This window comes from Psychromonas aquimarina ATCC BAA-1526, from assembly GCF_000428725.1.
Lineage (GTDB): Bacteria > Pseudomonadota > Gammaproteobacteria > Enterobacterales > Psychromonadaceae > Psychromonas > Psychromonas aquimarina.
In genome coordinates, this window is sequence record NZ_AUAM01000014.1 from 1 (window position 1) to 57,671 (window position 57,671).

The 57,671-nt window shown below is 42.6% G+C and carries 49 protein-coding genes, 1 tRNA gene and 1 pseudogene; 15 read left to right on the top strand and 36 right to left on the bottom strand.

Annotated elements, in window-relative coordinates; genetic code table 11:
* Positions 1-7: 7 nt before the first annotated feature.
* The 13 genes from G337_RS0105590 to G337_RS0105655 all read right to left on the bottom strand — a co-directional run bounded on the left by G337_RS0105590 (position 8) and on the right by G337_RS0105655 (position 14,685).
* Positions 8-83: transfer RNA gene (locus G337_RS0105590), tRNA-Lys, on the bottom strand.
* Between the two features lie 277 nt (positions 84-360).
* The gene (gene ybgF, locus G337_RS0105595; protein ID WP_028863006.1) at positions 361-1,092 is read right to left on the bottom strand and encodes a tol-pal system protein YbgF; all 732 of its coding nucleotides are present in this window, start codon (positions 1,090-1,092) and stop codon (positions 361-363) included.
* 9 nt (positions 1,093-1,101) lie between these two features.
* Positions 1,102-1,653 carry a peptidoglycan-associated lipoprotein Pal gene (gene pal / locus G337_RS0105600; protein ID WP_028863007.1) on the bottom strand — a complete coding sequence of 184 codons (552 nt, stop codon included), beginning with the start codon at positions 1,651-1,653 and terminating at the stop codon, positions 1,102-1,104.
* A 28-nt stretch (positions 1,654-1,681) separates the two neighbouring features.
* A complete protein-coding gene (gene tolB / locus G337_RS0105605; RefSeq protein WP_028863008.1) occupies positions 1,682-2,995 on the bottom strand; it encodes a Tol-Pal system beta propeller repeat protein TolB in 1,314 nt (437 codons plus the stop codon).
* Between the two features lie 12 nt (positions 2,996-3,007).
* Positions 3,008-3,979 (bottom strand): cell envelope integrity protein TolA, encoded by a 972-nt coding sequence (tolA, locus tag G337_RS0105610; RefSeq protein ID WP_028863009.1) that lies wholly within the window; start codon positions 3,977-3,979, stop codon positions 3,008-3,010.
* On the bottom strand, positions 3,979-4,410 hold the full coding sequence (gene tolR, locus G337_RS0105615; RefSeq protein WP_019613044.1) for a protein TolR: 432 nt from the start codon (positions 4,408-4,410) through the stop codon (positions 3,979-3,981). Before tolR ends, tolA begins: the two co-directional genes overlap by 1 nt.
* 8 nt (positions 4,411-4,418) lie before the next feature.
* Positions 4,419-5,102 carry a protein TolQ gene (gene tolQ / locus G337_RS0105620; RefSeq protein ID WP_028863010.1) on the bottom strand — a complete coding sequence of 228 codons (684 nt, stop codon included), beginning with the start codon at positions 5,100-5,102 and terminating at the stop codon, positions 4,419-4,421.
* Positions 5,092-5,496, bottom strand: a complete 405-nt coding sequence (gene ybgC / locus G337_RS0105625) for a tol-pal system-associated acyl-CoA thioesterase (RefSeq protein ID WP_028863011.1) — start codon at positions 5,494-5,496, stop codon at positions 5,092-5,094. Before ybgC ends, tolQ begins: the two co-directional genes overlap by 11 nt.
* A 238-nt stretch (positions 5,497-5,734) precedes the next feature.
* Entirely contained in the window at positions 5,735-6,640 is a 906-nt protein-coding gene (locus G337_RS0105630) for a PEP-CTERM sorting domain-containing protein (protein WP_028863012.1), read from the bottom strand.
* A gap of 438 nt (positions 6,641-7,078) precedes the next feature.
* Complete coding sequence (locus tag G337_RS0105640; RefSeq protein ID WP_028863013.1) at positions 7,079-8,953, bottom strand: alkaline phosphatase D family protein; 1,875 nt, start codon at positions 8,951-8,953, stop codon at positions 7,079-7,081.
* 128 nt (positions 8,954-9,081) lie between these two features.
* Positions 9,082-9,552, bottom strand: coding sequence for a DUF1499 domain-containing protein (locus G337_RS0105645; RefSeq protein ID WP_028863014.1), 471 nt, complete (start codon positions 9,550-9,552; stop codon positions 9,082-9,084).
* Positions 9,553-9,576: 24 nt separating this feature from the next.
* On the bottom strand, positions 9,577-12,213 hold the full coding sequence (locus G337_RS27580) for an EAL domain-containing protein (protein WP_051302990.1): 2,637 nt from the start codon (positions 12,211-12,213) through the stop codon (positions 9,577-9,579).
* 243 nt (positions 12,214-12,456) lie between these two features.
* A complete protein-coding gene (locus G337_RS0105655) occupies positions 12,457-14,685 on the bottom strand; it encodes an NADP-dependent isocitrate dehydrogenase (RefSeq protein WP_028863015.1) in 2,229 nt (742 codons plus the stop codon).
* A gap of 230 nt (positions 14,686-14,915) precedes the next feature.
* Here G337_RS0105655 and G337_RS0105660 point away from each other — a divergent pair, with 230 nt between their 5' ends.
* The gene (locus tag G337_RS0105660; RefSeq protein ID WP_028863016.1) at positions 14,916-15,575 is read left to right on the top strand and encodes a pseudouridine synthase; all 660 of its coding nucleotides are present in this window, start codon (positions 14,916-14,918) and stop codon (positions 15,573-15,575) included.
* A gap of 218 nt (positions 15,576-15,793) precedes the next feature.
* Here the strand turns inward: G337_RS0105660 and G337_RS0105665 are convergent, their stop codons facing one another.
* Positions 15,794-16,738, bottom strand: coding sequence for a sensor domain-containing diguanylate cyclase (locus G337_RS0105665; RefSeq protein ID WP_028863017.1), 945 nt, complete (start codon positions 16,736-16,738; stop codon positions 15,794-15,796).
* Positions 16,739-17,369: 631 nt separating this feature from the next.
* Between G337_RS0105665 and G337_RS0105670 the strand changes: the two genes are divergently transcribed.
* The 4 genes from G337_RS0105670 to G337_RS0105685 all read left to right on the top strand — a co-directional run bounded on the left by G337_RS0105670 (position 17,370) and on the right by G337_RS0105685 (position 20,963).
* The gene (locus G337_RS0105670) at positions 17,370-17,753 is read left to right on the top strand and encodes a DUF2784 domain-containing protein (protein ID WP_028863018.1); all 384 of its coding nucleotides are present in this window, start codon (positions 17,370-17,372) and stop codon (positions 17,751-17,753) included.
* Positions 17,750-18,505: an alpha/beta hydrolase gene (locus tag G337_RS0105675; RefSeq protein ID WP_028863019.1), complete on the top strand. Its 756-nt coding sequence runs from the start codon at positions 17,750-17,752 to the stop codon at positions 18,503-18,505. Before G337_RS0105670 ends, G337_RS0105675 begins: the two co-directional genes overlap by 4 nt.
* Before the next feature lie 232 nt (positions 18,506-18,737).
* Complete coding sequence (locus G337_RS0105680) at positions 18,738-20,342, top strand: ABC-F family ATPase (protein WP_028863020.1); 1,605 nt, start codon at positions 18,738-18,740, stop codon at positions 20,340-20,342.
* Between the two features lie 168 nt (positions 20,343-20,510).
* Positions 20,511-20,963, top strand: a complete 453-nt coding sequence (locus G337_RS0105685; RefSeq protein ID WP_028863021.1) for a VF530 family DNA-binding protein — start codon at positions 20,511-20,513, stop codon at positions 20,961-20,963.
* Between the two features lie 69 nt (positions 20,964-21,032).
* Here the strand turns inward: G337_RS0105685 and metE are convergent, their stop codons facing one another.
* Positions 21,033-23,336, bottom strand: a complete 2,304-nt coding sequence (gene metE / locus G337_RS0105690) for a 5-methyltetrahydropteroyltriglutamate--homocysteine S-methyltransferase (protein ID WP_028863022.1) — start codon at positions 23,334-23,336, stop codon at positions 21,033-21,035.
* Between the two features lie 105 nt (positions 23,337-23,441).
* Here metE and G337_RS0105695 point away from each other — a divergent pair, with 105 nt between their 5' ends.
* Together G337_RS0105695 and G337_RS0105700 are read left to right on the top strand one after the other, a co-directional pair.
* Complete coding sequence (locus G337_RS0105695; protein WP_028863023.1) at positions 23,442-24,332, top strand: LysR family transcriptional regulator; 891 nt, start codon at positions 23,442-23,444, stop codon at positions 24,330-24,332.
* 33 nt (positions 24,333-24,365) lie between these two features.
* On the top strand, positions 24,366-25,016 hold the full coding sequence (locus G337_RS0105700; protein WP_028863024.1) for a cupin domain-containing protein: 651 nt from the start codon (positions 24,366-24,368) through the stop codon (positions 25,014-25,016).
* A 125-nt stretch (positions 25,017-25,141) separates the two neighbouring features.
* On the opposite strand, the gene G337_RS0105705 is transcribed toward G337_RS0105700, so the two are convergent.
* Entirely contained in the window at positions 25,142-25,504 is a 363-nt protein-coding gene (locus G337_RS0105705) for a hypothetical protein (protein WP_028863025.1), read from the bottom strand.
* A 305-nt stretch (positions 25,505-25,809) separates the two neighbouring features.
* On the opposite strand from G337_RS0105705, the gene G337_RS0105710 reads away from it, so the two are divergent.
* A complete protein-coding gene (locus G337_RS0105710) occupies positions 25,810-26,508 on the top strand; it encodes a Crp/Fnr family transcriptional regulator (protein WP_028863026.1) in 699 nt (232 codons plus the stop codon).
* A gap of 179 nt (positions 26,509-26,687) precedes the next feature.
* Here G337_RS0105710 and G337_RS0105715 read toward each other — a convergent pair whose 3' ends face one another.
* Together G337_RS0105715 and G337_RS0105720 are read right to left on the bottom strand one after the other, a co-directional pair.
* On the bottom strand, positions 26,688-27,803 hold the full coding sequence (locus G337_RS0105715; RefSeq protein WP_028863027.1) for a flagellar hook-basal body complex protein: 1,116 nt from the start codon (positions 27,801-27,803) through the stop codon (positions 26,688-26,690).
* Positions 27,804-28,165: 362 nt separating this feature from the next.
* Positions 28,166-29,203, bottom strand: coding sequence for a flagellar hook-basal body complex protein (locus tag G337_RS0105720; RefSeq protein ID WP_028863028.1), 1,038 nt, complete (start codon positions 29,201-29,203; stop codon positions 28,166-28,168).
* A 1,032-nt stretch (positions 29,204-30,235) separates the two neighbouring features.
* On the opposite strand from G337_RS0105720, the gene G337_RS0105725 reads away from it, so the two are divergent.
* The gene (locus tag G337_RS0105725; RefSeq protein WP_028863029.1) at positions 30,236-30,955 is read left to right on the top strand and encodes an SIMPL domain-containing protein; all 720 of its coding nucleotides are present in this window, start codon (positions 30,236-30,238) and stop codon (positions 30,953-30,955) included.
* Positions 30,956-31,031: 76 nt separating this feature from the next.
* On the opposite strand, the gene G337_RS0105730 is transcribed toward G337_RS0105725, so the two are convergent.
* The 5 genes from G337_RS0105730 to cydP form a co-directional block, all read right to left on the bottom strand.
* A complete protein-coding gene (locus G337_RS0105730; protein ID WP_245597634.1) occupies positions 31,032-31,331 on the bottom strand; it encodes a cyd operon YbgE family protein in 300 nt (99 codons plus the stop codon).
* Positions 31,321-31,461, bottom strand: a complete 141-nt coding sequence (cydX, locus tag G337_RS0105735; protein ID WP_028863031.1) for a cytochrome bd-I oxidase subunit CydX — start codon at positions 31,459-31,461, stop codon at positions 31,321-31,323. Before cydX ends, G337_RS0105730 begins: the two co-directional genes overlap by 11 nt.
* Positions 31,462-31,494: 33 nt before the next feature.
* On the bottom strand, positions 31,495-32,634 hold the full coding sequence (gene cydB / locus G337_RS0105740; RefSeq protein WP_028863032.1) for a cytochrome d ubiquinol oxidase subunit II: 1,140 nt from the start codon (positions 32,632-32,634) through the stop codon (positions 31,495-31,497).
* 8 nt (positions 32,635-32,642) lie between these two features.
* Positions 32,643-34,202, bottom strand: coding sequence for a cytochrome ubiquinol oxidase subunit I (locus tag G337_RS0105745; protein ID WP_028863033.1), 1,560 nt, complete (start codon positions 34,200-34,202; stop codon positions 32,643-32,645).
* 74 nt (positions 34,203-34,276) lie between these two features.
* Positions 34,277-34,471 (bottom strand): cytochrome oxidase putative small subunit CydP, encoded by a 195-nt coding sequence (gene cydP / locus G337_RS0105750; RefSeq protein WP_037027124.1) that lies wholly within the window; start codon positions 34,469-34,471, stop codon positions 34,277-34,279.
* Positions 34,472-34,917: 446 nt separating this feature from the next.
* Between cydP and G337_RS0105755 the strand changes: the two genes are divergently transcribed.
* Positions 34,918-36,036, top strand: coding sequence for an ABC transporter substrate-binding protein (locus G337_RS0105755; RefSeq protein ID WP_028863035.1), 1,119 nt, complete (start codon positions 34,918-34,920; stop codon positions 36,034-36,036).
* Here the strand turns inward: G337_RS0105755 and G337_RS29150 are convergent.
* Positions 36,031-36,161, bottom strand: a pseudogene (locus G337_RS29150) (Holliday junction DNA helicase RuvB C-terminal domain-containing protein); the annotation flags it as partial. The gene G337_RS0105755 and the pseudogene G337_RS29150 sit on opposite strands and share 6 nt — an antisense overlap.
* A 79-nt stretch (positions 36,162-36,240) precedes the next feature.
* On the opposite strand from G337_RS29150, the gene G337_RS0105760 reads away from it, so the two are divergent.
* Positions 36,241-37,353: an ABC transporter substrate-binding protein gene (locus G337_RS0105760; RefSeq protein ID WP_028863036.1), complete on the top strand. Its 1,113-nt coding sequence runs from the start codon at positions 36,241-36,243 to the stop codon at positions 37,351-37,353.
* On the opposite strand, the gene ruvB is transcribed toward G337_RS0105760, so the two are convergent.
* The 4 genes from ruvB to ruvC all read right to left on the bottom strand — a co-directional run bounded on the left by ruvB (position 37,354) and on the right by ruvC (position 40,585).
* Positions 37,354-38,361, bottom strand: a complete 1,008-nt coding sequence (gene ruvB / locus G337_RS0105765; protein WP_028863037.1) for a Holliday junction branch migration DNA helicase RuvB — start codon at positions 38,359-38,361, stop codon at positions 37,354-37,356.
* Between the two features lie 3 nt (positions 38,362-38,364).
* Complete coding sequence (ruvA, locus tag G337_RS0105770; RefSeq protein WP_028863038.1) at positions 38,365-38,988, bottom strand: Holliday junction branch migration protein RuvA; 624 nt, start codon at positions 38,986-38,988, stop codon at positions 38,365-38,367.
* Between the two features lie 64 nt (positions 38,989-39,052).
* A complete protein-coding gene (gene rarD / locus G337_RS0105775; protein WP_028863039.1) occupies positions 39,053-39,940 on the bottom strand; it encodes an EamA family transporter RarD in 888 nt (295 codons plus the stop codon).
* A gap of 123 nt (positions 39,941-40,063) precedes the next feature.
* Positions 40,064-40,585: a crossover junction endodeoxyribonuclease RuvC gene (gene ruvC, locus G337_RS0105780; RefSeq protein ID WP_028863040.1), complete on the bottom strand. Its 522-nt coding sequence runs from the start codon at positions 40,583-40,585 to the stop codon at positions 40,064-40,066.
* A 298-nt stretch (positions 40,586-40,883) separates the two neighbouring features.
* Between ruvC and G337_RS0105785 the strand changes: the two genes are divergently transcribed.
* Positions 40,884-42,701, top strand: coding sequence for a sensor histidine kinase (locus G337_RS0105785; protein ID WP_028863041.1), 1,818 nt, complete (start codon positions 40,884-40,886; stop codon positions 42,699-42,701).
* Between the two features lie 27 nt (positions 42,702-42,728).
* On the opposite strand, the gene G337_RS0105790 is transcribed toward G337_RS0105785, so the two are convergent.
* A complete protein-coding gene (locus G337_RS0105790; RefSeq protein ID WP_028863042.1) occupies positions 42,729-43,676 on the bottom strand; it encodes a LysR family transcriptional regulator in 948 nt (315 codons plus the stop codon).
* Positions 43,677-43,807: 131 nt separating this feature from the next.
* Between G337_RS0105790 and G337_RS0105795 the strand changes: the two genes are divergently transcribed.
* A complete protein-coding gene (locus G337_RS0105795; protein WP_028863043.1) occupies positions 43,808-44,443 on the top strand; it encodes a carbonic anhydrase in 636 nt (211 codons plus the stop codon).
* A gap of 45 nt (positions 44,444-44,488) precedes the next feature.
* Here the strand turns inward: G337_RS0105795 and G337_RS0105800 are convergent, their stop codons facing one another.
* The 4 genes from G337_RS0105800 to aspS form a co-directional block, all read right to left on the bottom strand.
* A complete protein-coding gene (locus G337_RS0105800; RefSeq protein WP_028863044.1) occupies positions 44,489-45,664 on the bottom strand; it encodes an HD-GYP domain-containing protein in 1,176 nt (391 codons plus the stop codon).
* A 378-nt stretch (positions 45,665-46,042) separates the two neighbouring features.
* Entirely contained in the window at positions 46,043-47,539 is a 1,497-nt protein-coding gene (locus G337_RS27585) for an ATP-binding protein (protein WP_051302992.1), read from the bottom strand.
* A gap of 303 nt (positions 47,540-47,842) precedes the next feature.
* A complete protein-coding gene (locus G337_RS0105810; RefSeq protein WP_028863045.1) occupies positions 47,843-48,586 on the bottom strand; it encodes a YebC/PmpR family DNA-binding transcriptional regulator in 744 nt (247 codons plus the stop codon).
* A gap of 112 nt (positions 48,587-48,698) precedes the next feature.
* Entirely contained in the window at positions 48,699-50,474 is a 1,776-nt protein-coding gene (gene aspS, locus G337_RS0105815) for an aspartate--tRNA ligase (RefSeq protein ID WP_028863046.1), read from the bottom strand.
* Positions 50,475-50,744: 270 nt separating this feature from the next.
* Between aspS and cmoA the strand changes: the two genes are divergently transcribed.
* Positions 50,745-51,476 (top strand): carboxy-S-adenosyl-L-methionine synthase CmoA, encoded by a 732-nt coding sequence (gene cmoA / locus G337_RS0105820; protein ID WP_028863047.1) that lies wholly within the window; start codon positions 50,745-50,747, stop codon positions 51,474-51,476.
* A 29-nt stretch (positions 51,477-51,505) separates the two neighbouring features.
* On the opposite strand, the gene G337_RS0105825 is transcribed toward cmoA, so the two are convergent.
* Together G337_RS0105825 and G337_RS25680 are read right to left on the bottom strand one after the other, a co-directional pair.
* Positions 51,506-51,820 (bottom strand): hypothetical protein, encoded by a 315-nt coding sequence (locus G337_RS0105825; protein ID WP_051302994.1) that lies wholly within the window; start codon positions 51,818-51,820, stop codon positions 51,506-51,508.
* Position 51,821: 1 nt separating this feature from the next.
* Positions 51,822-54,464, bottom strand: coding sequence for a reprolysin-like metallopeptidase (locus G337_RS25680; RefSeq protein WP_051302996.1), 2,643 nt, complete (start codon positions 54,462-54,464; stop codon positions 51,822-51,824).
* Between the two features lie 227 nt (positions 54,465-54,691).
* Here G337_RS25680 and cmoB point away from each other — a divergent pair, with 227 nt between their 5' ends.
* Entirely contained in the window at positions 54,692-55,678 is a 987-nt protein-coding gene (gene cmoB / locus G337_RS0105835; RefSeq protein WP_028863049.1) for a tRNA 5-methoxyuridine(34)/uridine 5-oxyacetic acid(34) synthase CmoB, read from the top strand.
* On the opposite strand, the gene G337_RS28565 is transcribed toward cmoB, so the two are convergent.
* The gene (locus tag G337_RS28565; RefSeq protein WP_028863050.1) at positions 55,675-57,411 is read right to left on the bottom strand and encodes a flagellinolysin; all 1,737 of its coding nucleotides are present in this window, start codon (positions 57,409-57,411) and stop codon (positions 55,675-55,677) included. The two genes, cmoB and G337_RS28565, sit on opposite strands and share 4 nt — an antisense overlap.
* Between the last annotated feature and the right edge of the window lie 260 nt (positions 57,412-57,671).

Consider the following 57,671-nt stretch of genomic DNA (forward strand, 5'->3'; position numbering starts at 1 on the left):
AAGAAAGTGGTGGGCCGTGAAGGATTTGAACCTTCGACAAATGGATTAAAAGTCCACTGCTCTACCAACTGAGCTAACGGCCCGAATAGTTTTCGGTCTTACTGTTTGAGTCGAAGGTATCCCTTTGGCTCTTATCAACACAAGTGAATTAAAAGTAACTTCAAAACCACCTGACTGACAATCCGAATAATTTTCGGTAGTTAAAACTTAATATGAACTCGGTCACATGTCCGTCTCAACTGCGGCGTATAATATAGAATATTTTTAAGAGCGCAACAAAAAATATTTCTTTTTTTTCTGTTTGCCGAGAAAATAAACAAAACTCTAATAAGCGTGTTTACAAAACGTTATTAATGCCGTTTATAAGCTTTTTAAACGCTTATCTGCTAACCCGGCAGCTGAAGAGCTCGGATATTCTTTTAATACTTTCTTATAAAATTCTTTTGCCGATGAAATATCACCAAGGTATTCATCGATAATACCTATTTTAAATAAAGAATCCGGACGTTTATTTGAGTCAGGATATTTTTCAGTTACGATCAGAAAAGCACTTCGAGCTTCATTACGTTTCTTATTTTTATATAAGAGCTGCCCTAACCAGTATTGTGAATTCGCCACATACGGTGATTTAGGGTGATCAATAACAAATGCTTCAAATGCGGTAATAGCCTGTTCGAAATCTTTATTCACCAGTACCAGATCCACGGCACTCTGGTAAGCTGCTTTTTCACTTTCCGAACTTGGTACTGCTGACAAGTCGTCAACAGCGGCGGCGGATGCCGTTTTACTCTTTTCTTCAATCAGCTGATACAAATTGCGCTGACGGTTTTCAATCTGCTCAACTTTATGATTAAACAGCTCAATACTGCCTTTCATTTCACTCATTTCCAGCGACAGTTGATCAAGTTGATTTTGAAAGCGCAGCTGCATCTTAGTACGCATTTCTAATAAACGAGTCAGTTCCTGGATCTGTTTTTCTATCGGCGCACTGCTGCTGGTCACAGTCACATCATTTACAGGAGCGGCGGCAAATGCAGAGGCGGATAAAAAAGCGGCCATAAAAACGGCCGCATTAGAATTAACTTTTTTCATCACAAATAATTAGTAAGTTAATTCTGCACGACGGTTTTCAGCGTGAGCTGCTGCGTCATGACCAAAGTTTACCGGCTTTTCTTCACCGTAACTTACAAGTTCAAGCTGGCTTGATGAAACACCAACGTTTTCTAAGTAAGTAGCTACAGACTGCGCACGACGCTCGCCTAGTGCGATATTGTACTCAGGCGTACCTCTTTCATCTGCATGACCTTCAATAGTTAATGTTTTATCCTGGTTATCCATTAAGTATTTAGCATGCGCATCAAGGATTTTAGTGTACTGAGGCTCAATCAATGATTTATCGAACGCAAAGTTAATTGTCGTTTCTAAAATCGCATAAGTGTATTCTTGAACTAATAACTCTTCTTCAGTTAACTCAACAGCTTCAACCACATCTGTCTGCACAGTGCTGTCAGCAGTTGCTTCTGCAGCTACTTCAGTTGCCGCTTTAGTAGTTTCTGTTGACTCGGCATCAGTTTCACTGTTTGAGCTACATGCGCCTAAAGCCAGCATCGGTAGTGCAATCAATAAGCTTTTTGAGATCATCGTTAAGTTCATTTTCTTTCCTCATTTATTGTTAATAAATTTACTTTAAGAATGGAGACCATGCTGGTGATTTAACTTCACCGTTTTTAGCAGGAATATTAGCCTTAAAACGTCCATCCATCGAGACTAACGCCAAACCTTTTTTGCCCTGAAAGACAGTACTGTAAATTATCATACTGCCGTTTGGAGCAATGCTTGGTGATTCGTCTAACTCAGTTTTTGTCAGTGTTCTTAACTCACCAGAATCAAGATCTTGCACTGAAATTTTGTAATCTCCGTTATGGCGGCTTACTAGCACTAGGTTATCACCATCAGGGGTAATTGTGCCACCTAAATTCATATCCCCCTCCCAAGTAATCCGTTTTGTTTTACCAGATGTGAGCTCTATTTGATAAATTTGTGGTCTGCCGCCTCGTTCTGAGGAGAATATCAAACTTTTTCCATCCGGCGTCCAGCTTGGTTCTGTATCAATTGTCCGGTTATGAGTGATGCGGCGCAGCTCTTTAGTAATAGTATTTAGAACATAAATCTCCGGCTGCCCGTCTTTTGACAATACTAATGCTAACTCTTTTCCATCAGGCGACCAGCGGGGAGAACCGTTAATTTTAGTAAAGCTGGTCATCAGTTCGCGTTTATGTGTATATAAGTTCTGCACATAGATTTGTGAACGACGTTTTTCAAAACTCACATAAGCAAGTTTTTTACCGTCCGGTGACCAGGATGGAGACATAATCGGCTGTTTTGAACGCAGTACAGACTTTTCGCCGTAACCGTCATAATCGGAAATGCGTAACTGGTAGGGATGGGTGCTTTTACGGTCAACGGCAACATAAGCAATACGTGTTAAGAAAGCCCCTTTTTCACCGGTTAACTCTTCATAAACATAGTCACTGACAGTATGTGCAAGATGACGGAATTTACGCTCTTCAACAGTAAAACGACGTTTATCCAGTATAGGACTGTATTCCGGCATGCCCATATTACCAGTCACCACATCTAACAATTCATAGGTAATAGTAAACTTGCCCGCTTCTCTTGCCGGTCTAATCTCGCCCATTACAATAGCTTCAACTCCCATATCATGCCATAGGGAAAAATCAATATTGCTGCTGTTTGACGGCGTTTTCGGCATTTTATCAATAGAAATAGGATTAAACTGTCCGCTTCGCTGCAGATCCGCAGAAACAATGTCAGCAATGCCCTGCGGTCTCGGCCCTTTCCCTATCCACTTAAAAGGAATGACCGCAATCGGCCGGGCGCTGTTTACCCCTTCGGTGATCAGAATTTCCAGGCGGGCAGAAGCTTGAGCGGAAAAAATCACAATTGAAAAGGATAATAATAAACGTAATAACATGGATCTTTTTCCTTACAAATCAGGTTCTAAAGTAATATCAAAATCTCGGAACTGCGGCGCGATTTTTGGATCTTTAGGAATTGGTAATGTTTTAGCTTTTAACGCGGCACGTCTGGCGGATGCACACATTTTCACATCTCCGCGGCTCCGTTCCGCACTTAAGACCAGGCCGTCCGGCGCCAGGCGTATTGCTAAAGTACAGGTTTTGCCTTTCATATCCGGATCAACCTGCCAGTTTCTACTTATCTTATTTTCAATAAGCGCTTTATAACGGGCAATTTCAGACAGCTGTTTAGAATTTTGCGCACTTGAGAAGGCATCTTCAAACTCAGATTCCATCTGTCTGTCCAGCTCAGCCTGGCGTAAACGCTCTTTTTCAGCCTCAGCTCTGCGTTTCGCTTCTTTTTCTGCTTTGATTTTGGCAGCTTTTGCCTTAGCCTCTTTTTCCGCTTTTATTTTCGCAGCTTTAGCCTTAGCCGCTTTTTCAGCCTGAATCCGCTGTGCTTCCTGCTTTTTACGTTTGGCTTCAGCTTTTTTGCGCTCAGCTTCCTGTTTTCTGCGTTTATCATCAGCAAGCTTTTTAGCCTTAGCAGCCTCTTGTTTGGCTTTTAGCTTTTTGGCGGCTAACACTTTTTCCGCCTGAATCCGCTGCGCTTCTTTCTTTTTACGTACAATTTCCGCTTTTTCAGCTTTGATGCGGTCCGCTTCCTGCTTCTTACGCTTAGCTTCTGCGCGTTTAATACGCTCTTTTTCCTGGCGCGCTTTCTCTATTCTGCGTTTATCTGCCAGCTGCTTGTCTTTTTTACGCTGTGCTAAATCATCAAATAGTTTCTGATCAACCACTGAAGCTTGAATAACCGGCGTGCTGCTTTTAATTTTTTCTTTCGTAAATGAAAGATCAACATTCATCAGCAGTACACCACCAACAATAAGATGCAGTGCAAGTGCTGTAATAAAAGCGATTATTGTTGAACTATTTTTCATTATTGATCAGGCTCAGTCATCAAACCAAGAGAAGGGACACCCGCCTGCTGCAGTAAAACCATTAAATCAATAACACGTTTATAACTGACATCGCCGTCACCTTTAACAACAAACTGCGCATCTGCATCTAATGCTAACTGTGCACGCACTAATGCGCCCATTTCCTGCGCATCAAGCGGCGATTCAACACTGTCACCAACATTCAGATAATAACGCCCCTGTTTATCAATCGAGGCAATCATCGGCGGCTTACTGTCATCAGGCAGCGGCTCTGCAACGGCCTGCGGCAGATCGACCTTAACACCTTGAGTCACAAGCGGTGCGGTTACCATAAATATAATCAGCAGAACCAGCATCACATCGATATACGGTACAACATTGATTTCGGCGATAACACGGCGTCTTTTCGGACTGCGGTAAGAATAATGCATAATCTTATCTACTCGTTTTCAGTCATAGCTTGGCGATGTAAAATGGAGGTAAACTCTTCCATTAAATTAATATAAGCTGTTTCCAGTTTCCCCACCTTAGTTGAAAAACGGTTATAAGCCATCACGGCAGGAATAGCGGCAAACAGCCCCATTGCAGTTGCAATCAAAGCTTCGGCAATACCCGGTGCAACCATAGTTAAAGTCGCCTGCTGCACTTCACCTAATGCAATAAAGGAGTTCATAATGCCCCATACAGTACCAAACAGACCGATATAAGGGCTGATTGAACCAATAGTTGCTAAAGCCGGCAGGCCGCTTTCTAAATCATCAATCTCTCTTGATAAGGTTACCCGCATAGTGCGGTGCGCCCCTTCAGTAACACTGTCCACGTTACGTCCCGGCATGCGGTGCAGGCGCGAAAACTCTTTAAAACCGCTGTAAAATATTTTTTCACCGCCAAAAATGCGTTCACTGCGTGCCGATGTTTCTTTATATAAACGGCTTAAATCATGACCGGACCAGAAACGTTCTTCGAAATGCTCCAGCGCGGCGGCGGCTGCTTTGAGCATTCTTGAGCGGGCAAAAATTAATGTCCATGAATAAATAGACATGCCAAGCAATAACAGCATGACAAATTTAACAAGCCAGCTGGCTTGTAAAAACAATCCTAAAAAAGACATATCAGCTTGCACTGGGAATTACCTCGATTATTTCAGCTGGAATAGCTGTTGGTTTCATTTTCTGTAAATTTACGCAGGCGATTAGAGTCGCAGCCTGGCAAAGAAGTTCCCCATTTTCATGAAAAATTTCCTGCTTGAAGGTTAAACTCGCTCTGCGTTGTTTAATAACTGTAGTTTTGACAGTAATCAGCTGGTTAAAACGTGCTGATTTTATGCAGTCCATATCTACTTTACGGACTACAAACGCAATATTTTTTTCTAATAAAGTATCCTGCTGAACATTAAATTCACGTAAGAATTCTGTACGTCCGCGCTCGAAAAACTTTAAATAATTAGCGTAATAAACGACACCGCCGGCATCGGTATCTTCATAATAAATTCGTACTGGTAATGTTGAAATTAACACGCTTTTTTTCCATCGATAAATATTAGCAGTAAGCTACTATAAATAGGCTTTATTGTCGACCTCAGAGTCATATTTGTATTGTTCGCCTTAAATAGCGTCTATTCTAAATCAGTCAAAGGCTGGCTGGTTATAATTATTAACAAGATAAAGAAAAGGCTTCTAAATAAATTCAGAAGCCTTTATATAAAGCTCAAAGAGCATTAACCTCTTAACGCTTTACCGTTAAGCATAACGCAGATTATTTTCTGCACGCTTTAGCTAAAAAGCGCTGACGTAATAAATAAGCTCCGAGCAAACCCAATAATAACAGTATTTGAGAACCGGGTTCCGGCAGCCTGACAGTCTTGCTTTCGCTTACCGCCCACTCTTCAAAATCAGCACTAGGTCCAAAGTCACAATGATTGCGGCTGCCGACATCGCAGTCACCACTTGCTAAATTATACTGTCCGGGATCATTTCCTATCTCACCAAATAGAGAATAAAAAACTAGATTATCCGTCTCTGCCCAGCCGTCAAAGAAACTATTGTTTAAATAGAAACTCATATCACCAGAACCGCTGCCATGCCCCAGGCCATAATTTAATGCTACCCAGTTGTCTAAGCCGTCACCTGGATCATCATCAAAGTCATAAACAAGAGTCCCAAGAGGCCCGCCGTCAGAAAGGTCCGTTGTATTTGAGTTTGCCGCACCGCCCATATACACCTTAATTTCATCTAATGAGATATACTGCTCAAGGTAACCATGGGCTTTACTGTGACTTTCATTAATATCAAGAAAAAATTCCCGATAGAGATCATTATTAATTGTAACTAAGCCAACATCACCAAGGGTAATCGCATGGTTCCAGTTATCTGCCGGACCGACATCAAAAGTACCGTCAACCGTAGTATTATATGCTTGTTCAATATCTATCGTATTACCGTTGCCTTTTACCTGAACAAAAGGATCGATCACGCCTGTTCCCGTAGGCTGGGCATCCGATTGATAAAATAAAGCGCTGCTTCCCAAATTACCCGAACTGCCGGCCACGCTCAAATCAATCATTGTTGCATATGCACCGGAACCGATAGCAGTTGTAAATAACATAATAACTGAAAATACTTTTTTTATAAGAAACCTGCAGCTGTAATCAAATAGACTCATTAGTTATCTCCTTAAGGGTTGCTTATTATAAATATTCCTTAATCAAAGTCAGAGCAATCACCTTGCACAACACTAAGTTCATGCATAAAATAAGCCCTTGTAATTATCTACATTTAAAACAACCACTTAACGTTTTACGGTAAAACACGACAAATCAGCATGTAAAAGAAATCGACGCAGAATTTTCCACGTACCAGTCTGATAAGACGCTGTTTATTGTGACCATAACAGCAGCCGGTGGCTGTGCCGGAAATAAAGGCGAAGTATTGTTAAATAAAAAAGAAGAATGGGTGAAATAATGTGTAAATATTATCGGCATTTCGAAAAACGTCTGTAAATCGTCCCCTTATAGAGCTGGACTTTAAACACAGCGCCTATTCGGCAGACTGGAGCAGGCTTCTCGACTTAAAAACACAAAAGCACTCTGCACCAAAGGCCTTACTTTGTATCAGCAAAATTTATTCTGTGACCTTTACCCGTTAACAGTGCGGCCTCGCTTATCTGCTGATTTTTATCCAGTTTTAATTCACCAATCGCACTGCTGTTCACCAGACGCTGATCTCCCGGAGTAGACGGATCCCGTTTACTGATTTTCATAGATTTTCGTTTAGTGAAAAAGTTTATCGGGGAGTACGGACTGTAGATAATACGATCCAGAAACTCGCAGCAGGTCAGTAACCTCTCTGGAAACTGATTTTTAATACCGCTGCAGGTGATCTGATAAATTTTAGGACTGTTAGAGCGGAATCGTAAACGGATATCGTAGACAAAAGAATAATGTACATCACCGGACAAGATAATAAACTGCTCCGGTGTTTTTCGATGACTAAAAATACTCAGCAGTACATTGGCGGCTCCTTTATGCGCCATCCAGTTTTCAGCATCCACCATCAGAGGCAAACCTAACCAGGTCATCAGCTGCTGCAGCGCTTCGATAAATTTAACGCCGAATATAGGCGCAGGTGATACCAGGATAATACTGTCTTCATTAATCATGCTCTGCTGCATCTCGGTCAGGGCCTCCCAGTCCATCAGGCCGGAAGGTTTATTGAGATTCGATTCAGAGCGCCAGCGCCGGGTGCGAGTATCTAAAACCAGTATCTTAGGATAGGTATTAACAGTGTAGTGCCACTGCTCAAACTTAAATAGATATTCAACAAAATTGTCATGACTGCTTTTATTTGGCTCGGTAAAATAACTGCGGGCGGTTTTATGAAAATCCAGTCCAAAATTATCCGGCTCATTGCCCCAGCCCTGACATAACCAGTAGGCCATCAGACCGTTGCCGATAATACGCCGGGAAAACGGATGCTGATAGGTCTGCTGCTCCCAGGCGGCGCTGAGATTCCAGTCATCGGTAATATCATGGTCATCAAAAATCATATAGGTCGGCAGGTGTGCAAACAGCCGCTGCACCTGCGCTAAACCGTTTACAAAAGAGTTAATCTCAACACACTCCTGTAACCAGTGCTGCTTCTGCGCATCAGAAAACTCCTTATCCAACTGAGGCGGCTGCTGATATTCAATTAACGGCCATAGCTGCGGCGACCAGACCAGCAGATACATAGCCATAAATTCTGCAAAACTAATCAGATGATTATCAATCTCTGTCGCACTGAATACCGACTTATCTTTAACCGGCAGTAAACTGCTTAATAAACTCTGCTTCTGGTGCTTAGGTAAAATTGCATCGCGATTCAAAAGAGAATCAGGGTGCTGATACAAAGCTTGTGAATCGGCAACAGCAGCCTGCTCAAAAACTTCATCATTTAACCCGAGCAGATTAATCACTTCTTTAATGGCGCCTAAAGTCGGCCCGGCAACGTGATCCGCATAGATCTGATCACCACTGAGCATCAGTAAAGCGGGCCGCTGTAATGCGCCCAGTTCAGCAGTCTTATTATCAGCGGCGACTAAGGAGTCTGCACTGCTATGGTGGGGATTACGGCAGGAGCCATGCATCACATAATCAAGTTCTGTTTTAATAACCAGCGTCGGCAGCGTTTCGCCAGGATATAATAAACCCGGTAATAAATATTCCAGCGGTCCCTGCTGGGTTATAAACTGATAATTAAGAATCTGATTAAGCGACAGTGCTTCTTCTGTACTAAAGTGACATAGGGTTATCCAGCAGTGTCTGCCCGCCCGATAACAAGTCTGCTGTTTAAGATCTGCCTGCAGTAAAATCTGCTGCTTTAAAAACAGGGTAAAAGAGCCTGTTAAGGGCTCTGAGGTTGCAAACCAGAAGACAACTTCCTGTGCAGTGCATTTTCGCACAATAGGGCCGGCAAGAATCAAAGGTAACGAGTGCATATATAAACCTTGTGGTTGAACATCATTTTATTATTCGAGTAAGGTTCATCCATAAATCACAACTCTATTGACGGCAGGCGTCTCGAAACACTAAGACTACTAAAACATCAGCAGCCGGTGCAAGCCTGTTATTTTACAACTCCCTGTTTAATCAGCCTGACTCGTAAATTTTCAACACGTTTGCGGTTAACAGCAAAATCATAATAACCTGAACGCGAAGCAGAAAAGACTGCAATTATACCCAGCTCAGGGCGAAGCTGTAATTTAAGATCGTCAACAAATCCCCACAAAGCACTGCGCACCTCAACATGAAGATAATTTTCTGTTTCCGTAATAATTGTTGTACGCGCTAAAACCTGTACTTCTTTACGAACTGCTGACCAGGCTTTCTCTGGAGGGGCTGTAAGCTGTAATGGTGCAGTAAAATGCTCGCTGTCATCTGCGGCCGCATCACTTGAAACACAATTCGGCGAAGCAGGGCAAGCCGTAAAATAAGATCCGGGCAAATCACTGCGGGCTGCCTGTTTGTCACTGCAGGCGCTAAGACTAACAACTGCACAGGCTACAGTCAGCGCAGTCAAAATGCGGCGAATTTTCATAATCAACTGCTCCTGTAAAAATTATTAAAAATTAACAGTCAGCATCTTCCGGTTCTTAACCAGTTCAAAAAATTTATCAGGCGCAACGGCTTTACTAAATAAATACCCCTGAATTTCATTACAGCCGACCTCTTTTAGGAACTGCAGCTGCTCTTTATTTTCCACGCCTTCGGCAATCACAATCATATGCAGGCTGTGAGCCAGCAGTGTTGTTGCTGTAACAATAGCCGCATCATCAGGATCGCTGGCCAGATCCTGAACAAAGCTTCGGTCTATTTTTAATTTACCAATCGGGAAACGTTTTAAATACGCCATAGAGGAATAACCAGTACCAAAATCATCAATAGCCAGCAGTACTCCCATCTTATGCAGATGCTGGAGGATGATAATATTATCTTCAACATTTTCCATAACCGTGCTTTCAGTTAATTCTATTTCAAGGTACTGCGGATCTGCCCCCGTTTCTGCAAACACCTGCTTAAACTCTTCAATTAACTGCTGACTGAAAAACTGTTTACTGGAAATATTAACGGCAATGCGGATCCTGGGCATGCCCTGCCGGCGCCATTCGACCTGCTGACGGCAGGCTTCATGCAGAATCCATGAACCCAGCTGCTTTATCAATCCGCTCTGTTCGGCAATACCAATAAAGGCATCAGGGAAAAGCAGTCCCCGTTCAGGATGGCGCCAGCGGATCAAAGCTTCACAGCCGATGATTTTACCGCTTGTCACACTGATCTGAGGCTGATAATGCAGAATAAACTCCTGCTTATCTATCCCATAACGCATATTATTTTCAAGCTGCAGTATGTCTTGAGCCTGAGCATTCATTTCTGCGGTAAAAAACTGCGCTGTATTACGCCCGACTTTTTTCGCCCGGTACATAGCCGCATCTGCATTTTTAAGCAGCGTGTCGGCATCTTCTCCGTCAGCGGGAAAAGTACTGATACCTATACTGCTGGTTACCACCACTTCCGTATGATCCAGTAAAATAGGTGAAGCGATTGTTTTAAGTATTTTCTCCGCTACCTGCAGGACATCCTGATTTGACTGTATATCAGTTAACAGAACAACAAATTCATCACCGCCCAGTCGGGCAATAATATCCACCTTGCGTACTTCGCTGCGCAGCCGATCTGCTACAAATTTCAGCAGAAGATCACCAGTCGCATGCCCGGATGCATCGTTAATCAGCTTAAAATTATCCAGATCCAGATACAATAAAGCCAGCTTATGCTTATGGCGCAGGGAACCGGCAATAGCCATCTTCATCTGCTCATAAAATGCAGAACGGTTATGCAGTCCGGTAACTATATCGTAATGAGCTAAATGATAGATTCTCTCTTCTGTCACTTTTTTTTCAGAAATATCACTAAAAATACTGATAAACTGAATAATATTACCTGTCTTATCACGTACTGCAGAAACCGTCTGCCAGGCAGGAAAAACATCGCCGTTTTTGCGCCGGTTCCAAATTTCACCTTTCCAGCTGTCTTCCTTTAGTAAAGTTTCCCAGAACTCCAGATAAAATGCATGGTCATGCCGGCCTGACTGTAAAAAACGAGGGTTCCTGCCGACAATCAGCTTACTGCTGTATCCGGTAACCCTGCAGAAAGCCGGATTAACGCGAAGAATTAATGCTTCTTTATCGGTAATAACAATCGATTCAACGCTTTCATTAAAGACACTCTCCGCCAGCTTCAGCTGCTCACCCGCGGCCAGCAGATCCCCCGACTGCTGTGCAACTAAGTCCAGCAGCTGCCGCTTACTGGCAGCCAGCGCGGCATTAGCCCGCTGGCTTTCTTCAATACTCGCCACCAGCGCCAGAGACGCAGTCATCATAATTCCCATAAAGACTTGTAAAAGCACAAGTGATTCATTCTCAGAAGCCCTGACAAAGGGACCAAAACCATTCAGGGTTCCAAAAACGGCAAAACTTGAAACACAGATAATATACAAAGTAGTGCCGTGGTGGTGAAAGCGATAACCGATCCAGATAGCAATAGGCAGGTAAATAAATGCCAAAGGATAACGCTCATTACCAAACGAAAATAAGCTGCTGAAAACAGCGGCTGTGCTTAGAGCAGTAACAAGCAGTAAGAGCAGAACTTCGAAGGTAAACAGAGAGCGCCATGCACTCTTTTTCACTTTAAGCCAGGTAACTAAAAACGGCGTAACAACCAGTCCGCCGACAACATCACCTAACCACCAGGTTGATAATAATAAAGCAACAGATTCAACGGGAATAATGTCACTTAAAAACAAACTCATTACCCCGAAAAGTGCACTGATCATGGTTGAGACAAATACAATAACTGTAAAAAAAGCCACGTTTTTAATCGAATTAAACGGCAGCCTATTAGTATAACGAACCAGCAGCCAGCAGGCGGCAAGGGCTTCAAACGTATTGCCCAGCCCGATAACCACAGAAGCAGGCAAAGGTAATCCGCTGCTCAGGCTAACAAGAAATGCACCGAGAGTGATGCCCGGCCAGTTAGAGCGCCCATAAAGAAGCAGAGCTGCAATCGCGATACCTGTCGGAGGCCATACCGGCGATGTGTTAACCTGTTCAAAAGCAAGACTTAATCCGAATTTTGCCGCAGTAAAGTAAATGCCGGCTAATAAAAACCACGAAAATACTTGTTTATATTTATGAGGCATTAACACACAGCCCTAATAAAGAGAATATAAAAATAAGATTAGCAGAAGACGCTGAATATTCTTTTTATATTAAGATATTAGAAGCCTTATTAGAATGACATAGCTAAGCTCTGCAGGCGTATGCCGGCTTTGCCGCGCCGATACTGGTACTGCCCAAAAACAAAAAAGGTGCTCAATGAGCACCTTTTTAATAAATAAGCAGTGTTATTTAATTAACTCCCTGCAGAAGAGTTTCTGTAAAACTTAAACCGCAGCCAGTGCATCATTTAAAGTTTTACTTGGACGCATTGCGGCTGAGACTTTAGCAGCATCGGTATGGAAATAACCGCCCAGCTCAACTGCACAGCCTTGAGCATCGTTAAGCTCTTTCACGATAAGCGCTTCGTTTTCAGCCAGTGTTTCAGCAAGCGGTGCAAATACAGCCTGCAGTTCAGTATCTTTAGTCTGCGCTGCTAACGCTTCTGCCCAGTACATTGCCAGATAGAAGTGACTGCCGCGGTTATCCAGCTCATTCACTTTACGTGAAGGAGATTTATCTTCTTTTAAGAATTTACCGTTAGCGGCATGCAGTGCTTCAGCAAGTACAACAGCTTTGTCATTACCCGTTTTAGCAGCGATATCTTCAATAGACACAGCCAGAGCTAAAAACTCTCCCAGTGAATCCCAGCGCAGATGCCCTTCTTCAACAAACTGCTGCACATGCTTAGGTGCAGAGCCGCCGGCCCCCGTTTCAAACAGACCGCCGCCTGCAAGCAGCGGTACAATTGAAAGCATTTTAGCACTTGTACCCAGCTCCAGAATAGGGAACAAATCCGTCAGGTAGTCACGCAACACGTTGCCCGTTACCGAAATCGTATTCTCACCCGCAAGTACACGTTTTAAAGAGAATTTAATCGCTTCAACAGGTGCCAGAACCTGAATATCCAGACCTGCAGTATCGTGATCTTTTAAGTAGGTATTTACTTTAGCGATAAGATTTTTATCGTGAGCACGACTTTCATCTAACCAGAATACTGCCGGCTGGCCGGTTGCTTTGGCACGGCTTACTGCAAGACGCACCCAGTCACGAATTGGAGTATCTTTTGCCTGACACATGCGCCAGATATCCCCTTCTGCGACACTATGTTCCATTAACGTATTACCGGCCTGGTCAATAACTTTAACCGTGCCCGCTTCTTTAATCTGGAATGTTTTATCGTGTGAACCGTACTCTTCCGCTTTTTGCGCCATCAGACCGACATTAGAGACATTCCCCATAGTTGCCGGATTAAATGCACCATTTTCACGACAGAATTCGATCGTCTCCTGATAAATACCTGCGTAACAACGGTCCGGGATCATCGCTTTAGTATCGTGCAGTTTGCCGTCTGTGCCCCACATGCAGCCCGAGCTGCGGATAGTCGCCGGCATAGAAGCATCAATAATCACATCACTTGGTACGTGTAAATTAGTAATACCTTTATCTGAATCTACCATTGCCAGTGCTGGACGTGTCGCATAAACAGCCTGAATGTCCGCTTCAATCTGCTCTTTCTGTGCAGCCGGTAAGCCTGCAGTTTTAGCGTAAACATCACCTAAACCATTAGTCGCATCCACGCCCAGTTCAGCAAATAAAGCTGCGTGTTTGCTGAATACATCTTTAAAATAAACCGTTACAGCGTGACCGAACATAATTGGATCCGACACTTTCATCATGGTTGCTTTAAGGTGCAGTGACAGCATAATATTATTGTCGAAAGCATCCTGCATTTCAGCTTCAAAGAAAGCACGTAATGCGGCGCTGCTCATCACAGCGGAGTCAATCACTTCATCTTTTAACAGCGCTGTAGAGGCTTTTAATACGGTTACTTCACCGGATGTATTAGTGAACTCAATTTTCACATCATCATCCTGGCCAAGCACCACTGACTGCTCGCTGCCGTAGAAATCACCACTGCGCATATGCGCAACATGTGATTTTGAATCTTTAGACCAGGCGCCCATACGGTGCGGGTTGTCTTGAGCGTACTGTTTAACGGCATCAGCAACACGGCGGTCCGAGTTACCTTCACGCAGTACCGGATTTACCGCACTGCCTAATACTTTTGCGTAACGCGCTTTAATCTCTTTTTCGGCATCTGTCTGTGTTTCTTCAGGGTAATCAGGAAGCGCATAACCGTGCTCCTGCAGTTCTTTTATTGCAGCCTGCAGCTGCGGTACAGAAGCACTGACGTTCGGCAGTTTAATAATATTTGCCTGTGGCGTTTTAGCAAGTTCACCTAATTCAGATAATGCATCTGACATCTGCTGCTGCGCAGTTAAACTATCAGGGAAGTTAGAAATGATACGAGCAGCTAAAGAGATGTCACGCGTTTCAACAACAATGTCAGCTGCCTGTGTAAAAGCATTAACAATAGGAAGCAGAGAGTGTGTTGCAAGCGCTGGTGCTTCATCAGTTTGTGTGTAAATGATCTTTGCTGTTTTATCTGTCATATTCGTTCCTTTAACAAGATTAGTAATGGCCAACTTATGACGCAACAAATGTTATGAATTTGTTACGCTGCAATAATTTAGGGCATCATCATAACGAAAACAGACAAATAGTCCAATTTACAACCAGCCGGCGGCCAACTTTAGCAGGCTCAGACTGGAATTTGTGACGGGTCTGAACAGCAATATCTGTTACAATCCGCGATTAATTCTTCTTTTAAAGGTGTTTTCACGTGTTTAATAAAAAATCGACTTCTTTTGACAAAACTAAATTTTCAAAAAAGAAAAGCCGAGGCCCGCGTAAAAACAAAAACACCAAAAATCACCTGCCTGCGGTGACAGATGCGATCCGTAGAGTAGTTCTGTTTAACAAACCTTTTGATGTGCTGAGTCAGTTTACCGATCAAGGTAGCGTTGAGAACAAACGCAAAACCTTAGCGGATTTTATTGATGTAAAAGAAGTCTATGCGGCCGGCCGCTTAGACCGCGACAGTGAAGGTTTATTATTATTAACCAATGACGGTAAGCTCCAGGCTAAAATAACCCAGCCCGATGCTAAAACCACTAAAACCTACTGGGTGCAGGTAGAAGGCAGCCCGCAAGAGTCAGATCTGCAGAAACTGCGTGACGGCGTGAAACTTAAAGATGGTTTAACCCTGCCGGCAGAAGTTGAGATTATGCATGAACCTGAGATCTGGGAAAGAGTACCGCCGATCCGTGAACGCGCAGCTATTCCAACTACCTGGCTGAGCATTACTATCAGCGAAGGACGCAACCGCCAGGTACGCCGTATGACCGCAAATATTGGTTTTCCAACACTGCGTTTGATTCGTTACCGTATCGGCGCCTGGACGATTGACGGCATTGCTAACGGCAGCTATAAACTGCTTTAATGATTAAATATTGAGTCAAACCACTGAGAACCATATTCTGCAGCATTTAGCTAATACCGGCAGCAGAAAAAATAGACGGCGAAAATGCGAGTGGATTAGTTTATTGATTCTAGTGCTTTGAGTTAGTTGTAAAAACAAAGTGAGTATCCAGCCTCAGCCTTTTCTATTCATTACTCAGCAGCGCCTCTACTAACAGGTAGTCAGCCGCTCACTAAAAACTAACTTGTGGTTATCTGATTACGTCCATTCTCTTTTGAGTGATATAGTGCTGTATCAACCCGTTTCAAAATAGTATCTATCGATATATCGCTTGGTTTTATTTGACTTAGTCCGCCGCTCACGGTAAATGATAAATTTCCGTTAGGAGTCGCAACTTGTATTTCACTTATTTTTTTTATTAACCGCTGAGTAAAATGTTCTACCTTAGCAATAGACGAATCAGGCATTACAATCAAAAACTCTTCTCCACCTAAACGGCTGATAATATCTACTTTTCTCACTTCATTTTTTAGAAAGTTACTTAATTCAAGCAGCACTAAATCACCAATGTCATGTCCGTAATTGTCATTTATCTTTTTGAAATAATCAATATCAATCATTAACACCGAAACATCAATCGTATAACGCTTACATCGTTGAAAACAGTTTTCAAGCTCCTGCATAGCATGACGCCTGTTATATAACCCGGTTAACGGATCAGTAACCGCCATCTCATGCAGTTTCTGCTCCATCAATTTTCGCTCGGTAATATTACGATTAGAGCATACTAATACTCTTTTTTTCTCAATAAGGGAGTTAATGGGGTATATTTTTAATTCAAACCACTGCTCTTTGACTGGACCGACTGCAGTGGGACTAAGTTTCTTTAATTCACTTAAGGATAAAGAATATTCAAAGCTCACGATCTTACTTTCCGATAAACATTCAGCAATTTTCTGCTTAATTTTTAAAGCAATTTCACTAGTAGTGAACTCAAATACTGAACGTAACTCAAAGTTCTCAATATGATAAAAAAGTTCAGTCCGCACATTGCCGAAAAAGCAGTGTACAATACCGCTTTCATCGATCAAAAAATGGCGATCGGGCATAACATCAGTTATCTTTTTCATCAGATAACTGTTAAGAGCAGTATTAACCTCTTTAAACTCCATTTCACTTAACATATAAACCCTTTCTCGTAAGCAAGATCACAACAGCTGCATCACATAATCTGAGCTCGGTTTAATTTCTCTCAATGACAGGCTTAAATTAATTTTAGTTCATCATCTGCTAATTTGATTTTTGGTTTCTTCCTTGGTTTAATAATTCTCTAGTAATTTACCGTTACCCTCGCGGTGTTTTTATCAAAAACCTTATAAGCCAACACAAACAAACCAATACATTCAACAGCTTACAATAAACTTTTGCCTGGGAGTTTTCTGAACCTTTCATGATTTACCTTTCTCCCTTTTCTTTGAACAGCCCAGCGGCTGCCTTTTGCTTATATCCCCAGGCAATTCTAGTACGTTAAATTAATTACAAAATCTTTTGAAAAAAGAATTCATTTAAAATGCACATACCCAATTGATAAACAACAGAATTTTCAAAAGCAGTGAAAATTAATATCAAAATGACCTGGTAGAATTGATGCAGGTAATACTTAGTCAATTAAACTATTAGAAAACAACAGGCTCTAGGAAACTGCAGCTGACTCTGCAAAATAGGCGAGCTTTTATATCCAAACGACCTGAAGATGCAGAGTCTAGCTAGAAAGTCAGAACTAAGCCGACAACCTAGCATGCGGAGGTAAATATAATGCTTTACCTGATACTGGCTGACTTACTGGTACTAGTGCATTTTCTGTATATTCTTTTTGTACTTCTAGGCGGACTGCTGCTGATTCTGCGCAGCTACCTTTTTTTTATACACCTGCCTGCCGTTGTCTGGGCATCGCTGCTCAGTTTTAAGGGCTGGATCTGCCCGTTGACTCCACTGGAAAATTACTTAAGACAAGCAGCAGGCACTGAGGGCTATCAGGAAGGATTTATCAGTCACTATCTAATCCCTATTATTTATCCTGACAACTTAACCCTTAATATGCAGTCTGCACTGGGCATTTTGGTTATAGTCGTTAACATTAGTATCTATTCTTTAGTCTATTATAAGCACATAGCTAAGCAGCACGGGAAACAGGGATGAAGAGTACTCTAGTTACAATAATACTGGTTTATATTGGTTTTTGTCTGCTGCTGTTCGTGCTGCAGCGTAAATTTTTATATTTTCCGCAGCCCGCAGGTCCAGTGAGCGGCGCGGCTGAAATCAGTTTTATTACGGACGGTGTGCAGTTGAGCGGCTGGGTGGTTAATAAGGGACGTCAAAAAGCGCTGATCTATTACGGCGGCAATGCGGAAAGTATTGAAAATAACATCAGCTTCTTTAAGGAGCGGCTGCCGAATTACAGCGTGTACCTTATTGCCTATCGGGGTTACGGTAACAGCAGCGGTCATCCCAGCGAAACACATCTCTATCACGATGCCCTGTATATTTTTGATCAGGTAAAAGTTAACCATAAGCAGATCTCTTTGATGGGCAGAAGCCTTGGTTCCGGCGTTGCCATCTATGCAGCAGCTAATCGGCAGGTGGAAAAACTGCTGCTGGTCACTCCCTATGACAGCATCGAAAATGTTGCTAAGAGTGTCTACTGGATGTTTCCAGTATCCCTGCTGCTTAAAGATAAGTTCCAGTCGATAAAGCAGGTGAAACACATTAGTGCACAAACCTATATCTTCACGGCGGAAAATGACCGGGTGATTCCACGCGCGAGAAGCGAACGGTTAATCGCTCAATTTACTGAGCAGCTGGTCGACTCAGTCTTAGTCAGCGGCGCCGATCATAACGATATTTCGCTGTATCCGGAATACATTGCGGGAGTGCGCCGGGCACTTGAATAACAGCAGCCTGAATAGGTATCTGCTCTTTTATGCTGGTTAAATAAAAGTGATTAAAAAAGAATCACTGCAAAAGTACAGATAAAATGGGTATCCAGCTTTTCTTGCTGTATACTGCGCGACCTTATAATTGTGACTAAACGCACATTTCATTTTGAAGCTTGTTGGTCATGCCCCTTTCCGTTAGTAACTAGCGGTTGGAAATACCCGTTAGCAAAACTTAGGAAACCTTCTTTTGATCTCTACCTCTAACATCACTATGCAGTTTGGCCCGGAGCCATTATTTGAAAATATCTCGGCTAAATTTGGTAACGGCAGCCGCTACGGTTTGATCGGCGCAAACGGCTGCGGCAAATCTACTTTTATGAAAATCTTAAGCGGCGCACTGCAGCCGACCTCCGGAAATGTATCTATCACGCCGGGATTCAAAGTCGGTACACTAAGCCAGGATCAGTTTGCATTCGAGCAATACAGCGTGATTGACACTGTGATCATGGGTGATACCGCCCTATGGAAAGTGAAACAGGAAAGGGACAGCATTTACGCAAAAGCGGAGATGAGCGAAGAAGACGGTATGCGGGTAGGTGATCTGGAAAGCCAGTTTGCAGAAATGGACGGCTACAGCGCTGAAAGCCGTGCGGGTGAAATCCTGCTTGAAGCCGGTATTGAAGAATCACTGCACTACGGTTTAATGGAGCAGGTTGCACCGGGCTGGAAACTGCGTGTTTTACTTGCGCAGGCACTGTTTGCAGATCCGGAAATATTACTGCTTGATGAGCCGACCAATAACCTGGATATCCATACCATCAGCTGGCTGGAAGGTGAGTTAAACAAACGCAAATGCACCATGATCATTATTTCCCATGACAGACATTTCCTAAACGCTGTCTGCACACATATGGCTGATATTGATTACGGCGAATTACGTATTTACCCGGGCAACTACGAATACTTCTTAGAGCAGTCTGCTTTATTACGTGAACAGCTTTTATCCGGCAATGCTAAAAAGAGTGCTGAAATAGAAGAACTGCAGGACTTCGTAAACCGCTTTGGTGCAAATGCTTCTAAAGCCAAACAAGCCAGTTCCCGCGCTAAAAAAATGGAAAAAATTAAACTCGATGACGTGAAATCATCAAGCCGCATTACTCCGTCACTGAGCTTTGCACCCGGTAAAAAAATGCACCGCCAGGCATTAGTACTGGAAAACCTCGGCCATGGTTTTGACGGCGAAACCTTATTTGCAGACGGTGAGATGATTTTAGAAGCCGGCGCAAAACTGGCAATTATCGGTGAAAACGGTGTCGGCAAAACAACTCTGCTGCGCTGCCTGGTAAACGAACTGCAGCACAATGAAGGTGTCGTAAAATGGTCTGAAAACGCCTCAATCGGTTACTGTCCGCAGGACAGTGGTATGCTTTTTGAAAATGATTTAACACTGATGGAGTGGATGTCTCAGTGGCGCCGACCTTGTCATAACGATTTAATGGTGCGAGGCATGTTAGGACGTCTGTTATTCACTGATGATGACGCCAACAAAAAAGCCCGCAACTGCTCTGGTGGAGAGAAAAACCGTTTGTTATTCGGTAAATTAATGATGTCCGATATTAACGTATTAATTATGGACGAACCGACTAACCACATGGATATGGAAGCGATTGAAGCGCTTAACAATGCCCTTAAAGAGTTCGAAGGCACGTTGATTGTTGTCAGCCATGACCGGGAGTTTGTTTCATCTTTAGCGACACGTATCATAGATATCAAAGATAAAAAGATGGTTAACTTCCAGGGCACTTTAGACGAATACCTGGCAAGTCAGAAAGAAGCCCTGCAGGCAGCTTAAATCAAGGTAAAGCAACAAGAATGCCCTGGCTAGACTGCACAGCCAGGGCATTTTTTTGTGCACCAGGTTAGCAAATGGATACAACCGCAAAGACAATATTGCTGTTAAGCATCATTATAAGCAGCCCGTGCATATCTTTCTTATATACCCAGTTTTCTAGGAATTAAAATGACAGCTAAAAAAAACAATAACCCTCTATACGGCCTGAAACTAGATGTACTGCTGACTGAAATTTCAGAACATTACGGCTGGGAGTTATTAAGTGAATCATTAGAGATTAACCGCTTTCAATTTCATACGGGTATGAAGTCAACAGTTAAGTTTCTGCGTAATAATCAATGGGCAAAAGAGAAAGTAGAAAATTTTTATTTGTATCAGTATAAAAATTTCCCATGCCCGGACGACAAACAATTGTCCATTGCCCCCCGTGATCGCTTTATTCCAGCAGAGCAGCTGGCGGGAGAGCCCGTGGAGATTACCGATGATGTTATCTTACAGATAGATAGAGCTTGTCGATTACGGACTTATAAAGCCGCGGATAAAACGCAGCAGGCTAAAAAAGAGCCTGCGCGCAGCAGTGAAGAACCGCCGTACGATCCAAGTAATCCCTGGAACAAATAACTCCATGGTATATTCTTGATTAATCATCTAAAAAAGGAGCGCTTTCAACGCTCCTTTGTTCTCGGCATTCTAACCGGCACGCAGCTGCAAAGCCGCTTTTACCATATTTGTAAGCGCAGGTTTTACTTCATGCCACTGCCTTGTTTTCAAGCCGCAGTCCGGATTAACCCATAACTGCTCCGCAGGAATACGCCGCCCTGCTTTTTCCATTAACTGCACCATCTGCTTAATATCCGGTGTGTTGGGGGAATGGATATCATAAACACCCGGACCAATTGCATTGGGATAGTTAAATTCTTCAAATACATCCAGCAGCTGCATATCAGAGCGTGATGTTTCAATGGTGATAACATCGGCATCCATGGAGGCAATAGCGGCAATAATATCGTTAAATTCGGAATAACACATATGCGTATGGATCTGTGTTTTATCCTCAACACCGTTAGCGCTGATACGAAATGCCTGAATTGCCCAGTCCAGGTACTCAGACCATTTACTGCGGTGCAGAGGAAGCTTTTCACGCAGGGCTGCTTCATCAATCTGAATAATACTGATCCCGGCTTTTTCCAGATCTAATACTTCATCGCGCACCGCTAATGCAATCTGGTTACAGGTTGTCTGCAGCGCCTGATCATCGCGCACAAATGACCAGTTTAAAATGGTAACCGGGCCGGTTAACATGCCTTTTACCTGTTTTTCAGTTAATGACTGCGCGTATGCACTCCATTCGACGGTCATCGCCTGCGGACGAGAAACATCACCAAATAAAAGCGGCGGTTTTACGCAGCGGGAGCCGTAAGACTGTACCCAGCCGAACTGTGTAAAAGCAAAACCGTCAAGAAGCTCGCCGAAGTACTCCACCATATCATTGCGCTCAGCTTCACCATGCACTAAAACATCAAGACCTATGTTATGCTGCTGGTCAATACAAAACTTTATCGACTGTTTCATACTGTTTTTGTACTGTACTTCGCTGATTTCACCTGAACGTCTGGCTTTACGCGTTTCACGAATATCACTGGTTTGCGGAAATGAACCGATGGTGGTCGTCGGATAACTCGGCAGATTTAAATAGGACTGCTGAACAGCAGCACGCTGCGGGAAAGCCTGTTTACGCTCACCTAGAGATGCATTGATATGTTCAACTCGCGACTGCACCTCGGGGTTAAAAACACGGGTACTGTTATAGCGGCTGTGCAGTGCGAGTTTATTTTCCTCAAGCTCACTGCTTACCGCTTCACTTCCCTGATTTAAGGCGATGCCTAAAATATTTAATTCCTGCAGCTTTTGAGCTGCAAATGCTAACCATGATTTAATCTCAGGATCGAGCTTCTGCTCGCTGTTAAGATCCACCGGCACATGTAATAACGATGAACTTGGCGCAATCCATAAGCGCTGCTGGAGCTTATTATGAATCGGTGTTAACCACTCTAACGCAGCATTAAGATCCGTTTTCCAGATATTACAGCCGTTAATAACACCTAATGATAAAACCTTATTTTCACTCAAATAGTTAACTGCAGATTCAACTTCATGGCGTGCATTAACCGCATCAAGGTGCAGTCCGGCAACCGGCAGTTCACAGGCTAGTTTCAGGTTATCTTTAAGCTCACCAAAGTAAGTGGTTAATAACAGCTTAAGTTTTGACTGAGTGAGTTTATGATAAGCACTCTGCAGTGCTTCCTGCCACTGCTTATCAATTTCCAGCACTAAAACAGGCTCATCAATCTGCAGCCATTCAATCCCTTTATCTTCTAATAAAAGTAAAAGCTGCGCATAGGTTTCCAATAAAGCCGGAAGCAGATCTAATCTGCTGCTTTGATCTTTTTCTTTACCCAGCCATAAATAGGTGACCGGCCCGATAATCACAGGTTTTACATTTTTACTGATCTGCTGCAGCTCTTCTATCTGCTTAATTAGATTATCTGCATTTAAAGTAAAGGTGGTCTGCGTCTCAAACTCCGGCACAATGTAATGATAATTGCTATTAAACCATTTAGTCATCTCCCCTGCCTGCGTTTCACCTGCATTGTTATGAACCGCAGAGCAGCAGTTTTTTTTCTGCGAACGCCCGCGGGCTACACGGAAGTAGTTATCCAGCGAATTATCATCACTGCTTTGTTTCGCCCGTGCTGGAATATTCCCTACTAAAAAACTGGTATCGAGTACTTGATCGTACAGTGAGAAGTCACCGGCAGTGTGCAGGTTTAAAGATAAATCCTGCTGTGCAAGCCAGTTATTTCGGCGTAACTGAGCTGCGCTTGCCTGCAGTTGTGTTTCTGTTATTTCACCAGCCCAGAATTTTTCTTGAGCAAACTTTAACTGGCGTTTATTACCAATTCGTGGAAATCCTAAGTGATGTAATTGTGCCATTTTTTCTCTCTCTTTTGCCTGCTGTTGAAGTTAAAAGTTATTATGCGTAGTATTTATCATGAAAAATAATGATGTTTTACACGCAATCCATGAGGTTTATTCATAATGATCGAGCCGTCTCATCTTAAAATAATGATTGCCCTGCATGAAAAAGGCACATTAACTCAGGCTGCAGGTTCGCTGTGTTTAACGCAGTCAGCCCTGTCGCATCAGATTCGTTATTTAGAAAAAAAGCTCAATGTTAAGTTATGGCAGCGCTGTGGCCGGCGGCTGCGGTTAACACCTGCAGGTGAGCTGCTGTTAAAAACAGCGAAGAAAGTAATGCCGGCGTTAGCCCAGACTGAGCAGGCTTTAAAAGCAATGGGTGAAGGTGTTCAGGGGTTACTGCGCATAGGGGTTGAGTGTTATCCATGCAATGAGTGGCTGACCCAGGTGGTTGCTCACTCTTTACAGGAGCAGCCGAATATCGATATTGATATCATTCGGCAGTTTCACTTCTCCGGTATTGAAGGGCTGATAAATCATCATGTGGATTTACTGGTTACACCGGACACCATTGAGCACAAACTGCTGCAGCACCATGCGTTGTTTGATTATGAGCAGGTTCTAGTCGTCTCAAACAAGCATGCACTAGCAGATCAAAGCAATGTTTTCGCCGAACAGCTGCAAAGCGAGGTGCTGTTTACTTTTCCAGTCGAAAAGCAGCGTCTGGATATTTATCAGCAGTTTTTATGGCCTGCAAAGGTGCAGCCGAAGGGACATAAGCAGATTGAATCTTTAGCAATTATGCTGCAGATGGTTGAATACCAGCGCGGCGTTTGTGTTCTTCCCGAATGGCTGGCAGATAATTTAAGCGAACAGTACAAGATAAAAAAATTACGTTTAGGTGAACAAGGCATTTATAAAACCCTGTATGCGATGATTAAGAAACAGGATAAATCGATCCCCTATATCAATAAGTTTATTGAGATAGGTAAAGAAAGTGCAGTGAGTTAGAGTTTAGGGGAGAGCTTAGAGAGCGGAGGAGTAATGGCAGATTTAAACTTAGATTTTTCGAAACGGATAGTAATCAACACGGATCAGAAGCCCTGGATAAACTCGCCCATGCCGGGTGTACGGCGTATACCACTTGCTAGAGCCGCTGATGAAAGCGGTCATATCACCAGCATAGTGCAGTATCAGCCGGGCTCTTATTTCAGCGGCCATAGTCATCCTCTGGGCGAAGAGATATTTGTATTAGAAGGTATTTTTTCTGATGAGCATGGTGATTATGAAAAAGGGACTTATCTGCGTAATCCGCCGGACAGTTTTCACCAGCCTTTTAGTAAACAGGGCTGCACTATACTGGTCAAACTTAATCAGTTTGACCCGGAAGATAAACAGCAGGTAACGATTAACACTAATACGGCCAGCTGGCAGCCGGGCATTGGTGGCCTGCAGGTGATGCCTTTACATGATTTTGAACGGCAGTATACCGCCTTGGTAAAATGGCCGGCCGGAGAGGTGTTCCAGCCGCATAGTCATTTCGGAGGCGAGGAGATTTTCGTTTTGTCCGGCACATTTAAAGATGAACACGGCAGCTACCCGAAACATACCTGGATCCGCAGTCCGCATTTAAGTGAGCATCACCCTTTTGTAGAGCAGGAAACCATTATTCTGGTTAAAGTCGGGCACCTTTAATTCAACGGCTATATTTTCATTCCTGCACTCTGTGTGGGAATGCAGAACAAAACCATCCGTTGTGCTTCAAATTTAAACGAGAGATTAAGAGCGCTATCAACTTCAGATGTCAAAAAGTCCAGCCTTTATGAATTCCCCCTAAAAGCATGCAGACGTATTAAAGCCCGCTTAATAGCCGTTGTCGATGAGTCTGAGCTGATCTGTTCAATTTTATAACGTTTGAATATTTCACTTAAATAAGCACAGGTAAAATTTAACGGCGCCTGAGCAAACAGTTTTGGGTTCGATGAATAATCACAGCCATGTCTATAAAACCAGTCTCTATGATCTTGATCTTCCATAAAACCAGATTCACTAATAAGCTGCTTTAATTTAAATAACGAACTGTTCAAATTAACATGCGCTTCTTCAAACTCATGGGATAAATCAGCGACCGAGTTAATGGCCTGCTGGTTAGGCAGTAAAGAGATGTTGTATATTTTTCCCATATTGGCGTACCTTTATTTTAAGAACTTAGCTGTGAAGCTTATCTTTACCCACTTAAGCTGCGTTTAAAACATGAACAATAATACCTGTTCAAAAAACGAGCTCTGTTCTTTAAAGAACACTTCCCTGCAATTACACAAAAAAGAAGAAATCTGCACACTTCGGCTCTGCATAAGTTAAAACAAGTGACAGCATAAATAGGAATATAAGCCGATAAGCCGGACGGCTGGTTTATTTGAGGCAAAGTTTTACTATGGAAACGAGTGCACTATATTTCATAGTATATTACTCTGATAATAGGCCTGAAATGACGGACTCTAGTACTGATGCAATCAACTGGCCGTGCCCACTGTCAAATACTTTAAAGCGGCAGCTGCTTGATATTGCACAATGCGGTAAAGGCCTGCCGAATACACAGAAAAAGGCCGCTTTTCCCGGCCTCTATTATATAACCAGCGGCCTGGCTACTCTTTCTTTCCTGTCTGAAAATATGAATAACACTTTAGGTTTTGTACTTGGTGTTAATGACTGGGTTGGAGCCAATTCATTAGGAAACAGCGCTGATCTGTTTTTTCTCACCGTTGAGCTGGAACCGGTAGAGTACCTGTTCTTATCAAAACAAAAAATTGCACAGCTGGCAGAAAATAACAATGAAGTTTTTAAATTCTTATATTACTGCATGATTCAAATGCAGCCAAGATCCCAGCAGGCTCCGCTCACCGCACTCCACGATAAAGAAATACGTATTGTCTATACCCTGCTCGCCTTAGCGCAAAAAAAACAAACTTTAAAAGGTGTAAAAACAACAATTGATATAACCCAGGAGCAGTTATGCACCGTGACCGGTCTTTCTCGGCCTAGAATTAACGAAGTACTAAAAAATATTGAAAAAGCCCAGGAAATATCAATTGAAAGGGGAAAAATCCATATTATTGACATCAATGCGTTAGGGGAACGTCTCAATCAGTTAAACAGCATGTTCAGCGATCCGAGGATAAAGCCGTAGTTATAAACATCCCTGCCTTAATTATTTGCAGCGACAAATTAATAACTAATATGTGATCTCTTCAGCTGCCGGTTACTAGCATAAATTACAGACGCGAATAATCTGCTCTTATTCGTTAACAGAAGTGCAGCTGTGAAACAGCACTTCTGCTTTACATTTTTTATCCCCTGTATAAGCGCTTAATAGTCATAATTGACGGGCACCATTGAACCGAAGGCTCGATATCCAGCATAACCAAGCCTTGCTTCTCCAGAAGCAGCTGTTTCTTTCCATAATGAATCACCTGCTGATTCAAGGTTTACCGGGCTCTGAAACTTGGCCATTGCAACAATACCAACAAGAACATCTTCTTGATCAACAAATGATAATGTGACCAGGCCGTTAGCGCCTATTTTCAACTCTTTCACATAATCGCTATAAGCCCCGCTTCCCTCAAGACTACTTACCTCAAACGACGCATTAGTTGACGTTATAGAGGTGACTCCATCGCTTTTAAAATATAATGAGATAAGCAGATCAGTGGCACCGTTGCTTAGCGGAAAATTATGATAACTAATGATTCCGTCATCTGTAGAGACAATACCGTCAAGATCATCATCCGTGATATCCAAATCACCATTTTCAGCAAAATCCAGTACTTGAGTGGAAACCGGGTCCATCAAATTACCGTCAATCGTCGTTCTAATTTCCCAGGTATTATTATCGCTGCTGGTTTTCATAAAATACATACTAAGTATGTGATTCTGTCCAAGCGAGTCATAGATTGTTACCGAGGTTGCATTATTAAAAGTAGTCGGATTAGCGGCATCAAAAGCATCAACTGCTAAAACAGTGTCATTAGCAGGTAAATTAGCACCGATGCCAACCGAGGTTGTCGCAACAGGGCTGCCGTAATTATACTCTAGTTGTATCGGTTCACTTGTTGACAAACTGACTGAAGCTGGACTGCCGTCTTCATTAACCGGAAAAACTTGAAGCGCTAAATTAGAGACATTCACCAAATAACCTTCACTATTAAAATAAAATTCATTTGAATTGGAAAAATAGATGTTTTCCCTTAAAGTATCGACATCTACAAGCACAAAAAAATCATTATCTACAGCCGTCTGCAGTTTAATACTGTCGATAGGTGGCGGAGTAACAGTTGTATTGTTATCTGCACTTGCTTCGCTGGAGGTAACTGCCACATTAGTAGTACCAGCGCTGGAGGTAACTGGCGTATTATTATCAGAATCTGACCCGCAGCCCGTAATAATTAACGGCGCTATAAAACATAAATACTTACATAATTTCATCACTTACTCCTTGTGGGTGGCAAATATAACCATTCATTTAATATCTGCTTTATTGTTTTCAATTTTTTATAAAATTATTTGCTTAGATTAAATATCAAGACTAAAACAATACAATTGATTTTACAAAAAAAATACAAAATAAAAGACAAAACAACAAGGTAAAGCATGTTTAACGATCCGAGAAAAAAACAGCAGTTTTAATTACTTGCAGCGGTAAATTAATAACTAATAATATCAGTTCTCTTCAGCTGTCGATTATCGGACTAAACAGCAGGTGCGAATAACCTATTCCTATTTAGTAACAGAAGTGCGGCTATAAACAGCACCTCTGCTTTACATTTTTTTATCCCCTATATAACCACTTAATAATCATACGTAACGGGTACCATTGAACCGAAAGCTAGGTGTTCGGCGTAGCCAATCCATGCCTCTCCTGAATCTACTGTTTCTTTCCATAACGAATCACCTGCTGATTCAAGATTTACCGGGCTGGGGAACTTTGCCATTGCAACGGTACCAATAAGGACATCTTCCTGATCAACCAATGATACTGTAACCAGGCCGTTAGCGCCTATTTTTAACTCTTTCACATAATCGCTATAAGCTCCGCTTTGACTAAGTCCAGTTACCTCAAAAGACTCATTAGTTGCGGTTATAGTGCTGACTCCGTCATTTCTGAAATATAATGAGATAAGCAGATCAGCGGCGCCGTTGCTTAGCAGAAAATTATGATAACTAATTATTCCGTCATCTGTTGATACAATACCGTCAAGGTCATCATCCGTGATATCCAGATCACCATTTTGAGCAAAATCCAGTACTTGAGTGGAAACAGGATCCATCAATTTACCGTCAATTGTTGTTCTAATTTCCCAGGTATTATTTTCGGTGCTGGTTTTTACAAAATACATACTAAGTATGTGACCATGTCCAAGCGAGTCATAGATTGTTACCGAGGTTGCATTATTATAAGTAGACAGATTGGCAGCATCAAAAGCATCAACTGCTAGAACAGTGTCATTAGCAGGTAAATTAGCGCTGATACTGACGGAGTTTGTCGCTACGGGATTGCCATAGGCATAATCTAGTTTCATAGGTCCACTTGTTGCTAAACTGACTGAAGATGGAGTGCCGTCAGCATTAACCGACAAAAGTTGAAGCGCTAAACCCGAGCTGTTCACCAAATAGCCTTCACTATTAAAATAGAAATTATTTGCATTGGAGTAATAGACATTTGACCTGTCGAGCTCCATAAGCACGAAAAAATCATTATCTATGGCCGTCTTCAATTTAATACTGTCAATAGGCGGCGGGGTAACAGTCGTATTGTTATCTGAACTTGGCCAGCAGCCCGCAATAACTAACAACGGCATAAACCAGAAATATTTATATAATTTCATCATTTACTCCTTGTGGGCTGTAAATATAACCATCCATTTTATATCGGTTTTATTTTAAGGTGTTTATAAAGTTATTAATTTAGACTCGTGTTAAACATCATCACTAAAACAATATAATTGATTTTACAAAAAAAACACAAAATAAAAGACAAAAGAACAAGGTGAAGCATGCTTTACGAGCTGCCAAACTAACAGTTAGAATAAATACACACTGTAATTTTTAAACGAAGAACAGCAAAGAACTGAACATTACTAAACAGGAGATGGGATTAGTGAGTTGAACGCAGAGAGTTGTTTTAAAGCTTATAAAAAACGGAAGAGTTACTTTTTAACGATTGTAAAAAGCCTCTTCCGCTGCACTATTAATTTTTGAAAGCTGGTTTTCTCTAACCAGTCGAACTGCCATTATTTTCTAAATAAACGAAAAGTAAACTTACGTTTATTACTCTTAGTGATGCACTCGCTTTTGCTGTACGCTAAAAAATTTTGTCCTGCAGATAAAAAATGAATATCCATGATAATTTCCTCTTATAATTATTGGTTTCTGTCAATCTCTGACGCAGCAAATGTAACCTAGATCACACTTTTACGCAAACAAAAAATGAAATAAAATTACAAAATAATAGTTCGCAAAGCGTAAAAACACAAAGACAAAGATAGTAATGCGATCGGCATCACCATAAAGCGTAATAATATTACAGAGCAATGCAGAGTCTGAGAACCAGCTGCAAAAGCATTCAAAAGCGTGATCCTCGCGAATTTAGCCGATAAAAATCAATGCTATATTTATCTGGATAGTCTAAACATGGAAAGTGCTAATAGCAGAGCCGACAAGGCCCTGTTCATTTATGCTGATTAAAATGAATGTTTGTTTTGATTTTGTAATTAGAACACCTAGCGGCTGCAGTCAACGGCTTGCTTTCAAACATTTTCGTATGCCTGATATAGATAACTCAATTAGCGGCACGGGTATAAATATAAGTACCTTCTCTTGGGAGCTTTATTTTTAAACAAAATTATTTGGAGAATCCAGTGCAGAAAAATACCAAAACAGGAGCAGGGCTTTTAGGTCTGTTTATATTTCTCGGTTTAGCTACCCTAGGCTACTTTCTTTCCAGTGCAGCCATACAATATAAGCTGTACGACAGAAGCGTGAAAGTAAAAGGGTTGTCCGAAAAAGAATACAAAGCAGATATCGTAATATGGCCGATAACATTTACCCTGGTAGATAACAATCTCACTGATTTATACCAGGGCATAGACATGCAGTCAGAAATGATACGCAAGCATCTCAACATAAACGGAATTACGGAAGAGGAAATTACTCTAGCATCACCGGCTATTACCGATAAATCAGCCCAGCAGTACGGCAGTAATACGCAGGCAGAATTTCGCTACTCGGCATTACAGACAGTTACCGTTTATTCAGAAAATATAGATATTGTACGTAATGTGATGAGTTCACTTTCTGAGCTAGGTAAGCATGGTATTGTTTTTACAGGCAGTAACTACCAGTCGCAAACTGACTATCTGTTTACCCGCCTCAATGAAGTAAAACCGGAGATGATTGAGGAAGCTACTACTAAAGCCCGAGAGGTCGCGGAGAAATTTGCTGAGGATTCACAAAGTTCACTGGGTAAAATTAAAAGAGCCTCGCAGGGACAGTTTACTATCACTGCCAGAGATAAAAACAACCCGCATATTAAACGCGTTCGTGTAGTCTCCACGGTTGAGTATTATTTATCTGATTAATAATCAAAAATTAATGCCGAGCAGTTAATCATTCACTGTCGGCATTATTCGCTCCTGTTAATTCGTCATCGCGGCTTTATACAAACATCCTGGTGGCGAAAAAAAACAGAACCGGCCACGCTAAATAGGGGGAGAAAATAACCCGCCACAACCACAACCGAGGTTCAAATCCTAAACCATGCACAAACGCCGCAGTTAAAGCCATCATCAGAACACTTAAGTAACCGTTCTCTAAAGCGGCTGTACTGTCAGCTATATGATTCGGATTAAGCAGCAGCAGGCCGCTTAACAGCAGCGCCAGCAGGGTAGAAACCCAGCGTGACAGCGCATACTGAAAGGGTTTATGAATAAAATCAAGTGTTTGATTAATCTTCATTATTCTCTTCTTGCAAAGCTGCTTTTTCAGCTTCTTTTTTATTTGCTTCAGTCTGCTCGAACCACAAACCATTAATAATACCAAATGAACAAGCTAATAAAATGCCTAATATCCAAGCATAATACCACATAGAACTCTCCTAAATAAGTTTTAAAAATTTGTATCAATAAGCTGAATGTTTATATTTCGCCATAAATTCTTTACCTAAACGACCGAACATTTTCAGGTAACACCAAGTGGTATAAGAGAGAATAATAGGTAGAAATACAGCTGCCGCTATGGTCATAATATTAAGCGTTTTTTCACTTGAAACAGCATCCCATACGGTAAAGCTGAAATTAGGATCAATGCTTGATGGTAAAATAAACGGGAACATGCTGAGTGCACAGGTTAATAACACCCCGGTCTGGGTAATGCTGCTGCAGAAAAATGCAAAACCGCTGCGGTTATATTTACTGGCAACCCAGGTTAACAGCGGAAATAACAGCCCGACAGCAGGCGCAGTCATGGTTAACGGGTATTTATCATAATTTGCCAGCCATGCCCCGGGCTGCACTTCAGCTGTTTTTAATAACGGATTAGCCGGCCCGCTAAGATCCCCAATAGAAGTGATCACATAACCGTCAATACCGTTTGCAATCCACACTCCTGCCAGGGCAAATAAAACCACTGCAAGCGGCGCACAGATCATTGATACCAGACGTGCCCGCTGACGCAGTGCACCGTCTGTTTTCATCTGCAGCCAGGTTGAGCCCTGCAGCACAAACAGAGTTAAACTGAACAGACCGACTAATAATGCAAAGGGGTTAAGCAGATCCAGAAATCCGCCCTGATACTGAGAGCGCAAAAAATCATCCAGTATAAAAGGCACACCCTGTAATAAATTACCAAAGGCGACACCGAAAACAATCGGAGGTACAACACCACCTATAAAAATGGCCCAGTCCCAGCTGTTTCTCCAGCGCGGATCTTCAATTTTACTGCGGTAGTCGAAACCCACCGGGCGGAAAAACAGAGCAAACAGGGTCAGCATCATAGCCACATAAAAACCGGAGAAGGCTGTGGCATAAACAGCTGGCCAGGCGGCAAAAATAGCACCGGCACCGGTAAGTAACCACACCTGATTACCGTCCCAGTGAGGCGCAATACTGTTTATCATAATACGGCGTTCGTCATCACTTTTACCGATAACCGGGATCAGTGCCCCCACTCCCATATCAAAACCATCGGTGATAACAAAACCAATCAGCAGTACACCGATTAATAACCACCACAACATTTTTAACGTTTCGTAATCAAACATAATCAGCCCTACCCTTGTTTGTTTTCTAATTGCTCGAAGTGATATTTACCCGTTTTTAAACTACTTGGACCTAAACGCGCAAAGCGGAACATCAGGAACATTTCAATGGCCAGCAGTACCGTATAAAAAGCGGCAATTGAGATAATACTAAACAGAAGCTGATCAGCGGTAACCGATGAGGCGCCCATATAGGTCGGCAGAACTTCTGCAATTGCCCACGGCTGACGGCCGTATTCAGCAACAAACCAGCCGGCTTCTATCGCAATCCAAGGTAACGGCAGACTATACAGACAAATTCTATGGAACCATTTATTCTCACCGATAGTATTACGTGCTGACTGATAAAACGCGAACAGGAAGATAAATAACATAAACACACCACAGCCGACCATTATCCTAAATGACCAGAACATAGGTGCAACGCCGGGGATACTGTCATCAACGGCCATTTTAATCTGCTCATCGCTGGCGTCGACCACATCCGGTGCATATCTCTTCAGCAGCAGACCATAACCCAAATCAACTTTAAGCTCTTCAAAAGCAGTTACATTCTCTTCTGTTTTATCACCTGCGCGTAATTTCTGCAGCAGACCGTAAGCTTTCATGCCGTTACGGATACGTACTTCATGATCTGCCATCAAATCTTTAAGACCGGTAACCTCCTTATCAATGGAGCGAGTAGCAATAATGCCTAATGCATAGGGAATTTTAACAGCGTAATCGGTACGCTCCGCTTCCTGATTAGGAAGACCTATCAAAGTAAAATCAGCTGGTGCAGGATGCGTGTCCCACTCAGATTCAATAGCGGCCAGCTTAACTTTCTGCACATCACCTACTTCATAACCGCTTTCATCACCTAATACTATGGTACATAAAATTCCCGCGGTACCGAATGCGGCGGCAATAGCAAAAGAGCGCTTTGCAAAACCTATATCACGGCCTTTAAGCAGGTAATATGAACTAATTGCTAATACAAACATAGCGCCGGCGACATAACCCGATGCAACAGTATGAACAAACTTAACCTGTGCAACCGGATTAAAGACCAGATCCGCAAAACTGGTCATTTCCATACGCATGGTTTCATAATTAAATTCCGCACCTACCGGATTCTGCATCCAGGCATTAGCAATAAGAATCCATAATGCCGACATACTTGAACCAAGTGCAACTAACCAGGTAGCGGCAAGATGCTGCAACTTACTCAGTCTGTCCCAGCCGAAGAAAAACAACCCAACAAAAGTCGATTCTAAGAAAAAGGCCATCATGCCTTCAATCGCCAGCGGAGCTCCAAAAACATCGCCCACATAATGTGAGTAATACGCCCAGTTTGTACCGAACTGAAATTCCATGGTCAGACCGGTAGTCACACCCAGCGCAAAGTTAATACCAAATAACTTACCCCAGAATTTGGTCATATCTTTGTAAATTTCTTTTTTGGTCATCACATACAATGATTCCATAATCACCAGTATCCATGCCAGACCCAGGGTCAGCGGCACGAATAAAAAATGATACATGGCAGTCATTGCAAATTGAAAACGCGATAAATCAACTATGTCATCCATTATTTTCTCCTAAATTAAATATTCTTAAACTGTTACAGCGTTTTATTATTATTTTGTAAACGCAGCGGTGATAACTATTCTGTCTGCTGAGTATTTTCAGTCCTGCTGAGCTCAACAGACAAATGATCCTCATCAAAAGGGACGGGATTTGAAAAGTAGAAATGCTTAATAGTAAAAATCACTATTACTTTAATAATCAAAATCACTGCAATTTCGCGAATTAGAGGAATCGAAAAAATTCCCTGCTGTGCTGACAATTTTTTAAACATTTTTACTGCCCGGATAAAAATCGAACTAAATTGTTAAAGCAATGTTAACCTTTACTCTAAAACCGCATCAAATTTAACATACCGTTAACATCAAAGGCTTACAATCAAAAGTGATTTCTTTATACTGCTGAACTTGACGTAGATCAAGTTTTTAAATGTAAATATAATCAGAAAACTAAGCTGATTCTAGTGACTAAAGCGGGGTAATCTCAGGGAGCTGAATTTAATTTCTTAATAGAAAAGCCAGCACTTGCAGTCAAAAGTGCGCAGGTAAATTATTTCAAGATGCAGATTCAGAGTTAAGCAAAACGAAAAGCAAGCAAATGACACTACCAAGCTATTAAAATCCACTAAGCACTTCCTGTTAACGCTTGTTAAATACTCTAATCAACTCTACAGTTTTTTAAATAGCTAATTTAAGATTTCCATACCAAGGAGGGCTAACAATGAAATACTTTTTGGTTAGCTTGTACTTGATCTTAAATTTGTTTATTTCCATCGCGATTAGCGCGCAGCCGCTGCACTTTGCACTGCTTTCTGCACGAGATTCTCAAGACGCTTTCTGGGGACCTGTCGAGGATTTTGCACAGCAGGCAGCCAAACAATTAGATATAAAACTTTCTATTCTTTACATAAAAGATTCGAAAAGAAATATGTTTAATTTGCTCGCAAAAGCAAAAGAGCTCAATGTTGATGCAGTCATCTTCCCCAACTTGGGACAGATCGCACTACAGCTGATAAAAGAAGCAGAACAGCAGCAGCTCCCAGTGTTTCTATATAACTCCGATATCACTGAGAAAAACAAACCACTAGCCGGTAATCCTCAGCAGATATATAAATACTGGCTGGCCAGCCTGATGCCGGACGATCGCCAAGCGGGATATCTGTTAGGTAAATACTTAATAGAGCAGGCTCGGCTGAAAAACTTCGCTGATAAAAATGGCTCGGTACAGATCATTGCTATTAACGGCTCGATTGCAGATACCCCTGCGCGGCAGCGTTTAGCAGGCCTGCGCCGAGCAGTCAAAGAAGATGGTAACAGCAATTTAATACGCAGCGTGCATGCTTACTGGCTGCAGAAAACGGCATACTATAAAGCTTTTCGTCTATCACAGCGTTATCCCGATACAAAGGTCTACTGGGCAGCTAGCGATCTGATGGCCATAGGCGTTGAGCAGGCCTTATCTGAGCATGGCTTAATACAAGGTAAAGATTATCTGACAGGCGGTGTTGACTGGTCTCAAGAGGGATTGACTGCTGTCAAAGAAAACCAGATCAGCACCTCTGCCGGCGGACACTTTATGGATGGTGCATGGGCGGTGATCATGTTATATGATCACTTTAACGGCTCGTCCCTAAACGCAGACTATTTTTATCTATATCAATCGCCAATGTCATTAATCTCATCCGCAGATATCGATCTGTTACTGCCTCGTTTAGAATCACATAATTGGCAAGATATCAATTTCCGCTTACGCTCAAAAGTGCTTAATAAGCATTTAAAAGAGTATGATTTCTCGCCGGCGTCTGTATTAGAAGAGCTTCGAAAAACGCAAGCATTATAAAACCGGTTTATCAAAACCGAAATGCAGGTAAGTGCGGTTAGCCGCAATACGGCCTCTTGGAGTACGCTGTAAAAAATATACAGGGTTAAATACGGCTCTAACAGACCTTCAATGGTTTCTTTGTCGTTGCTTGTTAAATGCTCGAACCAACTCTACAGTTTTTAAATCACAATTAATTATTTTAGTATCAAGGGGGGGCAAAACATGAAGCATTTTTTGGTTAGCTTATGCCTGCTCTTAAATTTGTTTATTGCCGCCGCGGTTAGCGCACAGCCGTTACACTTTGCATTAATTTCAGCAACTGATTCTCAAGATCCATTCTGGAGACCCGTAGAAGATTTTGCCCGGCAGGCTGCCGAGCAGCTGAACGTAGAGCTAACCGTTCTTTATACAAAAAGCTTGAAAAGAAATAATATTAAGTTGCTTAGCAAAGCTCGAGAACTAAATGTTGATGCAGTTATCATTCCCAATCAAGGACAGCTCGCACTTAAATTAATCAAGGAAGCAGAGCGCCACCAGCTGCCGGTATTTCTATTTAATTCCGATATCACTCCTAAAAACAGAAAATCAGCAGGTAATCCTCAGCAGAAATTTCAATACTGGCTCGCCAGCCTGATACCTGATGATCATCAGGCGGGATACTTATTGGGCAAATACTTAATCAAGCAGGCGAGGCTAAACAACTTAACTGATAAAAACGGGACAGTTCAGATCGTTGCAATTAACGGCTCATTTTTAGAAACCCCTTCTGAATTTCGTTTAGCCGGTTTACAAAGAGCAATTGTAGAAGATGGTGGCAGCAATTTGTTACGCAGCGTTTATGCTTACTGGCTGCAGGAAACTGCATACGATAAAGCCCTTGCTCTATCACAGCGCTATCCCGAAACAAAAATCTACTGGACAGCCAGCGATCTAATGGCCATAGCTGTTGAGCAGGCCTTATCTGAACAGGGCTTAATACAAGGCAAAGATTATCTGACAGGCGGTGTTGACTGGTCTCAAGCGGGCTTAGCTGCCGTCAAAAAAAATCAGATCAGCGCCTCAGCCGGCGGGCATTTTATGGATGGTGCATGGGCTGTGATCATGTTATATGATCATTTTAACGGCTCGTCCCTTAACGCAGACTCTTTTTATCAATTTCAATCGCCGATGTCATTAATCACATCTGCAGATATCGATCTGTTACTGCCTCACTTAAAATCACATGACTGGAAAGATATCAATTTCCGCTTACGTTCAAAAGCATTTAACAAGCAGCTAAAAGAGTATGATTTCTCGCCGGCATCTGTATTAGAGGAGCTCCGCAAAGCGCAATAATTATTGCGCCGGTTTATCAAAACCAAAATGCAGGTAAGTACGGTTAGTCGCAATACGTCCTCTTGGAGTGCGCTGTAAAAAGCCCTGCTGAATCAGATACGGCTCTAACACATCTTCAATGGTTTCTTTCTCTTCGCCAATGGCGGCGGCCAGATTATCTAAACCAACGGGCCCGCCCTGAAAAGTATCTAAGATTGCCATCAGCAGTTTTCGGTCCATATAATCAAAGCCCTGATTATCCACCTCAAGCATATCCAGCGCCTGTTTAGCAATTTCATCATTAATCACAGCTGCTTTTTTTACCTGTGCGTAATCGCGTACCCGGCGTAATAAACGGTTAGCGATACGCGGCGTACCGCGGGAGCGTTTAGCAACTTCAACGGCACCGGATTGATCCATGCTCAGTTCAAGGTGTTTTGCGCTGCGCAGAACAATCTTTGTTAATGATTTCAGATCATAATATTCAAGACGCTGCACAATGCCAAAACGATCCCGCAGCGGCGAGGTTAATGAACCGGCACGCGTGGTGGCTCCGATTAAAGTAAAAGGCGGTAAATCAAGTTTGATCGAGCGCGCAGCCGGACCTTCACCAATCATAATATCCAGCTGATAATCTTCCATTGCCGGATAGAGAATTTCTTCAACCATTGGACTTAAGCGGTGTATTTCATCAATAAACAGAACATCGTTTTCTTCAAGATTAGTCAGCAGCGCGGCTAAATCCCCTGCTTTTTCTAAAATTGGCCCGGAAGTAGTTTTGATATTTACATCAAGTTCATTGGCAACAATATGCGAAAGTGTGGTTTTTCCCAGTCCGGGAGGGCCGAAAATAAGCAGATGATCCAGCGCTTCGCTGCGCTGACGTGCGGCTTCAATAAAGATTTCCATCTGCGCATTAACCTGCGGCTGGCCTTCGTAATCAGCCAGCAGTTTCGGACGAATCGCACGGTCGATAAAGGTATCATCAATTTTTTCAGTGCCGGAAATCAGGCGGTCTTCTTCAATCATTTTTTATACCATGCTTTTAAGTGAACTGCGGATCAGCGCTTCACAATCCATACCGTCCTGATAAACCTGTTTAATTGCTTTTTCTGCCATAGCCGGTTTATAACCTAGCGCCACCAGCGCACTTATCGCTTCATCTTTTGCATTGCCGCTGACAAAGGTATTCTCTAAACCGTTATCAAAAGCCATTTTATCGGACTCTGGTGTTAATAAATCAGCCCCGGTCCAGTTTTTCAGACGATCTTTCATTTCCACCACTAGACGCTCAGCAGTCTTTTTACCCACGCCGGGTAGTTTAACTAAACTGCTTACGGAATCATTATGAATACACTGCACAAACTGGTTGGCCGACATGCCGGACAGGATAGCAAGTGCCAGCTTAGGGCCGACACCGTTAACTTTGATTAATTCACGAAACATGGCGCGTTCGTGCTTATCAGCAAAACCATATAAAAGCTGTGCATCTTCACGGACAACAAAGTGGGTATAAATAATAGCTTCCTGACCAATTTCAGGCAGCGGATAAAAGGAACTCATCGGCAGCTGAATTTCATAACCAACGCCGGAAACATCTAATAATACTTCCGGAGGCTGTTTTTCTAACAGGATCCCGCGCAGTCTTCCAATCATCTTTTTATCCTAAGTAATTATTTAATACGTTAAGCATAAAAAACAACTGAGTTAATATCCAGTGTTATTTTAATCTACGGCTGATTTGTTTCTCAAAAGCAAACAGAGCCACACCCGACCAGATAAACAAAAAAGTAACCGTCTTAACTAAACTCAATTCTTCGCCGTAAAAAACCACCGCAAACATAAACAGTAACGAAGGCGCCATATACTGGAAAAAACCCAGTGTTGATAATTTCAAACGTAAAGCAGCCTGGCCGAAAAAGATCAGCGGCAGCGCAGTAACAATACCGGCAAACATCAGCCAGCTGTTTAATGACCAGCTGTTGGTCAGCATATTTGCGGTATCTGTTCCTGCTGCATAAACAATAAAATACAGTGCAGCAGGCAGCACTAACAGGGTTTCAATAAACAACCCGGTCAGAGCTTCAATTTTAACTTTTTTACGCAGTAACGCATAAAATGCAAAACTAAAGGGCAGGACTAATGAGATCCAGGGTAACGCACCTAACTGAACCACTTGAATTAAGACTCCAATCAATGCCAGCGCCACTGCAATCCATTTAATACGGCTTAAGGATTCATTTAAAAAAATCAAACCTAATACAACATTTATCAGAGGATTAATAAAATAACCTAAACTTGCATCTAACATATGACCGTTATTAACTGCCCAGATAAAAACCAGCCAGTTAGTACTGATCAGTAATGTGGTAACACCCAGAAACATCATACTTCTCGGAGACTTACAAACCTTTAATACTTTCGGCCAGGTTCCCGTAAAACTAATAATGACAGCAGTCACCAGTGCAGACCAGATAACACGATGCGCTAATATTTCATAAACCGGCACAAACTCTAAATGCTTAAAATAAATCGGCGCAAATCCCCACATCAGGTATGCGCCAAGGGCGTAAATAATACCAAGATGTGTTTCGGACAAATCTTTCATTAAAACCTCTTAGGGAAATAGAAACATTAACTCAGCGGTTGAGTTTTAAGAACAAAAATACTAGGGAAAACTTAATTCAATCGCTAAGTTTTTTAACAATAAAAAATACTAGAACAGAAAAGCTTAACGCAGACGTCCGCGGACCGTTTTTTTAACCTGACCGGCCATCGCCACCAGCGACTGTGCGGTGTGGGCATGACATATAGCGACCGCTAAACCATCGGCCGCATCTGCCTGCGGCCTGCCGGACAGTTTTAAAATCTGCATCACCATCTGCTGTACCTGCTCTTTATCCGCGCCGCCGGTACCTGTCACCGCTTGTTTTATCTGCCGCGCTGAATATTCACACACATAAAGATCCGCCTGTGTCGCAGCCACAATGGCAGCGCCGCGCGCCTGACCTAGCTTAAGGGCAGAATCCGGGTTCTTAGCCATAAACACCTGCTCAATTCCGAATTCAGTGGGCTGATACTGTTTAATAACTTCGCTGATCCCTTTAAAAATCATATCCAGCTTAGGTGCCAACGACTCCCCTTTGGTACGGATACAGCCGCTGGCAATATAAAAACATTTACTGCCTTTCTGCTGAATAACACCATAACCGGTAATACGAGAGCCGGGGTCAATTCCAAGAATAATACTCACAAACACACCTTAAAAACCTCAATAAAAACAAGGTTGAAGAACAAAACAAAAAACACCAGCCCACTGTACGCGAGGCGGCTCTGCAGCGCAAAGAAATCATAAATTTAATCCGCTCTGTTTTTCCGCCGCCGGCAGGTAGTTTTCTGATGAGGACACAGTTTAGGATCACAGAAAAAACAACAGCAGGTCATGACTTTTTATTTATGTGCGATGCTTATCAATTGAGTTATACACTAATAGTAAAAACAATCACTTATTGGTTATTCTAGCGAAACGGTAAATACAGGAGGGAGTAACTATGGTACAAAACCGGCGTATTCCGCTTATTCTGATCGGCCTGTACATAATGACGGCCATTTTTTCTATGAGCTGGTTATGGCAGTTCAGTTACCAGAGCCTTATTTCCTCTAATCAGCAGGAGCTTGAGCGCTTCAGCAGACGCCTGGAAACACAGCTGCAGCATTTTGCTTATATTCCGCAGCTGTTATCCCGGCAAAGTATTATATTTGACGCTCTAAAGCTTACGGCTGATTCCGCGCAGCGTGATATAGTTAATTCTCACTTAGCTTCGATCAATCAAGTCATAGATGCTTCCGATATTTACCTTCTAGATACAAAAGGCAATACCATCGCCGCCAGCAACTGGCAGAGCAGGGATTCTTTTGTTGGAAATAATTTTGCCTTTCGGCCCTACTTTATACAAGCAATGGTAGGAAAGCAGGCAGACTATTTCGCGCTGGGCAGCAGTTCCGGCAAACGCGGCTATTATTTTGCCTACCCGGTTCACCATAGCGGCGAAGTACTCGGTGTAGTCGTATTGAAAATGGATCTTTCTGCTGTCGAAAAAGACTGGTCCGGCAAACAGCAGCATTTTCTAGTCACTGATACAAATAATATCGTTTTTATCTCCAGTGAAACCTCCTGGTTATTCCGCAGTCTGACACCGCTTAGTGCACAGATAAAAGAGCAGATCCGCAGCAGCCGCCGTTATGCAGATAAAGAGATCTCCGACTTGAGCTTTTCCGGAAGCCTGAATAAGAGCCCGGCAATAATCCGCTTAAATACAACACAGGGTATCGGCGGCAGCTATTTATCATTAACCAGAAACCTGCCGAATATTGCTCTGCAGGTACGCGTGCTGGCACCGATTACCCCTATTGTGATTGATATAGCGATGCTTATCGCGGCACTTTCCCTAGTATTTATCCTAGTTTATCTGGTGCTTATTCTGGCCGGCCAAAGGCAGAGCAGAATCCGGGAAAAAGAGCAGCTGCAGGTCAAAGCGAAACAGGAACTTGAATTTAAGGTGATGCGGCGCACCTCTGCTCTGCAGGTGGAAGTTGAAGAAAGAAAAAAAGCTGAAAAGGCTTTAAAAGACACCCGGAATGAGTCGATACAGGCGGCTAAACTAGCTGTATTGGGACAACTTTCTACCAGTCTCAGTCATGAATTAAATAATCCTCTAGCGGCCATCCGCAGCTGTGCCGATAATGCGGGTGTTTTTATTGAACGCAATAAAATTGAGCAGGCCTCAGGAAACTTAAAGCAGATAACAGCACTTACCGAACGTATGGCTAAAATCAGCTCTCAGCTTAAACTCTTTGCCCGTAAATCCGACGTGGAGCTTTCTGTTATCACACTGCAGCCGGTAATCTTAGCTGCTTTTGAACTGGTTAAACCGCAGCTTAAAGCGAGCAGAGTAAAATTAAGCCTCAACCTGCCGGAGCATCTTATTCATGTAAAAGCAGAGCCGGTTCAGTTAGAGCAGATAGTGGTCAATCTGCTGTCGAATGCAATTCAGGCGATGGAAGAGTCGGAGCAGAAAGAGATAGAAATTAAATTATGGATTAATCAGCACAAAGCCCAGGTAGAGGTGCTTGACAGCGGTCCGGGTATTATCAATGCTGATTTAAATAGATTATTTGAACCTTTTTTTACCACTAAAGAAACTGGACTGGGTTTAGGCTTGTCGATTTCCCAGCAGATTATACAAAATATGCGGGGGGATATCTGGGCTGAAAACAGCGTAGAACTTGGCGCAAGATTCTGCATAAACCTGCCCTTAGAAAAATATATATACCCGAACCAGCTCAATATTCAGGAATCAGCATCTTGAGCTAGGTAATAAGAGCAGGAATGATACTCAGCTTTTATCTTTTTCGATGAAATGTCTTTCTAAAAAACGGTTACAGATAGCCGCAACATTTTCCTGTGGAGATAGGGCAAAATTAATAAATGCCTGCGCAATAGGTGATAAGTGTTTGCTTTCATGGTGTACCAGATACCAGCTTCTTACCAGCGGAAAATCCTCAATATCCAGCTCAACCAGGCAGTTGGTTGCCAGTTCAAGTGTGAGGCTGTGCCGCGAAAGTGCAGAAATCCCTAAATCAGCCATTACCGCCTGTTTGATAGTTTCACTGCTGCCGAGAATCATATTCGGCTGTATTGTTAACTGATGTGCCTGCAGAAAATCTTCCAGTGCCTTGCGGGTCCCGGAGCCTTTTTCCCGGAAAATAAAAGCATGCTCTGCCAGCTCCTTCAGCTTGATATTTTTCCTGCCGGCTAAGGGATGATTCGGACTGGCGACAATAACAATGGGATTATCAACAAAGGGGTGACGTTTTAATGCCATGGATTCAGGGATCAGGCCCATAATAACCAGGTCGTCTTTATTCTCCTGCAGACGCTGAATCATCTGCTCTCGGTTAACAATATCCAGATGCAGATTAACTTTCGGATAACGTTTATGAAAAGCACCTAACAGATGCGGCGAAAAGTATTTTGCACTGCTTACGGCAGCCAGATGAAAGTCCCCTTCCAGGTTGCCTTTCAAGGCACTTAATGTCATATCCATACTGTCAAAACGCGCAAACAACTCATCACAAAAGTTATTTAACTCCTGCCCTGCTGGTGTTAAATACAGCTTTTTGCCTATTTTTTCAAATAAGGGCAGATCCAGGTTACTCTCCAGCTGCTTAAGCTGAATACTGACAGCAGGTTGAGTCAGACCTAACTCCTGACCCGCTTTGGTATAATTCATTGCCAGAGCAACCTGGCGGAAAACTTTTAACTGATGCAATGTGGCGCGCATAACAACCAACCATAAATAAAAACTTATTCAATTGATAATATATATTAATTTTTATTAATGCAATTAATCCATTAACATGCTCTACACTTATCGATGCTATCGACGGCATTGATTAATAGAGGAAAAACATTATGTCAGCAACAGACAAGTTAATAGCGGGTTATCAACGTTTTCGTGAAGGATACTACCAGCAGAATAAGGAACAGCTGCTGAAACTGGCAGAGCAGGGACAGTTTCCTAAAATAGCAATAGTCTGCTGTTCTGATTCCCGGGTAGATCCGGCCATTATTTTAGACTGCGAACCGGGAGATCTGTTTGTCATTCGTAATGTAGCCAACTTAGTCCCCCCTCGTGAAAGCTGCGACAGTTTTCACGGCACCAGTGCCGCACTTGAATTTGCAGTTAACGGCCTGCAGGTGGAAAGTATTATTGTCCTCGGGCATACACAATGCGGCGGCATTAAAGCTTTGATGGATACCGAACCGACCTCAAAACCGGACACATTTATCTCTAAGTGGATGAAGCAGCTGGAGAATGTCCGCAATGAGATATTAGACGATGAAAACTGCACGGATAAAGAGCAGCGTTACCATGTTTGTGAACAAAAAGGCATAGTACAGTCTCTGACTAACTTAATGACCTTCCCATGCATAGAGGAACGCGTAGCCGCGGGTGAACTGAAACTACACGGCTGGTGTTACGACTTAAACAGCGCAGAGCTGTTTGCCATGAATAACAGCAGCGGCGAGTTTAAAAAAATCAGTTAAGTCTTTGAGAAGCTTACCCCGAAAGTGCTCGGGTTGAGCTTCCTGTTAACCTTCATGGGCTAAGAAGTTCATTATCTGCTCCATGTTCAGATCAAAATCATCCGCGCGCACACACTTTACAATCTGCTCTTCGAGCATTTTTGATAAATCTATATGATGCCCGAATTCAAAATTTTTCGGCCCTAGGCTGTAAAACGGTCTTACATTAGGGCGAATAGGATCCTGACGATTATGGCTTTCAACAATGGCGAGCTTATTGGAATCAAGCTGCACCAGTGCACCAACCGGATAAACGCCCATGCACTGGATAAACTGGTCCACCAGCTTTTTGTCTAAATGGTTATTATCCGCCAGACTGCGTAAAATACTGAAAGCCTTAACCTGAGCATAACCCTGTTTGTAGCTGCGGCTGGAAGTTAATGCATCGAAAATATCACAAATAGCGATCATTCTGCCGTACACCGATATATTGTTTTCTTTGATGCCGTTAGGGTAACCTTCACCATTGAGTTTTTCATGATGCTGGGTGGCTACCTCTAAGCTTAAGGCGCTGATATCTGGCGTTCTGCTGATAATATCAATGGAATGGGCGGCATGTGATTTTATTATTTCAAATTCAGAATCTGTAAGTTTTCCCGGTTTATTAAGTATCTTCTCAGGTACTTTTATTTTGCCTACATCATGCAGAAATCCCCCTACCGCTAACTTTCTTATCACCTCTTTGCCCATTTTAAGATGAAAAGCAAAAATACTGATCAGTACAGATACTGCGACGGAATGCTCTAAAAGATACTCGTCTTTATTACGGATATTAAGTACACAGGCAAGTGCATCAGGATTATCAAAAATGAGATCAATGGACTCGTCGGTAACCATGCTGACCGACTTTAAATCCAGCGGACAGCCGTTTTCAGCATCATGAAATATTTTTTTCTGAATATTTTTGGACTGATCAAATATTTTCCGGGCTTTAACGACCTCCTGCTGGAAAAATTTATCCTGTGCCTTTTTGACTGCAGATACTTTTTTAGCTTTAGGCATGTTGATACTTTTATCCATATCAATCATTACCCGCTCGATCCCTTTATTTTTAAACCTCTCAATAATAGTTTCATTTTCAATTAAACCTGCTTCAGTCAGCTTAAACTTTCCCTTAGGTACGGTGATATCCAGCAGATACATGCCGATGCGGAGTTCTGAGATGTTTTTTTCAATGATCAAAATTGAAACTCCAATTTATATGTCTATCAACACGAGTCAGGCAGCTCATAAAGCGGTCTTTTTTTTAAGGTGAGGACATCTTCAGGTTAACCTTGCTCTGCAGGAGATACTATTTCCTGCATCACAACTTTCCTATTTACTAAGTTTAGACATAAATGAGAACAAAAGACTCAAAGTGAGTAACCAGCAGGAGAGCCAGTTCAAATGAAAACGGATACGCAAAGCAGACCGGGGTCTATAAGCTGACGACTTCAATATAAATAAGTCTATTGAGGCAGGACTTTACAAAAAAGGAGCTGTAATAAACAGTCCCTTATTTATCTGAAGTCAAACTATCCTGCCCTAAGCTCACTTTAGGAGTGCCAATAAATACCTCTATTAATCTTTATGCTCCATAGGATAACAAATCATGAATTCTACACCATGACCTGATAAGCTTCTGCATGTAATAGTTCCCTGTAGTTTTTGAGTAATCAAATTATAAACGATACTCATTCCAAGCCCTTTTCCTTTCTGTTTACTGGTCGTATAGAAGGGATCAAAGACTTTTGACTGGACCTCTTCAGTCATACCAATTCCATCATCTTGGTAATGAATATTGAATGCTTTACCGTCAGCATAGGCTTTTATTGAAATGCAGCCTTTCTCTTCGGGAAATCCATAAATAACCGAGTTATTAATCAAATTGATCAACACCTGAGCCAAAGCCCCCGGATAGCTGTATATTTCTAACTTATCATCACAGTCAATCTGAATATTAATAGACTTTCCCTTTAATACAGGTTTTATACTCATCATTATATCTTTTAAATATTCCTCTACATTATATCGGCGAAGCTGGTCATAACTCTCATCTACAGAAACCTGCTTAAAAATCTTCACCAGATTCCCGGCACGGTTCAGATTATGCAGAATTATTTTTAAGGATTCATAGGATAGATGTATGTATTTCTCAAGGTCTGATTTTTTAATCTGATTCTCCTTATACTTAGTTACAAACTCCTCAGTTTCAGACTGCAGGTGACTGGTTGCCGTCAAACCATTGCCAACCGGAGTATTGATTTCATGAGCAACCCCTGCAACCAGGTTCCCTAATGAGGCCATTTTCTCTGATTCCACCAATTGAGTCTGCGTTGTTTTTAATTCATCTATTGAATCTTGCAGGGAATGGTTTATCGCAATCAATTTCTTCTCGCTTTGCTGAATATGCCTGCCAAAAATCAAGAGCCCCAAAATACCAGATAATAACGCAATTGAATGGCTCACCCAGAGCTCCCATTGGAAAGCGTTATGCTTGAGAAGAAGCGTAACACTAATACCTCCTCGAACATCGCCAACCTTGTACCCTTGCTGTTCATGACACTTCATGCACGATTCCATCATTTTCAACGGAGCTATATAGCGATAACTGTACAGCCCTGAATCATCAGTATGAAATGCCCCCCATTCCTGCACTCCTTCTTCAAAAAGACGAAGGGCACTACTTTCCCAAGGGGCTGCTTCATTTTCAGGACGAATCGGTTTCAAACTGGTAATGTGGAACTGGATATTATTTGCTTTCAATGCAATTTCAGAAATTTGCCGGGTCATGTAGGCAGGATTAATTTTAGTAAGCTGAATTCCGTCTGTCGTCACCACATCCCTTTTGGGATCTTTCAAATAATGATTCTGCAGGGCAATTTCAGAAACAGGAACATAAACACCTCCGTGATTTGCATTCCACTGTCGAGTCAAGACCACCTGCTTAAAAAAAGCTTGTGCTCCTTGTCTTGCAATATTCGTCTCACTCTCAAGATCAACGCTAATATTCCAAAATAAGGATATAATCACTGTAAGTGACCATAGCGCAACAGCGATATAAATTCCTTTTCTCATTAAATCACCAATTTATAAGCTTGTGGTAAAAATTATATAATTAAGTGCTTTAATTCATTATAGGGTTGAATAACATATTTTCTGTTTTTTCGTTGTTTTTATGGAAGTTCGATTACAGCCGGCGCATTTTAATCCCATACATTAATCGGCTTGAGTAATAATCATCAGTTAGTTAACAGAGCAATTTAATATGAATAAGATCTGGGTAAGAAATATGCGGGCTTTATCTGCTCGATTAAGTCGTAAAATATCAGCCCGTTCAGCTGATTAAAAAAAGGCCGTAATAAACGGCCCATTATCTATTTATAAAGCGGCAGCAACTTCATCGGAAATTTCACCGTTATGGTAAACCTCCTGCACATCATCGTCGTCTTCTAAGGCATCAATTAAACGCAGCAGCTGCGGTGCGGTTTTAGCATCTAACTCAGCTTTGGTTGAAGGCACCATAGTTACTTCGGCATGCTCAGCGCTAAAACCAGCCGCATCCAGTGCATCTTTTACCGCGCCGAAATCATTCGGTGCGGTAAATACATCAATGGAGCCGTCTTCATTACTGACCACATCATCAGCCCCCGCTTCTAAAGCCGGATCCATCAGTGCATCTTCATCCGTACCGGCTGCATAAGAGATAACACCTTTTTTATCAAACAGGTAGGAAACACTGCCGTCGGTACCTAAGTTCCCGTTACCGCGGGAAAATGCATGGCGCACACTGGCAACGGTGCGGTTTTTATTATCTGTCATAGTTTCAACTAATACCGCTGTACCGCCCGGGCCGTAACCTTCATAGACAATCGTCTCAAGCACCACATCATCTAATTCACCGGCACCGCGTTTAACTGCACGCTCTATGGTATCGCGGGTCATATTGTTGGACAGAGATTTATCAATAGCGGCACGTAAGCGCGGATTAGCATCGGGATCTGAACCGCCTTCACGGGCGGCTACGGTTAATTCTCGAATAAACTTGGTGAATACTTTGGCGCGTTTGGAGTCCTGTGCCGCTTTACGGTGTTTGATATTTGCAAATTTACTGTGACCAGCCATCTCTATTTCCTCTTAAATTTAATACCCTAATGCAATGATTATAAATAAAAAAAAGGGGAGATAGCTAATGCTAACTCCCCTTTCCTTAACAGTTTAGAAATTTTCTAAATAATTATTCTTGTTCTGTTTTCTTTTCAACAGTCACTGCCACATTCAGCTCAGCAAGTGCAGCCGGATTAGCAAAGCCTGGAGCGTTTGTTAAAGGACAAGCAGCAGAAGCTGTTTTCGGGAAGGCAATCACTTCACGAATTGAGCTGGTACCCGTCATTAACATCACTAAACGGTCTAAACCAAATGCAAGTCCTGCATGTGGTGGAGCACCAAACTGCAGCGCTTCAAGTAAGAAACCGAATTTATCCTGTGCTTCTTCATCACTGATATTTAAAATACGGAAAATAGCAGCCTGCATATCCTGCTTATGAATACGCACACTGCCACCGCCTAGCTCACAACCGTTTAATACCATATCGTAAGCATTAGAGATAGCGCCGACAGGGTTAGCTTCCAGCTCTTCAGCAGTCAGGTTGATCGGTGCAGTAAACGGGTGATGTAATGGTGTTAATGCACCGTCTTCTAATGGTTCAAACATTGGGAAGTCAATCACCCAAAGAGGTTTCCACTCATCTTTAATCAGACCAAGGTCTTCAGCGACTTTAAGACGCAGTGCACCGATCGCTTCCGCAACAATATGTGCTTTATCAGCACCAAACAGAATAATATCGCCGTCTTGTGCGTTAGTGCGGCTTAGAAGCTCAGTAACAATCTCTTCGTTTAAGAATTTAGCAATTGGTGACTGCACGCCTTCAAGGCCTTTAGCTGCTTCGTTAACTTTCATCCATGCTAAACCTTTAGCACCGTAGATGTTTACGTATTTGCCGTACTCATCAATGTTTTTACGAGAAAGTTTCGCACCGCCCGGTACACAGATAACCGCAACACGGCTGTCCGCATCATTCGCCGGACCGGAGAATACGTTAAATTCAACGTCAGTTAACAGGTCAGCAACATCCACTAATTCAAAGTCGATACGCAGATCCGGTTTATCACTACCGAAACGAGACATCGCATCTGCATAAGTCATTTTCGGGAAAGTGCCTAGATCAACATCTAACATCTCCTGGAAAAGTTTAACAATCATCTCTTCCGTTTTATCCATTACCTGCTCGCCGGACATAAATGATGTTTCAATATCGATCTGAGTGAATTCAGGCTGACGGTCAGCACGTAAATCTTCATCACGGAAACATTTAACGATCTGGTAGTATTTATCTAAACCAGACATCATTAATAACTGTTTAAACAGCTGCGGTGACTGCGGCAGTGCAAAGAACTGGCCTTTGTGTGTACGGCTTGGTACTAAATAATCACGCGCACCTTCCGGTGTTGCTTTAGTCAGAATCGGCGTTTCAACATCTAAGAAACCGTTATCATCTAAGAAACGGCGTACAAAGCTGCTTACCTTTGAACGGAATACCATACGCTCTGCCATTTCCGGGCGGCGCAGATCTAAATAACGGTAACGTAAACGCTGCTCTTCAGAGTTAGTCTGGTTGCTGTCCAGCGGCAGAGGCTCAGAGCGGTTTAAGATTTCCATCTCTAAACCACGAATTTCGATACCGCCTGTGGTCATATCTTTATTGGTTTGACCTTCAGGACGCGGTCGAACTTCGCCTTTAATTTTTACACAGAATTCGTTACGTACTGATGCAGCAACGGCTGTTGCTTCCGGTGTATCACCATCAAAGAATACCTGCACGATACCTTCACGATCACGCATATCCAGGAAGGTTACTCCGCCTAAATCACGCTGCTTGTTTATCCAGCCTACTAACTCAATTTCCTGACCAATGTTTGCTTCAGTCACTTCACCACAATACATAGTGCGCATTATCGTTTCCTGTTTTAAATACGTTACAAAATAATTGCGCGCATTATATACCGAAGCGAAAAACAAATATACAGTGAAAACACAGACAAATACTCGTTTCAACCTGTAGTAAGAGGCTAAAAATCATTCATTATTTAATCTCGATAACGGGTTGTTTTGAGACAGTGAAATGTGCCTAAATAAAATGCTGATCATCCCGCTTAATTTAAGTAAAATACGCCCTCAAAATTTATCGCAGATGCGGTTATTAAATACAGACAGGCAGCTCCAATGAGTAAAACAGACAATATTTACAGCAAACCACTTGAACAGGTGGACGGATTTACCTTTGACGAGCAGGTTGTGCAGGTATTTCCTGACATGATTAAGCGCTCTGTGCCGGGTTATGAAAAGATTATTCATACCATAGGCATGATCACTGAGCGCTGCGCTGTCGAAAACAGCAATCTCTATGATCTTGGCTGTTCTTTAGGAGCGGCCACTTTATCGATGCGCCGCGGTCTTAATAACAAAAGCGGCTGCCGTATTATTGCCGTAGATAACTCAGAGGCGATGGTCGAGCGCTGCGGGCAGTATATTCACGCTTATAAATCAGATACGCCGGTCAGTGTGTTATGTGATGATATCTGCAATATTAAAATTGAAAATGCATCCGTAGTTGTTTTGAATTTTACTCTGCAGTTTTTAACACCGGAAAAACGTTTAAAGCTGCTGACAAATATATATAAGGGTTTATTACCGGGCGGCGTATTAGTACTGTCGGAAAAATTTGTCTTTGAAGATCCGGTCAGCCACCAGCTGTTAATCGACCTGCATTTAGACTTTAAACGCAGTCACGGTTACAGCGAATTAGAGATAAGCCAGAAGCGCTCATCACTGGAAAATGTCCTGATTGCCGATACCCTTGAGCAGCATTATACGCGCTTAAAAGAAGCCGGATTTGAGCATAATAACCTCTGGTACCAGTGCTTTAACTTTGGCTCAATAATCTCCATTAAATAAAAAAACGCACCTCAAAGGGTGCGTTAATACTATTTTTGTCGGCAGTAAGGCAGTATTGCCTGATTGAACTTAAAGGCATACTGCTCGGCAATTTTAAACTCCTCGGTCACTGTATCACCATATTCTGCTAAATATTTAACACCACAGCTCTCTTTAAGCGGCAGCTGCAGTGCTTTATCAACACCGGGAATATCTAGACCTCTTGTCGCCCTCGCTATCAGCCGGTAATCTTTTTTCTGCAGCGCACTGTTGATATCTTCAGTTAATTTATCATTGATACGGCTTTCCTCCACCTGGCAGGCAGTGAGTGACAACATAATAAAAACAGCAGACAGTAATCTCATTTTATACCCTCTTGTTTTTTCTGAAACTAATTAAACTAAGCAGCAGTAATAACTGCCATCCTAAACTGCTGCCGCCGCCTTCTGAAGAGACAGGTGTAGACGTAACAGCTGTACTGACATTTTCTTTTATTGTCTCAGACTCAGTTCCAGCTTCCGCAGTGACAACTGCCGTTTTAACAACATCAATCTGCAGTTCAAAAGGCACTGCCGACTTGGAGCTGTTCGTGACAATAACAGGGACAGTTAAGCGCCCGTTAAAACCGGTATCAGGCACAACCTTATTGCCCGCAAGCGAATAATCATCTCCCGCTAAAACTTCAATGGTAAAGTTCTGGCTATCCTGCTCTGAAGAGAAATTAAAATCAGCAAGCGTAACTGTATAACTATTGTCATTACTAATTTCAATTTTCTTAGTCTGGCTTTCAATAACAGGCAAAACAGGCTCAGGTTTTTTAAGCACATTCACCGTTAATGCAAACGGCAGAGAGCTTTTCGATGCATTCGAAACAATGACAGAGACAGTTAACTGCCCGCTAAAGTCCGCATTAGGCACAATCGTATTTCCAACAACCGAGTAGTTATCACCCGCAAGGACTGCAAAAGTAAAGGCGCTGCTGTCCTGCCCGGCAGAAAAGACAAAATCAGCAAGCGTTATCTTATAATTACCGTCTGTGTTAATTTCTATTGGTTGAGTCTGACTTTCAATAACCGGTATGACTGGGGCAGCGCTTTCTGTCACTGAAAAACTGTCCTGCGATAATGCATAAAAAACATTATCTGCACAGGCAAGCATTAACTTAGCCTGATTACTATTTACCTGCGGAGCTGTGATTAAAGCACTGCCTGAGTTATCAACTGCAGCGGCTAATTTAAGATTAAAATTCTGACCGTCTGCAGCCATTAAAATATCAACACTGCTGCAGCTGACGGGAGCATCTTTCGTTCCGGCGGTATTCCAGAGCACTGAATATTCATAGCCGCCCTTCCACAGTTCTGCCGGTGTCGTGACAGAAAAGGCCTCACTTTGTTTAATCACAGTCAACGCCATCTCATCCATTGCCACACCGCCGCGGTTATCTAATGCTGTCACATTAAATGTCATGGTACGCTCCGCAGCAGGCCAGGCTTCACCTGTGACTAAACTGCCGCTTAAGACACCGGTAAGAGAAGGAAAGTAACGCTCAGATAATAACGATGCAGGGTAGCTGCGAAACAGAGAACGATCGCCGTTATCCTTAGTCAATTCTAATGCCGAGCCCTCGGGAGTTGTGCCGATATCTAACTGCTCCCAGCGGTAGTAAAGCTCATCTCCATCAGCATCTGTCGCAGCGGCTGTCAATTTAAAAGCAGTGTTAGCCGGAATAGTATAATCAGCCCCCGCTGATACTGCCGGCGCCTGATTGTTCTGCGCGGCAATAGTGCCGCAGCTGCTGTGTGAAGCTAAATTATCCTGCATCTGCTTAATACTGCCGGCATGAAAATATCCGTCAGCATTGCTCTGCAGATTTATTTCTCCGCAAATACCTACATAACTCATAATAGTCGAGCCGCTTCCCGGCTCCCATGCGGAGTTAGCAGATCGGTTGCCACAGGCACCTAAATTTCCATTAAAAGAGTGCTCAGCTCCCATCTGATGACCAATTTCATGAGCTACATAATCAATAAAAAAAGCATCTCCAGTTGTTGTTCCATAACGGTTTACTCCCGAAACACCATTTGCTTTATTGAAGCTGCAGACACTGCTAAGGCTTGCAAGCCCGCTGCCGCTGGTGTTTAACAGATGACCAATATCAAATTTATCCAGCCCGATTAAGCTGGCCTGTGTAGCCTGGTTGGTGTCTATATCAAGATAATCATTGTCTTTAAACGGATCTGCAGCTGCATCAATAAAAATAGTTTTATCGGTATCGGCAATCAAAATAAAACGTACTGCCAGATCTTTTTCATACACTTGATTTAAACGGTTAACCAGGCGGGTTAATTCAGCCACCACCTCTGCTTTGCTTGAACCAAACAGTGCGCTGTATGTTGAAGACGTTGAAAATGCAATTCTTAGTTCACGAATACCGGCGCCCGCCACAATGGTTCTGGCTGCAGATTTTGCTTTGATTGAAAGCTGAGAGTCGAGCACCTCGTCTTGTAAATCCGGCATTGAGTTAAGAGCATCTTTGCGGTTATAAACAACATATATTTCATTTTCTCCTTTCAACGGATCAATAAAAATCGTCTGCCCCTGGTGTACAAACATGGCGTCAAATCCAGCCGGGGTAAGCGTAAAACTGCCCGTTTCACTTGGATCGCTTAAGTTAACCCCGGAATAGGTTTTTAATCCCGGATACTTATCCGCTAAACCTGCTTCCATCACACTGCTTGCTGTTAACAAATACTCACTAACGCCGCCGTCAGGCAAGGGCAGTGATATTCGAACCGGCTGCTTGTTATTTAATTTCTCTTCAATTTGTAATTTATTTAAGTTATATAAGCGGTATTTTGATGCTGCAATATCAAAAGTACTGTTTTCAATTAAATTAGACGATAATGGCAGCCAGTCAGTCGAATCGGCGGCAAAAGCACCTGCCGAGCATACGGCTAAAAGAAGAAGCGAGGCACTGGGTGTGAAAATTTTTTTCGTTAACTTAATCATAAAACGAACATCCTTGTAGTAAGCTGTCTTTTAAAATAACTGCACAGCTATATTTATACATTTATCGAGCACAATTCCCGGCTCAAAATATTAACTGCGGCTGTTTATAACATATTACGGAGAAGTCTCACATAAAAAACACTTATTAATCACTGCATTCTGAATAACAAGAGCGGCAGCACATTACAGCAGATACACGGGATATTACATTTTTACAAAGGTTTCATATGATCGACTTTACAGACTTTTACAGCACTATTGCTAAAAACCGCTTAAGCCACTGGCTGCGCACTTTACCAACGCAGCTGCATGAATGGGAAAATACTCATGTGCACGGCAAACTAGCCAGCTGGATCCGGGTTTTAAATAAATTCCCGGAAATCAAAACGACTAATATTGAGCTTAAAGAGCGTGTTGAAATCGGCAGCGGCAGCGAACTGTCCAGCGGTGAAACAAAAAAACTGGAAAACCTGTTACAGAAATTCCATCCCTGGCGTAAAGGCCCTTTCCATATTCACGGCGTACATATTGATACTGAATGGCGCAGTGACTGGAAATGGGACAGGGTGCTGCCGCATATCAGTCCGCTTAAATACCGTTATGTTTTAGATGTGGGCTGCGGCAGCGGTTATCATATGTGGCGGATGCGCGGTGAAGGAGCAGAATTTGTAGTAGGTATCGACCCAAGTGATCTGTTTTTATGCCAGTTTGAAGCCGTACGTCACTTTGCTAATAAAGATCCGAACGTTAACCTGCTGCCGCTTGGCATTCAGGAACTGCCTAAACTTGAAGCCTTTGACACAGTCTTTTCAATGGGTGTTTTATATCACCGTAAATCACCGATGGACCATATCACTCAGCTCCAGGATCAGCTGGTTGAGGGCGGCGAACTGATATTAGAAACCTTAGTTATCGCAGGTGATGAAAATGCAGTATTAGTACCTCAGGACAGATACGCTAAAATGCGTAATATCTGGTTCCTGCCAAGTGCAGAAGCCTTAAAGCTGTGGGTTGAAAAGTGCGGTTTTGAAGATGTGCGTATTGCAGATATCAACGATACATTAACCGGCGAGCAGCGCAGTACCGCCTGGATGACTAATGAGTCCTTAGAAGATTACTTAGATCCGGACGATCCGACAAAAACCGTGGAAGGCCACCCGGCCCCCAAACGCGCGTTATTAATTGCTAAAAAAGCAGTTAAACCGCTCAGTTAACCAAGCAGACTTAATACTGACTGTACTGACGCATTAGCCTGCGTCAGCATACTGGTACCGGCCTGCTGCAGTATCTGCGATTTGCTGAGCTTACTGGTTTCCAGAGCAAAGTCCGCATCCTGAATACGTGAACGGCTGGCGGAAGTTGACTGTGAATTTAATTCATTAACGCTGACCGCTGCATGCAGGCGGTTAATAGAAGCACCGATTTCTGAACGCTGATCATTAACATAACTTAACGCTTTATCCATTTTATCAATTACTGCACTGGCATCGGTGGTGACATCAATATCATTAATACCCAGCGCGTCACTGTCGATACGGGAAAGACTCACCTGAATGGTTTCGCCGTTGTTCGCCCCTACCTGCAGATTATACTGCGCTGTTAATAACGGGTCGTTAATTTTTCCCTTAGTCGGCAGCTCAACATCAAAACCTGTCATAGGATCTAAGGTAAGATTAATATCATCTTCAATAACAGCCCGCCCGTCCAGCGAAGCCTCACCGTCAACATCTAAACCGCCGATAGCACCGGTATCTTCATTACCAAAATTGAAGTTAGTCTGCATAAAGGTACTACCAGCATTACCAGTGGTAAATGCTGTTACAATGGCGCCCGCATTAGCCCATGAAACTTTACCTTGTCCCTGCATTGTCGCTAGCGTTGCGTCAAGTGTTGCACCACTGTCGCTCAACTCAACCATCAGATCTTTAATGCCCTCTCCACCATTGGCTTTTATATCTTCATGTAAATATCGTACCGCGACATAACTAGCGCTATAGTGCTCGCTGCTGCCGTCCCATCCAGCTGATGCATTAGTTAACTGCCCCGCTAAAGCATCAAAATCGCTGGAATCAAAGTGCGTGGTATTGGGGTCATTAGCAACCAGATCATTATATACCCGCTCATCAGCACCGTGGATGAGCTCTGCAGCTCCTTCTAAAAACCACGTAGGCATACTGCCCATATCCATGGACCGCCCCATCACCGCATGTACCATTTCATGGGCAATAATACGATCGCTATAAAACGGTGCATTGCCGCCGTCACCAGCAATACCTTTTTCAAAATCACTCATATCTATGGTTAATATTTGATTATCTGTTTTACCTGTGGTCGCATTAGTCGTACCGCTGACTGATGCTGCTATGTCCGGATCTGGCGTATCGGAAAGATCGATTTTTAATGTCGCACCATCTCCTTTAATACCAAACTGTTCAAAAATCCGCTGCTCTGAGTTAGCAAACCACGAACTGAACAGACCGTCGATTACCGCCTGTTTATCTACATCACTTTCAGGTGTTAAATCACCGCGCTGGAACAGTTTAGTGCCGTTAAATTCCGTGGTTTCAGCTATCGAATTTATCTCTTTACCTAATGCATCAATTTCCGACTGAATCGCCTGGCGGTTTTCTAAGGAATAGGTTTCATTGGCGGCCTGCACAGACAATTCACGAATACGCTGCAGGGAATTAGTAACTGAATCTAGAGCACCGTCTGCTACCTGCAGAGCAGAAACTCCATCATTAGCATTACGTACCGCCTGGTTATAACCATTGATCTGTGAAGTCATGCCGGCAGATATTGATAAACCGGCGGCATCATCACGGGCACTGTTAATTCTTAAGCCGGAAGAGAGACGCTCCATCGCCTGATTGCTCACCCCCTGATTACGGTTGAGCATACGCTGTGCAAACAGCGATGATGTATTAGTAACAACTGAATTGGCCATATTCAATTTCCCGGAGCGCTTTTTATCAAAAATTATTGTCGATAAAAAGTTATCGGCAGGCGCACAGGAAACTTTAAAAAATATTAAACAGCATAGTAAAAAACTCATTTACAATGACTTAAGACAAACATAAAACACAGATAAATATTAACTTGAATTCGGTATTCAACATCAGATCAACAAAAAGTTAACAGTAGAAATAGCACAGCTTTATGCCACACTTTAACTTGCTGTTATTATTGTTTCTTTGCAGGCATTTT

Coding starts and splice junctions, on each gene's coding strand:
- G337_RS0105795 (WP_028863043.1), top strand. CDS start 43,808: ATGTCAGCAACAGACAAGTTAATAGCGGGTTATCAACGTTTTCGTGAA.
- G337_RS0105810 (WP_028863045.1), bottom strand. CDS start 48,586: ATGGCTGGTCACAGTAAATTTGCAAATATCAAACACCGTAAAGCGGCA.
- ruvB (WP_028863037.1), bottom strand. CDS start 38,361: ATGATTGAAGAAGACCGCCTGATTTCCGGCACTGAAAAAATTGATGAT.
- G337_RS27580 (WP_051302990.1), bottom strand. CDS start 12,213: ATGCCTCATAAATATAAACAAGTATTTTCGTGGTTTTTATTAGCCGGC.
- G337_RS0105755 (WP_028863035.1), top strand. CDS start 34,918: ATGAAATACTTTTTGGTTAGCTTGTACTTGATCTTAAATTTGTTTATT.
- G337_RS27585 (WP_051302992.1), bottom strand. CDS start 47,539: ATGAGAAAAGGAATTTATATCGCTGTTGCGCTATGGTCACTTACAGTG.
- G337_RS0105720 (WP_028863028.1), bottom strand. CDS start 29,203: ATGAAATTATATAAATATTTCTGGTTTATGCCGTTGTTAGTTATTGCG.
- G337_RS0105700 (WP_028863024.1), top strand. CDS start 24,366: ATGGCAGATTTAAACTTAGATTTTTCGAAACGGATAGTAATCAACACG.
- G337_RS0105705 (WP_028863025.1), bottom strand. CDS start 25,504: ATGGGAAAAATATACAACATCTCTTTACTGCCTAACCAGCAGGCCATT.
- ruvA (WP_028863038.1), bottom strand. CDS start 38,988: ATGATTGGAAGACTGCGCGGGATCCTGTTAGAAAAACAGCCTCCGGAA.
- G337_RS0105730 (WP_245597634.1), bottom strand. CDS start 31,331: ATGAAGATTAATCAAACACTTGATTTTATTCATAAACCCTTTCAGTAT.
- G337_RS0105675 (WP_028863019.1), top strand. CDS start 17,750: ATGAAGAGTACTCTAGTTACAATAATACTGGTTTATATTGGTTTTTGT.
- cydX (WP_028863031.1), bottom strand. CDS start 31,461: ATGTGGTATTATGCTTGGATATTAGGCATTTTATTAGCTTGTTCATTT.
- metE (WP_028863022.1), bottom strand. CDS start 23,336: ATGGCACAATTACATCACTTAGGATTTCCACGAATTGGTAATAAACGC.
- tolR (WP_019613044.1), bottom strand. CDS start 4,410: ATGCATTATTCTTACCGCAGTCCGAAAAGACGCCGTGTTATCGCCGAA.
- tolB (WP_028863008.1), bottom strand. CDS start 2,995: ATGTTATTACGTTTATTATTATCCTTTTCAATTGTGATTTTTTCCGCT.
- G337_RS0105685 (WP_028863021.1), top strand. CDS start 20,511: ATGACAGCTAAAAAAAACAATAACCCTCTATACGGCCTGAAACTAGAT.
- G337_RS0105640 (WP_028863013.1), bottom strand. CDS start 8,953: ATGCACTCGTTACCTTTGATTCTTGCCGGCCCTATTGTGCGAAAATGC.
- cmoA (WP_028863047.1), top strand. CDS start 50,745: ATGAGTAAAACAGACAATATTTACAGCAAACCACTTGAACAGGTGGAC.
- ybgF (WP_028863006.1), bottom strand. CDS start 1,092: ATGAAAAAAGTTAATTCTAATGCGGCCGTTTTTATGGCCGCTTTTTTA.
- cydP (WP_037027124.1), bottom strand. CDS start 34,471: ATGTTTAAAAAATTGTCAGCACAGCAGGGAATTTTTTCGATTCCTCTA.
- G337_RS25680 (WP_051302996.1), bottom strand. CDS start 54,464: ATGATTAAGTTAACGAAAAAAATTTTCACACCCAGTGCCTCGCTTCTT.
- G337_RS28565 (WP_028863050.1), bottom strand. CDS start 57,411: ATGGCCAATTCAGTTGTTACTAATACATCATCGCTGTTTGCACAGCGT.
- G337_RS0105790 (WP_028863042.1), bottom strand. CDS start 43,676: ATGCGCGCCACATTGCATCAGTTAAAAGTTTTCCGCCAGGTTGCTCTG.
- G337_RS0105655 (WP_028863015.1), bottom strand. CDS start 14,685: ATGACAGATAAAACAGCAAAGATCATTTACACACAAACTGATGAAGCA.
- G337_RS0105745 (WP_028863033.1), bottom strand. CDS start 34,202: ATGGATGACATAGTTGATTTATCGCGTTTTCAATTTGCAATGACTGCC.
- pal (WP_028863007.1), bottom strand. CDS start 1,653: ATGAACTTAACGATGATCTCAAAAAGCTTATTGATTGCACTACCGATG.
- rarD (WP_028863039.1), bottom strand. CDS start 39,940: ATGAAAGATTTGTCCGAAACACATCTTGGTATTATTTACGCCCTTGGC.
- G337_RS0105695 (WP_028863023.1), top strand. CDS start 23,442: ATGATCGAGCCGTCTCATCTTAAAATAATGATTGCCCTGCATGAAAAA.
- G337_RS0105670 (WP_028863018.1), top strand. CDS start 17,370: ATGCTTTACCTGATACTGGCTGACTTACTGGTACTAGTGCATTTTCTG.
- G337_RS0105710 (WP_028863026.1), top strand. CDS start 25,810: ATGACGGACTCTAGTACTGATGCAATCAACTGGCCGTGCCCACTGTCA.
- tolA (WP_028863009.1), bottom strand. CDS start 3,979: ATGAAAAATAGTTCAACAATAATCGCTTTTATTACAGCACTTGCACTG.
- G337_RS0105645 (WP_028863014.1), bottom strand. CDS start 9,552: ATGAAAATTCGCCGCATTTTGACTGCGCTGACTGTAGCCTGTGCAGTT.
- G337_RS0105665 (WP_028863017.1), bottom strand. CDS start 16,738: ATGTTAAGTGAAATGGAGTTTAAAGAGGTTAATACTGCTCTTAACAGT.
- G337_RS0105785 (WP_028863041.1), top strand. CDS start 40,884: ATGGTACAAAACCGGCGTATTCCGCTTATTCTGATCGGCCTGTACATA.
- G337_RS0105630 (WP_028863012.1), bottom strand. CDS start 6,640: ATGAGTCTATTTGATTACAGCTGCAGGTTTCTTATAAAAAAAGTATTT.
- G337_RS0105825 (WP_051302994.1), bottom strand. CDS start 51,820: ATGAGATTACTGTCTGCTGTTTTTATTATGTTGTCACTCACTGCCTGC.
- cydB (WP_028863032.1), bottom strand. CDS start 32,634: ATGTTTGATTACGAAACGTTAAAAATGTTGTGGTGGTTATTAATCGGT.
- G337_RS0105715 (WP_028863027.1), bottom strand. CDS start 27,803: ATGAAATTATGTAAGTATTTATGTTTTATAGCGCCGTTAATTATTACG.
- cmoB (WP_028863049.1), top strand. CDS start 54,692: ATGATCGACTTTACAGACTTTTACAGCACTATTGCTAAAAACCGCTTA.
- G337_RS0105760 (WP_028863036.1), top strand. CDS start 36,241: ATGAAGCATTTTTTGGTTAGCTTATGCCTGCTCTTAAATTTGTTTATT.
- aspS (WP_028863046.1), bottom strand. CDS start 50,474: ATGCGCACTATGTATTGTGGTGAAGTGACTGAAGCAAACATTGGTCAG.